Raw genomic sequence first — 56419 nt, 5'->3', positions numbered from 1 at the left:
CCAGCACGACGCCCAGACCCAGCAACGCGATGGCCCCCGGCAACGGCGTCGCCCACCGCTGCGGAGCACTGTTCACAGAGTTATCCACAGGACTTACGCACACTGGGGATTAGTTACACACATGTTATTTCCACACTGTGGATGAATTACACACATGTCATTCACCGGTGTCTGCGCACCGTCGCTGCAGCTCAGCGCCATCCCATCGTCATCAACAAGCCGATGACGCCCAGACCGAACCCGATCAGCAGGTTCCAGGAGCCGAGCTGGTTCATCCAGTGGAGGAACTTGCCCTCCTGGCCGAACCCACTGGTCGTGCTCGAGGCACCCAGGTAGTAGACGAGGAGCCAGGCCAGCCCCACCAGCATGAATCCGAACATGACGGTCTGGTAGACCACTCCCGAGGGGCCCGCCTTGACCTTCACCGGCGTGCGGGTCGCCGGGTTGATCGTGTAGTCGGTCTTCTTCCGCACCTTTGACTTCGGCATACTCCTACGGTAACCCAGCGGCGTCGACCAGCGGGAACCCGATAACCTTGCTGGGTGCGCATCCTCGTCATCGACAACTACGACAGCTTCGTCTACAACCTGGTCCAGTACCTGGGCCAGCTCGGGGTCGAGGCCGACGTGTGGCGCAACGACGACGACCGGCTCGCGGATCTGGAAGCGGTGGTCGACCGGTACGACGGGATCCTGCTCTCCCCCGGGCCCGGCACCCCGCAGCGGGCCGGCGCCACCATGCCGATCATTCCGGTGGCCGCTGCCGCCGGCACCCCGCTGCTGGGCGTCTGCCTGGGTCACCAGGCGATCGGGGCGGCGTTCGGCGGTACCGTCGACCGGGCCCCGGAACTGCTGCACGGCAAGACCTCGCTGGTGGTGCACGACGGCGTCGGCGTCCTCGCGGGGCTGCCTGACCCGTTCGTGGCCACGCGGTATCACTCGCTGACCGTGCTCCCGGAGACCGTTCCGGAGGAGCTGGTGGTGACCGGACGGACCGAGAGCGGGATCGTGATGGCCATGGCCCACCGCGACCTGCCGATCCACGGGGTGCAGTTCCACCCGGAGAGCGTGCTGACCCAGGGCGGCCACCGGATGCTGGCGAACTGGCTGGGTGTCTGCGGGCTCGAGGTGCCCGAGGCGCGGATCGCCGAACTGGAAGCCGAGGTCGCCGGCGCGCTGGCGCAGTAGTCGCGGCGGATCACTTCGACGCGGGCCACTTCGACGCGGGCCACTTCGACGCGGGCCACTTCGACGCGGGCTCCTTCGTCGCCCGGCTCAGTGGCCGGTGTGGAGGGGTGGCCCGGCTCAGTGGTCGGTCGGTGGAGGGGTGGCCCGGCTCAGTGGTCGGTCGGTGTCAGCCGGGGAGCAGGCTGGAGCGGCCGACGACCACCGAGATGGCGCCGTCTTTCTTGGCCCGCGACCCCGCGGCCGGGCTCTGCGACATCACCTTGCCGTCGTTCGGCGAGTTCAGGCCCACCGAACGCTGCGTCGTGGTGAGGGTGCTGTCTTCCCAGCCGGCCGAGGTGAGTGCGTCCTTGGCCTGATCGACGGTCTTGCCCTTGAGGTCCGGCACCACGAACTGGTTGCCGCGCGAGATGGTCACCTGGACCACGCTGCCGACGGTCACGGTCTCGCCGCTCGACGGGGACGTCGACACCACCTGCCCGGCGGGACGTTCGGAGTCGCCCTGGACCACGGCGATCTCCAGGCCCATCTGCTCCAGGGTGGTGCGCGCCTCCGCTTCGGTCTGGCCGATCAGGTCGGGCACGCTCACCTCCTTCGGCCCGGTGCCGACGAAGACGACGACGGTCGTGTTGACGGCGGCCTCGCTGCCGGTGTTCGGCGTGGTGCGCACCACCTTGTCCTTGAGGGCGGCGGTGGAGTCGGTCTTCTCGTTCTTGATCTCGGTGAAGCCCAGGCCGCGGAGCGTGTCCGTGGCCTCCCGGACGGTCTTGCCGCGCAGGTCCGGGATCGGGCGGCGCTCGGGGCCTGACGACACGTACAGCGTCACCTCCGACCCCTTGCGGGTGGGGACGTCGTTGCCGGGCGCGGTCCGGGTGGCATTGCCCGCGGACACGTCCAGACTGGGTTCGGAGAGTTCCTTGACGCTGAAACCGGCCTGTTCCAGGTTGTCCTTGGCGGCGTCGGCGGCCAGCCCCGTCACCTTCGGCACCGCGATCAGATCGCCGGCGGAGTTCCACGGCGACCAGGCGAACAGCCCGACGCCCAGCACCAGCACCAGCAGCAGCGCGACGGCGGCCTTGGCCCCGCGGCGGCGATAGATGGGCAGTTCGTCGTCGTAGTCGTCCGAGCGGGCGTGCCGGCCCTCTTCGCGGCGGCGGCGCCGCGCATCCGAGGTGGGCGCGATGCCGCGGGTCGGCAGATCCAGCAGATCGTCGTCGTTGTCGTCGAGCAGCATCGGCGCTGACGGCTTGCCGCCGGCGAGGACCTTGATCAGATCCGACCGGAACTCGGCCGACGTCTGGTACCGGTTGGCCGGGTTCTTGCTCATCGCCTTCATCACCACCGAGTCCAGCTCGGGCGCGATGTCGGGGTTCACCTGCGACGGCCGGCGCGGATCCTCGTGCACGTGCTGGTGGGCGACGGCGATCGGCGAGTCACCGGTGAACGGAGGCTCCCCGGTGATCAGCTCGAACAGCACGCAGCCCATCGAATAGATGTCGCTGCGCGGATCCACCTTGATGCCGCGCGCCTGCTCGGGCGACAGGTACTGCGCGGTGCCCATCACCGCCGACGTCTGCGTCATGGTGGCCGAGGTGTCGTCCATGGCGCGGGCGATGCCGAAGTCCATCACCTTCACCGCGCCGTGGTGGTCGATCATCACGTTGGCCGGCTTCATGTCCCGGTGCACGATGCCCGCGCGGTGGGAGAAGTCCATGGCGGCGGCGACGTCGGCCATCCAGGTCATCGCCTGCCGCGGCGCGATCGGGCCGTTGGCGCGCAGCACGTCCCGCAGCGTCTCGCCGTCGACGTACTCCATCACGATGAACGGCAGCGGACCCTCGGGGGTGTCGGCCTCCCCGGTGTCGAAGACCTGAACGATCGTCGGATGGTTCAGTTTGGCCGCGTTCTGCGCCTCGCGGCGGAACCGCAGGTAGAACATCGGATCGCGGGCCAGGTCGGGCCGCAGGATCTTGATCGCGACATCCCGGTGCAACAGCAGATCCCGGGCGAACTGGACTTCGGACATGCCGCCGAAACCGAGCAGCTCACCCAGTTCGTAACGATCGGAGAGGAGTTCGTCCTGCTCCATCGTTATCCACCGCCCAATCCGGGTATCTGGGGCAGCCAGTCGGGCACCTGGTTGGTCGTGGTGGTCGGCGGAGTGGTCTCCGGCTCGGTGGTGGGCTCAGGCTCGTCGGTCGGCGACTCGGTCTCGGTATCGGTGGTGGTCGTCGGCGTCGTGGGCGAGGGACGCGTGGTCCGCTCGGTCGTGGTCCGTTCCGGCGTGGTGGTGGTGGTCTCGGTCGTCACCGACGGGGTGGTGTTCTCCCGGTTCGACGACGTCGCCGGATCCAGCAGCCAGAAACCGATCAGCGCGATCGCCGCCAGCAGCAGCAATGCGGCGACGGCGGCCAGCACCTTGTGGCCGGTGCTCCAGCTGTCGTCGACGACGGGCGGAGGCGCGGTCGCGGCGCGCGTGGCCCGGGACGGTGGCGGGGGCGCGACGACGGGGTTGGTCGCCACCCGCGTGGGCGGCCGGGTCGGCGCGGCCACCGCGCCGCCGCGCGGGACGGGCGGGCGTTGGCCGCTGCGCACCACGGCCACGGCCTCGGCGAACTCGCCGCCGGTGGCGTAGCGCTGCTGCGGATCCTTGGCCAGGGTGATCGCGATCAACTCGCGCACCGGGGCCGGCACCGAGTCCGGCAGCGGCGGCGGGGCGTCCTGGATGTGCTTCATCGCCACGGTCAGCGGACCGTCGCCGACGAACGGCCGCTGCCCGGTGAGGGCCTCGTAGCCGACCACACCCAGCGAGTAGACGTCGGAGGCGGCGGTGGCTTCGCCGCCGGTGGCCTGCTCGGGCGAGATGTACTGCGCGGTGCCCATCACCATGCCGGTCTGGGTCACCGGGGCCGCGTCGACGGCCTTGGCGATACCGAAGTCGGTGATCTTCACCTGCCCGGTCGGGGTGATGAGGATGTTGCCCGGCTTCACGTCGCGGTGGATCAAGCCCTGCGTGTGGGCCGCCTGCAGCGCCCAGCCGGTCTGCTCCAGCATGTCCAGGGTGTGGGCGAGCGACAACTTGCCCATCCGGCTGATCACCGAGTTCAGCGGCTCACCGTCGACCAGCTCCATCACCAGGTAGGCGAGGGGGTCACCGCCGTTGCGGTCGGGGGTCTCGCCGTAGTCGAAGACGTTCGCGATGCCCTGGTCGTTCAGGCGCGCCGTGGTCTGGGCCTCGGTGCGGAACCGGGCCAGGAAGGTCGGATCGTTGGAGTACTCGGCCTTGAGCACTTTGACGGCGACGCGCCGGCCCAGCCGGGTGTCGAGCGCCTCCCACACCTGGCCCATGCCGCCGGTGGCGATCAGCCGGACCAATCGGTACCGGTCGGCGATGATGGTGCCGTTCTGCAGGCTCATCAGTTACCTCCCGTATAAGCATTCAACACTGCACGTCCAATCGGGGCGGCGATCACACCGCCATAGGATTGCGATCCCTGGTTCCCGTTCTCCACGACCACGGCCACGGCGATCCGCGGATTCGAACTCGGCGCGAAGGCGATGTACCAGGCGTACGCGCTTCCACTCTGATTCGGATCGGTGGTGCCGGTCTTCGACGCGATCCCCGACTGCGACCGGTAGGTCTCGCGTTCGGACAGGATCATCATCTCGGTCAGTGTGTCAGCTTCCTCGGCGCTCAACGGCCGGTTGACGGCCGAAGGAGAGGTAGTCGACACGGTCCGCAAGTCCGCGGTCTGGAGCTTGTCCACCAGGTAGGGGCGCATGCGCACGCCGCCGTTGGCGACGGTCGCGGCGGTGAGGGCGTTCTGCAGGGCGGTCACCCGGACGCTGCGCTCACCGATCGACGACTGTGCCAGTGCGGCCATGTCCCCGTCGAGATCGCCGACGGTCGACTTGGCCACCTGCATCGGGATGCCGTCGGGATCCTCGCCCACCCCGAACCGCATGGCGGTGTTCTGGAACTCGGAGAACGGATCGCCGGGCAGCTTCTCGGTCACCAGCTGCGCGAAGGCGGTGTTGCACGAGTACTCGAAGGCCTGGGTCAGGCTCACCGAACCGCCGGTCGCGCCCGGGCAGGGCTCGCCGTTGTTGTTCGGCAGGGTGGTCGCCGAATCCGGGAGCGGGAACGTGGGCGCCGAGGTCAGCCGGATGTCCGGCTGCAGGCCGGCGTTCAGCGCGGTCGCGGTGGTGACCACCTTGAAGGTGGATCCGGGCGGATACAGCTCGTTGATGGCGCGGTTGGTGAGCCGCGACGGCACGTCCTCGCGCGTCAGCTCGTTCCAGCTGCGCTCGGCGGCGTCGAAGTCCTGGGTGGCCAGCGAGTTCGGGTCGTAGCTGGGCGTCGACACCATCGCCAGGATCTTGCCCGTGGACGGTTCCAGCGCCACCACGGCACCGCGGCAGGCGCCGTCGCACTGGCCGTTGCGGAGGGCGTCGAACGCGGCCAGCTGGACCTTCGGGTCGACGGTGGTCAGAACGTTGCCGCCGCGCGGATCGCGCCCGGAGAACATGTCCACGAAGCGCTGCGTGAACAGCCGGTCGTCGCTGCCGCTCAGGAACGGGCCCTCGGCGGCCTCCAGGCCGCGGTCGGCGCCGTAGCGCAGCGAGTAGAAGCCGGTCACCGGGGCGAAGGCGTTCGGGTTGGCGGGGTACTCGCGCTGGTACTTGAACCGGTTGCCGCTGGGCACCGACTGTGCCAGCACGGTGCCGTCGGCGGCGACGATGAGGCCGCGCTGGCGGGCGTACTCGTCGAAGAGCACGCGCGCATTGCGCGGATCGTTGCGCAGGGCGTCGGCCTTGAACACCTGCACGTAGGTGGCGTTGGCCAGCAGCAGCACGATGATGGCGATCACCGCGAACGACACCCGCTGGATGGGACGGTTCATTTCCGCACCACCTGCGTCGGCAGTGACTCGACCTCGACCTTGGGCCGCGGCTTGGGGGCGTCGGGTTCACGGGCGGCGTTGGAGATCCGGATCAGGATCGCCAGCAGGATGTAGTTCGCCAGCAGCGACGACCCGCCGTACGAGAGGAACGGCGAGGTGAGACCGGTCAGCGGGATCAGCTTGGAGACGCCGCCGAAGACGACGAACAGCTGAATGATGATGGTGATCGACAGCCCGGCCGCGAGCAGTTTGCCGAAGCTGTCGCGCACGGCGACCGCGGTGCGCAGGCCGCGCATCACGAAGATGAAGTAGAGCATGAAGATGGCGCCGAGACCGACCAGCCCGAGTTCCTCGCCGAACGAGGCGAGGATGAAGTCGGTGTTGGCGAACGGCACGATGTTGGGTCTGCCCGACCCGAGACCGGTGCCGAACATGCCGCCGGTGGCCAGCCCGAACAGACTCTGCGCCACCTGATAGCCGTAGGTGTCGTACTGGGCGAACGGGTCCTGCCACACCTGGACGCGGATCTGCAGGTGGGCGAACAGCTGATAGGCCACCACCGCGCCGACGGCGAACAACCCGACGCCGAGCAGCAGCCAGCTGACCCGTTCGGTCGCGATGTACAGCATGGTCAGCACGGTCGCGAAGATCAGCAGCGACGTGCCCAGGTCGGATTCGAAGCCGAGGACGCCGAGCGCGATGATCCAGGCGGCCAGCAGCGGTCCCATGTCGCGGGCGCGCGGGAAGTCGATGCCCATGATCTGCTTGCCGGCCGTGGTGAACAGGTCGCGCCGGGACACCAGGAAGGCCGCGGTGAAGATGATCACCAGGATCTTGGAGAACTCGCCGGGCTGGATGTTGAACAGCGGGGTACGGATCCAGATCTTGGAGCCGTTGATCTCCGACATCGACGCCGGAAGGATCGCCGGCAGCGCGAGGAAGATCAGGCCGGCCAGACCCAGGGTGTAGGCGTACCGGGCCAGGGTGCGGTGATCACGCAGCAGCATCAGCGTCACCGCGAAGGCCACGATCCCGATCACCGCCCACAGCAGCTGCTGGTCGGCGTTGGAGGTGGGCTCGGTGGACGTCAGCAGCTCGTCGGTGCGGGCGGTGCCCAGGTCGAGCCGATGGATCATCACCAGACCCAGCCCGTTGAGCGCGGCGACCGCCGGCAGCAGCGTCGGATCGGCGTAGGGCGCGAAGCGCCGGACCACCAGATGGGCGACGGCGAACAGCACCACGTAGGCGGCGATGAACTTGGCCAGCGCCCAGGAGATCTCCTGGCTCTGGGCCACCTCCACCAGCAGCAGCGCGATGGCCACCAGCACCAGGGCACACACCAGCAGCACCAGCTCGGTGGTGCGGGCGCGGTTGGTGGGTGTGGCGGCAGGCGCGTGCGCGGCGGAGGAGTCGACCATCAGGGCTCCCGGCACGTCCGGCGACCCTCGGGATCGACGGTGGCGGACGACGGGGTGGGCGATGCGGCCGACGGCTCACTCGATTCCGGCGCGCCGGGGGTACGCGGGGCCGGCGAGGGCTCCGGCGCCGGTGTCGCCGGCGTGCACAGGGGGAGGAACTCGAACTCGCGGACCCGGTCCTCGACGTCACGCAGGCCGAGGTTCTTGATGCTGGCCGAGTTCACCGTCGTCTGACCGACCCCGGTCAGGTCGGCGACCCGCATCGGCTCGCACGGCTCGCTGTCGTCCGTGCCGAGGAAGCTGATGCTCGGCTCGTCGGTGTCCAGGTCGGTGACGCAGACCTTCTGGCTCGGCTCGCTGAGGCTGATGAACAGGACCCGGTCCGGGGTGCCGCGGTTGACCACCACGGCGCCGTTGTCGGCGGTGACGAAGTAGTTCTCCATCGCCTTGGAGCGCACCACCAGGAAGGCGGTCACGATCAGGCCGATGATCACCGCGGCCGCGATCACCAGCAGCGGCAGCCGCCACGGGCTGCGCCGGTGCGGAGCGGCCGGTTCGGCGTTGATGCTGGGGCGTTGCGTCGGTGCGGCGGGCGGCCGGAGGGCGGCGGCGCGTCCGGCGGCGGTCGAAGGATCGGGGGCGTAGCCGCTCTGATCGTCGCTGCCGGCGGCGCCGCCGAGGATCGGTCGGGACTCGCCGTATTCGGTGTCGACGACGTCGGCGACCACCACGGTCACGTTGTCGGGGGCGCCGCTGCGCAGCGCCAGTTCCACCAGGCGGTCGGCGCAGGCGATGTGGTCGGGGGTCGACGACAGGGTCTCGGCGAGGGTCTCCTCGCTGACGACGTCGGACAGGCCGTCGCTGCACAGTAGGTACCGGTCGCCGGCGCGGGCCTCGCGCATCGTCAGCGTCGGCTCCACCTCCTGGCCGGTGAGCGCCTTCATGATCAGCGAGCGCTGCGGGTGGCTGTGCGCCTGCTCGGCGGTGATGCGGCCCTCGTCGACCAGACTCTGGACGAAGGTGTCGTCGCGGGTGATCTGGGTCAGGACGCCGTCGCGCAGCAGGTAACCCCGCGAGTCGCCGACGTGGCACAGGCCGATCTTGCTGCCCGCGAACAGGATCGCGGTGAGGGTGGTGCCCATGCCCTCGAGTTCGGGATTGTGGGCCACCTCGGCGGCGATGGCTTCGTTGCCGTGCCGGGTCGCCGCGCCGAGGGCTTCGAGCAGGTTGCCGCCGGGCTCGTCGTCGTCGAGGCCGCGCAGCGCCTGGATCACCAGCTGGCTGGCCACCTCGCCGGCCGCGTGGCCGCCCATGCCGTCGGCGAGGGCGAGCAGGCGTGCGCCCGCGTAGACGGAGTCTTCGTTGTTGGACCGGACCAGGCCGCGGTCGCTTCGCGCGATGTAGCGCAGGACGAGAGTCACGACCGCAACTCGATCACGGTCTTACCGATGCGGATCGGGGTGTTCAGGGGTGCGCGCACCGCGGTGGTCACCTTGCCGCGGTCCAGGAAGGTGCCGTTGGTGGAGCCGAGGTCTTCGACGTACCAGTCGTCCCCGCGTTTGGAGAGCCGCGCATGCCGTTCCGAGGCGTAATCGTCGGACAGCACCAGGGTCGAGTCGTCGGCACGACCGATCAGCACCGGCTGATCGCCGAGGGTGATGCGGGTGTTGGCCAGTGCGCCGGCGGTCACCACCAGGTAGCGGGCTCCGCCGCGGCCGGCTGAACGCCGCCGATCCCGGAAGCCGCCGCCGGACGGGCGACGGGTGCCCGTCGCCGAGGCGAGATCTGCGCGCATGGAGCGGATGATCGCGTAGACGAACAGCCACAGCAGGATCAAGAACCCGAAACGGGTGAACTGCAAGACGATCCCCTGCATTCGTGCTTCACCTCCTGTGAGATCTCTGGTGCCGGCGGGTTCCGGCGGCGTGCGGTATCACTACATCGGTCAATTCAGTGAGCGGTCGGGGCGCTGATCGGCCCCGACCGCATTCTATGTTGCTTCGGTTACTGGAACCGGACGGTGATGTCCGAATGCCCGAGGCGGATCCGATCGTTGTCGGCCAGGTTCCAGCTGCTGACCGGCATCCCGTTGACGGTGGTGCCGTTGGTGGAGTTCAGATCCTGCAGCATGGCGTTCTGGCCGTCCCAGCGGATCTCGACGTGCCGCCGGGAGACGCCGGTGTCGGGGAGACGGAACTGCGCGTCCTGGCCGCGGCCGACCACGTTGGAGCCGGGGCGCAGCGCGTAGGTGCGGCTGCTGCCGTCCTCGAGGACCAGCGTGATCGCGGCCGGGGCCTGCGCGCCGCCAGCGGCCGGCGGGGCGTATCCCGGCTGGGCGTAGGCGGTCTGCTCGTAGGCGGGCTGGCCGTACTGGTCGTACTGGGGCTGCTGTCCGTAACCCTGGTCGTACTGGGGCTGGTCGTACTGCGGCTGCTGCCCGTAGCCGGGGTCGGCGGCCGGCTGCCCGTAGCCCTGCTGGTCGTAACCGGGCTGCTGGTCGTATTGGGGCTGCTGGCCGTAGCCCTGGTCGTACTGGGGCTGCTGGCCGTAGCCGGGGTCGGCGGCCGGCTGCCCGTAGCCCTGGTCGTACCCGGGCTGCTGCTCGTACCCGGGCTGGGCGTAGCCCTGGCCCTGGTCGTACTGCTGCTGGTCGTGCTGGGGCTGCTGTCCGTAGCCCTGGTCGTACTGGGGCTGCTGTCCGTAGCCCTGCTGCCCGTAGCCCTGCCCCTGGTCGTACGGCTGCGGCTGCTGCTGGTCGTACTGCGGCTGGCCGTATTGGTCGTACGCGGGCTGCTGTCCGTAACCCTGCTGCTGCTGGTCGTAGCCGGGGGCGATCGGCTGGCCGTACTGGTCGTAGCCGCCCTGCTGGCCGTAGCCCGGGTACTGGCCGTCGTTTCCGGGGGGATTGGTCATGTCGGGAGCTCCTCGGTTCGGGCTTTCGGATGGTCGGGTCGGCGTCGGGCGCGGCCGCACGTCGGGATCGATGACGCCGCGGGTGCGAAACTGTCCGGTATGCAGTGAGGGCACCTGGTCGAACTCTACGACGACTGGGCCGTAGGTCTGCCACCCATTGTCACGTATGAAGTCTTCGAGGTGGCGGGAAAAGATCTTACGGTTGAGGGCGTACTCGTCGCTGACGTGCTCCAGGTCGGAGGTACTCAGCGTCACCACATAGGCGTTGGCCACCAGGGATGCGCCGTCTCCGAGGTCCTCTGCGGAGGCTTCCGCCTCGCGCTGCAGGCCCTGCTCGATCTCCTGCGGCGCCACCTGACCACCGAAGACACGCGCAAAGCCGCCGTCGACGGCGGACTCGAGCTTGCGCTCGATACGGTCGAGAAGACCCACGGGTACTCCTTTGCGGTGCTCGTTGGCGTGTCGGCGTGATTGCGCCGTGGATCAATGCTACCGGGGCCGGGCCCAAAAGTGGCTTCCGCACACCACCACCCGCACCGCTGGCCACTTCAGTATCGACGGGTAGGGGTTGTCGTAGGGGTGTTTCGCCTGGTCGTCGGCGGGCGGCTCAGCCGATTTTCCCTCAGCGGCCGATCCGTGTAATCTCGGTCAAGTCCACGCGGACGACCGCCGAGTGATCGGCAGCCACGGGCGAGTGGCGGAATGGCAGACGCGCTGGCTTCAGGTGCCAGTGTCCTTCGGGACGTGGGGGTTCAAGTCCCCCTTCGCCCACACAGAGCGGTTCAGGACGAATCGCACAAAGAGGTCAGGTTGTCGAAATGCGGCCTGACCTCTTTGTTTTCGATCTGGCTGAAGGCGGCTTCCCCCTGAAGTAGGGCTTTGGGGAGGCGCAACCAGATGTCCCCGAATCAGGGTTAATTCTCCGTGATGCCTGGCTGGCGCGGGCGGATCAATGGCTCCTCCCGCCGTGTACTCAGATCGCTTCGACCACGTTCAACTCATACAAATGGACGGAGTTCGAACGACCTCCGGCGTGATGACGCTTCACGACGGTGGTCTGACTACTAAGGCGCCTGTAGTCAAACTGAGTGATCGTGCATCAGGGTTCGAACCGAATGTCGACCATGGCACATGACCACGATTGTGAGTCGCCTGCTGTGCGGCCAGAGCTGTAAGGGACAGATTGGCGCTCGTTTCACGTATGAGCACAATCAGGACGGCGGGGGAATCATAGGAATCAGCGTTGGCTGGGGATTCCTGAACGCCAGCTACTCTGGAGGCCCACGTGCGCGGCAGATCTCGACGAATCCGTCGACGTACATCTTCTCGTAGAGAAGACCGAAGGAGCGCAGATTATGCGGTACGTTCCATGGTCGCTATTGGCGTTGGGCCTCGTCGTCGCTGCGACGGCAGGCTCGGGCCACGCGGTTGGCGACCGCATCCTGCTGGTCCTGCTAGTAGGTGCTCTGGTTTCCGCGATTCAATTCACCCCGCTAGGTGCTGTTCCCCAGGTCGACCAGCGCGACCGAGGTGACTAAGGATCACCGCGAACGCAACAGCGGCAGAGTCGGGTCGTAGGTGACCGAGACTCTGCCGCTTAGCTCCGCAGCACTGCATAGGGGTCTGCTGCACGGATAGGTGACATCTGATCTGTGGTGCCGAAGGGTGCTGCTGGAAGGATGTTCACGGTGCCGAAGCCGTATCCCAAGGAGTTCCGTGACGACGTGGTCCGTGTCGCGAAGACCCGTGAACCGGGTGTCCACCTCAAGCAGATCGCGGCCGACTTCGGTATCAGCGAGTCCTGCCTGACGAACCGGATGAGGACCGCCGACGTCGAGGACGGCAACAAGCCCGGCCTCACCGACTCCGACCGTGCCGAGAACCGTGAGCTGAAGAAGCCCCCCGTCTTCTGGAGCAGGAAACGAGGTCCTGCGCCGGGCGGCCGGGTATCTGTCGCAGGCGAATCTGTCGGGAAGATGATGTACCCGCTCGTCCGCGGGCTGGCCGGCGACGGGGTAGCACGAAATCGGCCGATCAGTATATGACTGTGGATGGCAAGGGAGTCACCGGTAGTGGATGGCGTTAGCAGACGAGGCACGATGAAGACAAGGAGTCAGGAATGAATCCTCTTGTGCCGAGCGCGTGGGAAGTCGTGGCGTTCATTGTTTTCGCCCTGCTGGCGGGTCTTGTTGTTGGAGCAATCGTGATCTCGATCCGACAGCGGCGGCGGCGCGACGATGGACGACCACCCGCCGCGCAGCACGATCTGTCACAGCGAGAGGATGACGCCACGCCGCCTGATCGCAAGGCGTGACACGGTGAGCGCCCGAGCAGCAGTCTCCATTGAGCGCCCACCAGCTTCGTATGGCTTCGTCTGCCCCTCCGTGGTTGGCCAACGTCAAGAGCACCGTGGCCCTTTGGCTGCGGTGCTCCCGGTGTCTGGTGTGCATATTGCCGAAGACGGTCAGTAGCGTCGTAAAGGCGAGCGGCCGGCTCCGGTCGGTGCGGCCATCACTTCTCGAACCCGTAGTGACGCTTCCGCCGACCGGACGAGCTCCATGACAACGGCTCCGTGGCCGACCGGCTTCGACCCGCTCGCTGCCACGCGATCGCTGCCGTGAGTCGACATGTGACCGATTGTCGATCTGGCGGGGTGAGTGGCCCTGGGGTCAACGGTGCCGGGACCCCGGTGTCGACGGACCGCGGTGCCCGGTCAGCCGGTCGATCCCCTCGTCGACGGCGACGACGACACGGTCGAGGTCGTCGAGGATCGGCCCCGACAACCGCGTCAGGTTCTCGCCGTGGGCCGCGATGCCGTCGTACAACGCGGTCATCATGGCATCTTCCTGCCGCTGCTCGGCCGTGAGCGGCTCGCTGTCGGTGCGGACACCGTCGGCGGGGATGTCGCCGTTGAGGTAGTCGACCAGTTCGTCGGAGCCCAACATCTCGTGGCCGGGAGTCATCGCCCCGTGGTTGGTCACCACGACGACGTCGCTTCCCTGGTCGCGGTAGCGCTGCGCCAGGGGTGCGGAGTGGACCTGCGGCGGCACGTAGACGTCGGTGTCGTTGTAGCGGAAGACCACCGTGCCCGAGTACGGCTGATCCGGGGTGCCCGGACTGATGTCGGTCATCAACTCGTGGACCTCGGGGTTGTCGATTGCGCCCGACTTGCCCGCCGCTCCCAGCGGGAGCGGGAACAGGACCCCGCCGTAGGTCATGACGGTGGAAACCAGCCCGGGCACCGGAACCGCGTCGCCGAGTGCGCTGACCGCCTTGGTGAAGACGACGGCGCTCGGCCGCAGGTTGTCGTAGAGCACACTGCGTTGGTCGGCGGTCATACTTCGCTCCACGCCGACGAATGCCGACCAGCCCAAGCCGTTCTGGGCGCCGGGCTCTGCCAGGAAGCCGCCCAGATCGGTCGGACCGGAGTCGATGATCACCAGGTCCACCCGGCCGTCGGCGTGGCGGTATTCGGCGACCCGGGCGCAGTCGATACCGCCCCCGCTGAATCCGTAACAGGTCACCTCCGTGACCGGGGCGTGCCCCGGCGAATTCCGGTAGGCCTCAACGGCGTTCACGATCCGGACGCCGTTCATCTCGCCCGCATACTGCGGACTCCGATCGCCGTACGCGTCGGGCACGATCACGGTGACGCCGTCGGCCAGGGCGGCGTTGATCCGTTCGACGTCACCCTCCGACAGCGAGCGCCGGTCCAGCTGGTGCGACGGGGCGTCGCCCGCGTACAGCGAATCGGTGGGCGGAATGTAGGTGAGCACCCGGCCCGACGGATCCGCCGGCGTGAAGACGTTCATCGTGCCGACCTCGGGATCGCTGCCCCGGCGGACCCCGGTGCCGTACCGGAACTCCTCGCGCGTGGCCGCCTCGGTGATCTGCCCGGTCCCCTTGGCCGTGCCGGCGTGGACGGCGCCGTCGATGTCGGGAGCCTCCGACAGGATCTCCGAAGATCGAGGCGGGTCCAGGAGAGGAGAGCCGTGCGCCTGTCCCGCACCGATGGTCAGACCGGAGGCCGCGAGCACCGCCACAGCGATCTTCCCGGTGAACTTGAGGACTTGCGCACGCTTCCAGAACCCCGTACCCGCCGACATGCCGCCATCCTCGCATCCGCACCGCAGCCTCGGCGCCGGAAATCGCTATATGGGCGACCGGGGAAAGCACCTGTCGTCTCTTCCCCATATCTATGGTAATCATTAATGCCATATGCAGTGGGTCACACTTCAGGAGGTTGACGATGACTGACACCGATCCGGTGATCGTGGTGGGGGCGGGCCTGTCCGGCCTGGCGACGGCCCTGGCTTCGGCGGCCAACGGCCGGCCCGCCGTGGTGCTGGAAGCAGCCGATCTGGTCGGCGGGGCGGCGGCCTACTCCGGCGGGCAGGTGTGGTGCGGCGCCAACCACGTCGCCGCTCGCGAAGGCGTCGAGGACACCCAGGAGCTGACCGAGACCTACATCAGGGACGTCGCGAGCCATCTGGCCCCCGAAGTGCTCGACGAGCAGGCGCTGCTGCGCTGGCTGCGCAGGTCGCCGGCGGCGATGGAGTACTGGGAAGACCTGAAGGCGATCGCCTGGACGATGATCCCGGGACTGGCCGACTACCACAACGAGGCCGCCGGGGCGCTTCCCGAAGGCCGCTATCTGACCAACGAAGTGATCGACGGCGCGGTGCTGGGCGACTGGCGCGAGAAGCTGCGCTACAGCCCGTACTTCCCGGTCGGCACCACCTACCGGGACCTCCTCGGCAAAGGCCGCCGCGCGACCTACGTCGACGACGACGGGGGAGAGGCCGAGGCGGCCAAGCATTCGCACGCCGGGCTGCCGGCCTTCGGTCTCACCGACGGCACGGGATTCGACGGAGCGGAGTCCGGTGACCCGCTGACCTACGGCACCGGCGTCGTCGCCTCCTTCCTGAACCGGGTGCTGCAGGAGCCCGACATCGAGATCCGGGTGAACCACCGCGTGGTCGGTCTGCTGACCGACGAGAACGGCGCGGTCGTCGGCGTGCGGGCGCAGACCGATGACGGCGAGGTGGAACTGCGCGGTCCGGTGGTGCTCGCGACGAGCACGTACGACTGGGATCCGGACATGGTCGAAGACATCCTGGGCCTGTCACCGGAGGATTGGGGTTCGGTGGCACCGGAATCGATCCGGGGCGACGGCCTGCGACTGGCCCGCTCCGTCGGGGGCGTGCTGGCCCGGATCCCGGCCAATGCCACGCCGATCCTGCCGGGCTGGCGCTCCGAGGTCGGCACCGGTTTCGGGTACGGCCCGGAGTACGCGATGCCGCACTCGATGATCGTCGACCGCACCGGCAACCGGTACTGCAACGACTCGTACTGGGTGGACATCTGCCGCAAGACCCTCGACCCGAACGACCGGCATCTGCCGTTCTTCCTCATCTGGGACGACCAGCATCGCCGCAAGTACGGCCTGGCGGCCACGCCGCCCGGGGGCGAATACCCCGAGGGCTGGGTCCAGCAGGGGGCGACGCTGCGTGAACTCGGCGACAAGCTCGGCATCGACGGCGAGCAGCTGACGAAGACCGCCGAGCGGTACAGCGAGTTCGCGCGCGAAGGGACAGATCCGGACTACGGCCGCGGCTCGATCGACTACGTCAACCGCTTCGCCGGCGATCCCGAGCACACACCGTCACCGGTCCTGGGCGAAGTGAACACCGCACCGTTCCACGGCATCCGGCTGCGTTTCGTGGGCACCGGTATCGGCACCAGTGGTGTCCACATCGACGGCGACGGCCACGTTCTCGACGAGCACGGGCAACCGATCAGCGGCCTCTACGCCGCCGGCTCGGTGGCCGCGCTCACCACAACGGGGACCGCCTACAACTCGGGTATCGCGCTCGGCCGTGGTCTCACGCTGGCGTACCTGATCGGCCACGAACTGGCCGGTCGTCCCATCGCCTGATCACAGGTGAACAGAGTGTGCTCGAGGCGGGAAGCAACGCGGTTGTGACACGGCGAAGCGGCCCTCATCGGTGAGAAAACCCACTCTCGAGACTCAGCGCCAGATCAGGAAGACCGAGGTGTGTGGAGCTGGCCTCAATGATGAGGCCGTACGCAGCATCGTCGCCGAGACTCCATCCTCGGCTCGCATTGCGGAAGTAGATCAGGCGTACACCGATCCAGCCGCATCGTTTGTTGCCATCGACGAGCGAGTGGTTGCGGCAAAGGGAGTCGAGCAATGCAGCCGCCTTCAACCCGAGAGTGGGGTACTGCTCGTCGCCGAACACGGTGATCTGAGGCCGGTGGACGCTGCTTTCCAGGAGGCCGAGGTCACGGACTTCTGGGTTCGTCCCGTAGGCCGCGCGGTAGACCAGGAAGATGTCGGCGATCTGCGGCGTCCAAATCACTTCACGTTGCCGAGCCGGTCGAGGAGAGCCTTGTCGTTGCCGACGATATCGGCGACCGCATCGTCCATCGAACGCAGAGATCGTTCGCGCAGCCCGCGCTGGACCTGCTCGGTAACGAACTGGCTCATCTGACCTTTCGGAATGGTTGCGCGTAATTCGGCTGCGACGTCGTCAGGCATAGTGACGAGGAAGCGTGCGGTCACGTCCATCCTCCGATCTTTTCGGGGCCATATATATCGAGTATATATCCGACGACGCCTCGAAGACGATCGCTATCCACGGGCCGACGGGTCGCGGGTTCGCTCCGCGTTACAGCCAGGGAGACGGCGTGCCGCGTCCGCCGACCGCACCGACGGGTGCGATCGCGTTGATCCGGGCGAGGTCATCGGCGGTGAGGGTGAGATCGGCGGCCGCGATGTTCTGCGCGACGCGGTCGGGGTTGCGGGATCCGGGGATGGGAACGATGTAGTCGCGTTGCGTGAGGGTCCAGGCCAGGGCCAGCTGCGCGACGGTGACGCCCTTGGCCGCAGCCAGTTCGGTGAGCCGGTCGACGATCTCGGCGTTGGCGTCGTAGTTTTCAGTGCTCCACCAGGGCATGAAGGTGCGGAAGTCGGACGAGTCGTAGAGACCGGCCGGCTTCGCGGTGCCGGTGAGGAAGCCACGTGCAAGCGGGGAGTAGGCGACGAACCCGATGCCGAGTTCCTCCAGCAGCCCGAACAGCGGCTCGGCGTCCGGGGCGAAGATCGAGTACTCGGTCTGCAGCGCCGAGATCGGGTGCACCGCATGGGCTCTGCGGATCACCTCGGGCGTGGCCTCCGAGAGACCGAGGTACTTCACCTTGCCGGCTTCGACGAACTCGGCCATCGTCCCGACGACGTCCTCGATCGGCACGCCGGGATCGACGCGGTGTTGGTAGAGCAGATCGATGCTGTCCACTCCCAGATGGCGCAGGCTGACTTCGACCACCTCGCGGATGTGCTCGGGACGCGAGTCGGTGCCGAAGCTCGGCGTGAATCCGAACTTGGTGGCGATCACCACCTCGTCGCGGAACGGCGCGACTGCGCGACCGAGCAGCTTCTCGCCGTCACCCCAGCCGTACATCTCGGCGGTGTCGAAGAGCGTCACGCCGAAATCGTGGGCACGGCGGATCGCGGCGACCGATTCGGTGTCGTCGGTCGCGCCGTAGCCCACGACGGTGCCCATCGATCCGTACCCGATCTCCGAGACGCGCAGTCCCTGCGTCCCCAAAGTCCTCTGCTGCATGAGCCGGCCCTCTCCATCGTAAGCGAACCAAACGGTTCGGTTTGACTGTATGGTGCAGGAACAGTGCTGTCAAACTAAACGGTTCGGTTTGGTAGCTTGGGGGCATGACGACCTCGTCCCGTTCCGACTCACCCCGAGACCGGGTGATCGAGGCGGCCACGGCCGAGTTCGCGCAGTGCGGGATCGCCGGTGCGCGCATCGATCGGATCGCGAAGACCGCCAAGACGAGTAAGGAACGCGTCTACGCGTACTTCCGCAGCAAGGAGGAGCTCTACGGCTTCGTCCTCGCCCGCGAACTGGAGGCGATCGGCGAGGCGACGCCGATGGACACCGCCGACCTGCCCGGCTACGCCGGTCGCGTGCACGACTACTTCGTCGCCCATCCCGACAGGCTCCGGCTGATGCGGTGGGGACAGCTCGAGGCCGCCGGCGCCGAGGCCGACCGGGCCACCCAAGAGACGGCCACGCGCAAGGCCGACCAGCTTCGCCGCGCCCAACGGGAGGGCCTGCTCGACCCCTCGTGGGATCCGCTCGACATCCTCGTCTTCCTCAATCAACTGGCGATGTCGTGGGCCGGGCAGCCCGGCCTGACGGCGATGTCCGACGGTGCGCGGGACCGGTTCCTGGCGGAGCGTCGAGCGGCCGTCGTCGCCGCCGTCGAGCGGCTGTTCCCCGCCGTCCCCGGCGGGCCTGCATCGTCGGTGTAGCCGCTGTTCACCGGGCGGCCGGACCCACTGTGCGGAGCAGACGCGGTGCGCTGTACCCGGCTAGGATCGAAGCCGGAGCAAGGTGAGCGGGTCGTGGTCGGCGCGACGCAGAGGGGACTCGACGTATGGCCAAGGCGCGCTCGGGTTCTCGGGGTGTTCCGCGTGCCGAACGCGAGCGGCAGATCTGCGATGCCGCGGCGGCGGAGTTCGCGACCCTCGGCTATGCGGGGACGACGATCGCCCAGGTGGCTGCGCGCGCGGGAGTCTCGAAGCCGCTGGTGCTGTCGTACTTCAGCTCGAAGGAGGGGCTGTATGTCGCCTGCTGCGAGCGTGCCGGACGCGCGATGACGCAAGGGGTGGCCGAGGCTCTGGCCGTGTCCGATGCGACGGCGATCGGACGCGGCGCGGAGGTGCTCTCCGCCATCTTCACCGCGCTCGAGCCCCGTCCGCACGATTGGCTCGTCCTCTTCGACAGCACTCTCCCCGCGCAAGGTCCGGCGGTCGACACCGCCACGCACTACCGGCTTCGGCTCGGCGAGCAGGCCGCGGAGGGGATCGCCGCCTCGTTCGCCCCGCACCTGTCCGAGCCGGGCGATCTGTCCGCGTTGACGCAGGTGTGGATCGCGATGGTTTCCGCCCTCGTCGAGTGGTGGTTGCGTCATCCGGATCAGACCGCTGAGCAGATGACGCGCCGCAGCGACCGGCTTCTGACGGCGCTGGCGACAGCCTCAAAGTGAGCTCATCAGAAGTGCTTTAGATCACAGGTGCCGCGCCACCTCGGTGACATCACGTTGACCCGCCAAAAGAATTGACCATATGGTCAATTCTCAATCGCAGGCGACTCCGGACTCGCTTCGCGGCTGAGTAGGGAGAAGCACGATGGCCTCGCAAACCGAGAGCAGAAACCTCACCCGAATGGGCGGCTGGATCCATCGCCATGCCTGGTGGATCGTCGTCTTCTGGGTGGTCGTCGCGGGCGGGATGAACGTCGCGATACCGCAGCTGGAGCAGATCGTCAGTCGGCATTCTGCAGACTTCCTCCCCGCTGATCTGCCCGCCAACCAGACTCTGGAACAGATGGCCGCCGACTTCGGGGTGCCGCCGTCGAACGCCGTCAGCAGCGTCATCCTGGTCGACGACAACGGCTTCAGCGACGCCGACGCCGACTATTACCACCGGCTCACCGAACGGCTCACCGCCGATTCCGACAACGTCGCCTACCTCGTCGACCTGTACGGCAACGAGATCACCCGGGACATCGCCGTCAGCCCGGACGGCAAGGCCGTCAACATGCTGCTGGCGCTCGACGGCTCGGCCGGATCGACCCGCGCCGACCACGCCACTGCGGCGGTCCGGGACCACATCGCCGCGCTCGACAGGCCCGACGACCTGCAGGTGCACCTCAGCGGCCCGACGGCCACCCTCGCCGATCTGTTCCGGGAGATCGACGTCTCGCTGCTCATCATCACCGCGGTCTCGGTGCTGCTGATCACCCTGATGCTCCTCGTGGTCTACCGCGATCTGGTGACCGCGCTGATTCCGCTGGTGAGCATCGGCATCACCCTGGCCGTGGTCCGGCCGATCGTCGGGCTGCTCGGTGACGCCGGAGTGCTCTCCATCTCGAACTTCACCATCGCGATCATGACGGCGCTGGTCCTCGGCGCCGGCACCGACTATGCGGTGTTCACGATCGGGAACTATCACGAAGCCCGCCGGCTCGGCCATCCACTCGGCGGAGCGGTGGCCCGGGCCTCCGGACGCACCGGTCCGATCCTGATCGCTTCGGCACTGACCATCGCCGCGGCGTGCGCCGCGATGATCTTCACGAAGATCGGCATGTTCACCACCGCGGGACCGCCGACCGCGATCGCGATTCTGGTGACGCTGGTGATCGCGCTGACCCTCCCGGCGGCACTGCTGTCCCTGGCCGGCCGCCGCGGCTGGGCCGAGCCCCGCCACTCGTCGGTGGCACGGTGGCAGCGGCGGGGTGCCCGCATCATTCGGCACGCGGGGATCTACACGGCCGCTGCGCTCGTGTTCCTGGTCGGCACCGCGCTGATCACCACGACGTTCCGGATGAACTGGGACGAGTCGGCGATGCCGCGCACCGCCACCGACTCCACGCGCGGATACGACCTCGCCTACCAGCATTACGGACAGAACGTCCTGGCCCAGGAGTTCGTCACCGTCGCCAGCGATCACGACATGCGCAACACCGCCGACCTGGCGGCCCTGGAACTCGCGGCCCAGACGGTCGGCAGCCGTCCGGAGGTGGACGTGGTCCGTTCGGTGACCCGCCCGTACGGCACCGCGCTCGCCGAGGCGGCGACCGGCCATCAAACCGGCATCGTCGGTGAGCGCCTCGAGGACGCCCACCAACAGATCAGCCAGGCCACTCCGGAGCTGCGGCGGCTCGCCGAAGGGGTGGGGCAGCTCTCCGCGGGCGCGGACGACGCCGTCACCCGATTGCCCGAGCTGGTCTCGGGCACCGAAAAGGTCGCCTCCCTGGCCGGCACCATGCTCACGGGTCTCGATCGCGCCGATGCACTGGTGCGGACGGCCGGCGGAACCTCCGTGCGCGACGACCTCCCCGAGGTCCGCCGCACCGTCCGGGCGGCTCTCCAACTCGCCGACGGTCTGCTGACGCAGAGCCGACTCGCCGAGACCACCGAGCGGCTGGACGGCGTCTTGGGGCCGTTGCTCGCGGTCGAGACCTCACCCGCCTGCCGCACCGATCCGGTCTGTCGTTCTGCGCGCGACGCGCTCTCGGCCTACGACCGCGCCACCGGCGGGCAGGTGAGTGCCGCGCGGGGCGACTGGGCCGCCCTGCGCAGCGCCGTCGTCGACGGCGCCAAGAAGGTGAAGCTCCTGATCCCGCAGATCGAGGGGACCCTCGGCGTCCTCGACCGACTCCTCGTCCAGACCGGTGGGCAGACCTCGGACCAGCTGCGCGGCGAGTTGAACCGACTGGTCGGCGGCACCCGCGAACTGCAGGCCGGTCTCAAGACGATGGCCGACGGTCTGCATCAGGTGAAGGACGGCACCGACCAGACGGTCGAACTGACCGGCGAACTGCGCACGGGGCTGCAGCAGGCGGCCGACTACCTGCTCACGATGAGCAAGTCGACGCGCACCGGTCCCGGCGCCGGGTTCTATCTGCCGGGCGAGGGCTTGCGTGACCCCCGTTTCGTCGAGGGCGCACGACTGCTCATGTCTCCGGACGGCACGACCGCACGCATGATGGTCACCTGGTCGGTGAACCCGTACAGCCAGGAGGCGATGAGCGCCACCCGGGAGATTCCGGGGATCGTGGCGCAGGCACTGGACGGCACCGTGCTCGACGACGCCCAGGTGGCCACCACGGGGCTGGCCGCGCTGTCGGCAGACATGCAGGATCAGGTCCGCAAGGACTTCCTGGTGTTCGCGATCGTCGCCGGCATCGCGGTGCTGCTGATCTTGATGGTGCTGTTGCGCAGCATTCTGGCTCCGGTCCTGCTGGTGGCCACGGTGCTGCTGTCGTTCGCCTCGGCGATCGGGGTGAGCGTGCTGGTGTGGCAGCACCTGATCGGGATCGACCTGGACTGGTCGGTGATCCCGGTGTCGTTCATGGCGGTGATCGCCGTCGGTGCGGACTACTCGATGCTGTTCGCCTCGCGGATCCGGGAGGAGAGCGCCAACGGCGGGATGGCGCGCGGCATCATCCGTGGGTTCGGCAGTACCGGTGGCGTCATCACCACCGCCGGCCTGGTCTTCGCCGTCACCATGTTCGCGCTGATGAGCGGCACCGTGCTGAACCTGGTCCAGATCGGGTTCACCATCGGTGTGGGACTGCTGCTGGACATCGCCATCGTGCGCACCGTGCTGGTGCCGGCCATGATGGCGGTGTTCGGCGAGAGGATCTGGTGGCCGTCCGGCCGTCGTGCCTGACCGTACCGGGGCGAGTGCGAGCCGGAAGCGATGTCAGGGACTGAACAGAATCTTCCCGGTGGCGTTCAGCTGATCGACGAGGTCGTTCCACGCCACGGTGACCGGGACGAAGTCGCCCAGCGCGTGAATCACCGGCACATAGAGGTGCAGGCCCTCGTCGAGGGCGATCCACTGCTGCAGGGTGTCAGCGGGGACGGGCGCATCCTGCAGGCGTCCGGTGGGGTCGGCGGCCGGGGCCAGCGCGGCGAGCGTCTGCCTCGCGGCGGCCGGATCGGTGAAGATGTCGTCCAGGGACAGCTGCCGTCCGGCACCGGCCTCCACCACCACCGTGTCGACGGTCTGCACCGGATACGCAGCCCCCTCGACCGCGCCGACGGTGATCATGGCACCGGACAGCGTGGTCTTGGCGATCACCACGCGGGAGGCCTCCTCGGGCATCAGCTCGCCGTTGGTGATCGTCACCGCCTGGTCGGCGTCCTTGGCGTCCGCGATCAGGCGGTCCGCATCGTTCTCCATCGCCGTGTTGAAGGCGTCCCGGACCCTCGGTTCCCCGGAAACCAGTCGCGGGATCTTGATGTTCCAGTCCGAGCCGTTGCGGGCGTCGCCGGCGCGTCCGGCGAAACCGGAGCCGAATCCGTCGGTCGACGGCGCCACCGCCACCGAGGTGGTGGTGACCGAGGGCTGGCTGGTGGTTGCGACGGTCACCGTCGTGGAGGGGCTCGCGCTGGTCGACGGCCCCGTCGAGTCCGTGGAGCCGCATCCGGCCAGTACCGCCGTCGTCGCGCCGATGGCGACCAGGAGTGCTGGCGTGCGCGGACGACCGTTCATCCTCCGAGTTTAGAGCTCGCGGCGGCCTCCGCGGCGCATGCGGGCGATCCTCAGTCGGGAGGGGAGAGGTGCCGGCGGGCGTGGGCGACGAGATCGTCGAGTGGGGCGACGGTCCGCAGGCTGCGCGAGGTGATGATTCCGCCCTCGATTCCGCTCACCAGCACCCGCGCGGTGGAGCGGGCTTCGCTGTCCGGAACTCCGGAAGCGGCGAGGGCGGCGGCGATCCGGTCGGTGAAATCGGCAAAGGCGCGGGCGGCCGCCGCTCCGGCGGCGGGATACTCCTGAGCGGCTTGGGCCGCGGCCGCCAGCGGGCAACCGAGACGGTAGTCGCTGTCGATCAGCGCCCGCTTCCACGATTCCACCCAGGCTGCGAGCGCCTCGATCGGCGGCGACTCCGCCAGGAGCACGTCGAGCTGACCGCCGATGTGCCGCCCGGCCTGCGTCGCGGCCACCTCCAGCAGCTCGGCTTTGCCGCTGGGGAAGTGCTGGTACATCGATCGGCGGGCGACCTTGCTGTCGCCGAGGAGTTCAGTCATCCCGAAACCGTCGGCGCCCCGGCTGCGCAGCAGGGTGATCGCGGAGAGGACCAACCGGTCGCGCACGCCGGTGCCGGTCGTCTCCGTGCCGCCGACGGCGGCCTCGCTCCGAATCTCCACGTGCCCAGTCTAGCGAAGTAGACCGATCGTTCTGTAGCGTCTGCGCCATGAGTCATGTATTCGACGAAGCGATCACGGTCTCGGTGGGCGACGACGGCGTCTTCCACGCGACCACTCACCCGGCCTACTCCAACATGGTCGGGCCCTTTGGCGGCATCACCGCCGCCACCATCGTCCATGCGATCCAACAGCACCCCGACGTGCTCGGCGAACCGCTGGCGTTCACCGTCAACTACGCGGCGCCGATCGCCGACGGCGACTGGGAACTGCACGCTCGGATCGTGCGGACCAACCGGACCAATCAGCACTGGATCTTCCACATCGAGCAGAACGACTCGACGGTCTCCACCGGCAGTGCCGTCTTCGGTCTGCACCGCCCGACGTGGGGCAGCACCGAGCCGCAGCCGCCGACGGCTCCCGCCGTGGAAACCGTTGAGCCGGTGGAGTTCCCGGAGTTCATCGCCTGGGCCGGAAACTACGACAAGAGGTTCGTCGTCGGTGGTCTCGACGGCAGTGCGAGCGAGGACTCCACGTCGACGCTGTGGATCCGCGACCGCCCCGAACGTGCGCTCGACTACCCGGCGCTGATGTCGATCACCGACTCGTTCTACCCGCGCGTCTTCCTGCGGCACGGGACCTACATGGCGGCCGGCACCATCAGCCTGACCACCTACTTCCACGCGACGCCGGACGAGCTGGCCGCACAGGGCGTCGATCACCTCCTCGCCACCGCGCGGGCGGCCCGCTTCGGCAACGGGCACTTCGATCAGGACGGCCAGATCTGGTCCGGCGACGGCCCGGATGCGGTGCTGCTGGCCACGACGCATCAGCTGGTGTACTTCAAAGACCCGCAGTAGCAACGATTCACGGGAGCGCCCAGGGTCTTTGTGCCCGGGAGACAAAGATCCGCCGATAGTTCGTGTCTGCGGGCCGTTTCGCCGTCCCCGCCCACCTCATAGTGTCAGGAGTCACATCCGGAAACGAAAGGTGACGACGGTGACACAGGGCACGTACTTCGCGTGGGAGCTGGCTTCCCGGGGCGACGCACCGTGCGTCCGCGACGACCGGCTGGAACTGAGCTACGCGCAGTTCGCCGAGCGCGTCGACGCGGTCGCCGAACAGCTCGCCGGCATGGGCGTCGGCCCGGGCGACATGGTCTCCACGGTCCTGCCGAACCGTGCCGAACTGCTCATCACCCTGATGGCGGCGTGGCGGCTGCGAGCGGTGGCCACACCGGTCAACCCCGGCTTCACCGACACCGAGGCCGAGTACCAACTGGCCGACTCCGGCGCAAAGGTGGTCGTCGGACGGGCGCCGATCGGCGACCCGGCCCGCACCTTCCTCGACGTCGACGACCTGGCCACCGCACCCACCGCGCAGTGGGTGCCGCCGGCGCCGCCGACCGAAGCCGACGACGCCCTGCTGATCTACACCTCGGGCTCCACCGGCCGCCCCAAGGGTGTCCGCCTCGGGCACGACAACCTGCACTTCTTCGGCCGCAGTGCCGCCGAGCACTTTCAGTACGGCCCGGACACCCATGCGCTGCTGATCCTGCCGCTGTTCCACGTCAACGCCATCTGCGTCAGTTGCCTCACCCCGATGATGGCGGGCGGTCAGGTCAGCATCACCGGCCAGTTCTCGGTCAGCCGCTTCTTCGACGACGTCGCCCGGCTGCGTCCCACCTTCTTCTCCGCAGTCCCCACCATCTACGCGCTGCTGGTCTCCCAGAACGAGGACATCCCGCCGGGGGCACTGGACTCACTGCGGTTCGCGATCTGCGGGGCGGCCCCGATCTCCCGCGAACTCCTGGAGAAGACCGAACAGACCTTCGGCGTCCCCATCGTCGAGGGCTACGGCCTCACCGAAGCCACCTGCGCCTCGGCCTGCAACCCGGTCGACGGCGTGCGCAAACTCGGCACCGTCGGCCCGGCCCTGCCCGGCCAGTCCATTCGCATCGTCGACCTGGACGGCAACGAGGTGCCCGCCGGCGAACGCGGGGAGGTGCTGATCTCCGGGCCGGCCGTGATGCGCGGCTACCTCAACCGGCCCGAGGCCACCGCCGAGACGATCGTCGACGGCTGGCTGCGCACCGGCGACGTCGGGATCCTCGACGAGGACGGCTATCTGCGGATCGTCGACCGGATCAAGGACATGATCATCCGCGGCGGCGAGAACATCTATCCCAAGGAGATCGAGACCGCGCTGGCGGCCAACCCGGCCGTCCTGGAATGCGCGGTGGTCGGGGCACCCGACCAGCTCCTGGGGGAGGTGCCCGTCGCCTTCGTGGTCCGCTACCCGGATACCGACCTCACCGCAGACGAGCTCACCGTGTTCGTCCAGCCCCACCTCACGAAGGTGAAGCGGCCCAGTGAGATTCACATCGTCGACGCCCTGCCGCGCAACCCCGTCGGCAAGATCGACAAGCCGGGCCTGCGGCGCCGGACCGCCGACGAACGGGCGCAGCCGGCCGGGGCGGCCCGCACCTGAGCTCGCGCCCCGACGGCGCCCGCACCCACCACACCGCAAGTCGAGAACCACTCGGCGCGCTGCCCCCTGCCCGAAGACGCCCTACCCGCAACCCCGCGATACCCGAAACCCCGACATACCAAACAAGGAGCAAGACAATGGGATTCAAAGAAGGGGACTTCCCGCCGGTGGACCCGGCGACGTTCCGCGATCAACCGTTGCAGACCAGAGTCCGCCAGCTGGCGACCCACTGGGTCGACTACGGCTTCGGCACGCCGAAGATGGTGCACGTGATCTACCTGCTGAAGGTGGCCGTGCTGTACATCGTCGTCGGCGTCGCCCTGGCGACGGCCACCTCGGGTCTGAGCCCGCTGCAAATCAGCGAGTGGTGGAACCAGCCGATCGTCTACCAGAAGCTGATCCTGTGGACCATGCTCCTCGAAGCGGTCGGCGTGGCCGGCTCGTGGGGGCCGCTGGCCGGCAAGTTCAAGCCGATGACCGGCGGCCTCCTGTTCTGGCTGCGGCCGCAGACCATCCGTCTCCCACCCTGGCCGGACACCGTGCCCGGCACCAAGGGCGACTCGCGCACCGTGTTCGACGTGGTGCTGTACGCCGCGATCCTGGTCAACCTCCTGGTGGCGGTCGGCCTGCCCGGCAAGGAGTCGGCATCGTTCACCGCGGCGATGGCCGACTCCCCCTTGGGAATCGACCCGTCGCACGGTCTGGTGAACCCGGCCGTCCTGTACTCGCTGCTGGTGTTCATGGTGGTGATGGGATTGCGCGACAAGGTGATCTTCCTGGCCGCACGCTCGGAGCAGTACCTGCCCGCGATCATCTTCTTCGCCTTCCTGCCGTTCATCGACATGATCGTGGCGCTGAAATTGCTGATCGTGGTCGTCTGGATGGGGGCGGGCATCTCCAAGATCGGCATGCACTTCACCAACGTGATCCCGCCGATGATCTCCAACACTCCGTGGCTGACCGTCAAGAGCCTCAAGCGCATGAACTACCGCAACTTCCCCGACGACCTGCGGCCCTCGCGCCCGGCGACCTTCCAGGGCCACGTGCTGGGCACCATCGTCGAGGTCGCGACCCCGCTGGTGCTGCTGTTCTCGGTGAACAAGTGGCTGACCCTGGCCGCGGTGATCCTGATGGTCTGCTTCCACCTGTTCATCTTCTCCACGTTCCCGCTGGCCGTGCCGCTGGAGTGGAACGTGCTGTTCGCCTTCGCTTCGGTGTTCCTGTTCCTGGGATTCCCGGCCTGGGAGGGCTTCGGCGTCGGCGCCATGAGCTCGGGCTGGCTGATCGCGGTGATCGTGATCGCGCTGCTGTTCTTCCCGGTGCTGGGCAACCTGCGCCCCGACCTGGTCTCGTTCCTGCCGTCCATGCGCCAGTACGCCGGCAACTGGGCGTCGGCGATGTGGGCCTTCACCCCGGGCGCCGAAGACAAGCTGAACGAGCACGTGGTCCGGCCGGCGCAGAACCAGATCGATCAGCTGACCCCCGACTACGGTCCCGAGGCCGCCGAGATCACGATGGAGCAGACCATCGCCTGGCGCGCCATGCACAGTCAGGGCCGAGGGCTGTACTCGCTGCTGTATCGCGAACTCGGGGACCGCATCGACGAGTACACGATCCGGGAGGCCGAGTTCGCCTGCAACTCGCTGATCGGCTTCAACTTCGGCGACGGCCACCTGCACAACTACCGTATGATCGAGGCCCTGCAGCGGCGCTGCGACTTCGCTCCCGGCGAGTTCACCGTGGTCTGGGTCGAGTCGCAGCCCATTCACAAGACGACGCAGGAGTACATGGTGATCGACGCGGCCCTGGGCGTGATCGAGCGCGGTACCTGGAACGTCGCCGACGCCGTCGCCGAGCAGCCCTGGCTGCCCAACGGCCCGATCCCGATGAACGTGACCTGGCGCAGCGACAGCGTGCCAGCGCGTGCGGGGGCCCGTCAGTCATGACGAAAGCCGTGGTGGTCGGTGGCGGACCCAACGGGCTCGCCGCCGGCCTCCAGCTCGCACGCAACGGTGTCGACGTGACGGTCCTGGAGGCCGAAGACCGGGTCGGCGGCGGTGCACGGTCGGGCGAGCTGGAGGTTCCCGGCCTGATCCACGACTACTGCTCGGCCTTCCATCCGCTCGGAGTGGGCTCGCCGTTCTGGCAGACCGTCGGACTGGACCGATACGGCCTGGAGTGGGCGTGGCCGGAGATCGACTGCACCCATCCGCTCGACGACGGCGACATCGGCGTGCTGCACCGGTCGATCACGGAGACCTCCGCGGGCCTGGGCGCCGACGGACGGCGCTGGGAGCTGGCCTTCGGCGACGTGGTCCGCAACTTCGACACGCTGGCCCCGGACCTGATGCGGCCGATCGTCAACGTGCCCCGGCATCCGATCCAGCTCGGGATGTTCGGGCCGCGGGCGCTGCTGCCGGCCACTTGGCTGGCCCGGTGGTTCCGCACCGATGCGGCGCGGGCCCTGTTCAGCGGGGTCGCGGCGCACGCCTTCACCCGGCTCGACGTCCCGCTGACCGCCGCGCTGGGCATCATGATCACCGCGAGCGGGCACCGGTTCGGCTGGCCGGTGGCCGTCGGCGGCTCGGGTGCGATCACCGCTGCGGCCGCGGCGGCGCTGGAGGATCTGGGCGGCACCATCGAGACCGGGACGAGAGTCTCCGACCGGTCGCAGATTCCCGATGCCGACTACGTGCTGCTGGATCTGTCTGCGGCACAGGTGCTTTCGCTGTACGGCGACCAGATGCCGGCGCGCATCGCCAAGGCCTACGGTCGCTACCGGATCGGGTCCTCGGCGTTCAAGGTCGACTTCGCGATCCGCGGCGACATCCCCTGGCGGAACGCCGAGTCCACCCGGGCGGGCACCGTGCATCTGGGCGGCACCGCGGCCGAGGTGGCCTACACCGAGAAGCAGCGCGCGGCCGGCGTCATGGTGGAGAACCCGTTCGTGCTGGTGGGACAGCAGTACCTGGCGGACCCGAGCCGCAGCAGCGGCGACCTCAACCCGATCTGGTCGTACGCGCACGTCCCGAAGGGCTACACCGGCGACGCCACCGAGGCCGTCATCCGCCAGATCGAGCGGTTCGCTCCCGGCTTCCGCGACCAGATCGTGGCGACCACGGCGACCGGGACCGTCGCCCTGGAGCAGTACAACGCCAACTATGCGGCGGGCGACATCATCGGCGGCGCGAACAACCGGCTGCAGACCATCCTGCGGCCGCGGCTGGCGATCGACCCGTATGCGACGGGCGTCGACGGCGTCTTCCTCTGTTCGCAGACCGCCCCACCGGGCGCGGGCATCCACGGGCTGTGCGGATTCCACGCCGCCAACTCCGCGCTGGCGTCGTCCGGAGTGCGGCCGGTATGACCGGCGGACCGCGATGAGCCGACCGGCGGGCGAAACCCTGGACCCGGAACTGCGGACGGTGGTCGAGGCCCTCGCGCGTCGGCTGCGCGACATCGAAGACCAGATGGTCGAGGACATGACGGCCCAGATGGTGGAGATCGACCACTTGGACGGCGATCCGGTGCTGGTGGACCTGTTGCGCGCCAGCGTCGAAGGCAACATCACCACCATCAACCACGTCCTGGCCAACAACATCCCGATCGCGCACCTGCAGCCCACCACGGCGGCCGTCGAATATGCGCTGCGGCTGGCTCAACGGCAGGTGCCGTCGAACTCTCTGATGCGCGCCTACCGGATGGGGGAGTTCGAGTACAACCGGCTGTGCCTCGGTTTCCTGGAAGAGCTGGCGCTCGCCGAGGGACTGGCCGTCCGGGTCGCCAAGTATGTGGCCACGGTGCTGTTCGACTACATCGACTGGATCACCCTCTACGTCTTCCAGGCCTACGAGAGCGAACGGCGACGCTGGATCGGGGCGGAGGGCAACGTGCTCTCGTCCACGGTGAATCAGTTGCTCGACGGTGACGACGAGCTCGAGGTCTTCGAAGTAGAGGCTTTCGAGACCGAGACTGGGTACCGGCTCGATCGCACCCATCTCGCGGTGATCCTGTGGTCGCACGACTCCGTCGCCGGTCTCGCCGAGATCGACAGGGCCGCAAGATCATTGGCGGTGGCTCTGCGCGCCTCTGCCGCTCCGGTCATCACCGCGACCGATCGCAGTACCGTCTGGGTGTGGATTCCGTTCGACCGCACCATGCCCCGGACGGACTCGGCTGCCGTCGCCGCGCAGGTGACCCTGCCGCCGAACCTCCGCATGGCGATCGGACTGCCCGGGGCCGGGGTGGCCGGGTTCCGGCGTTCCCATCAGCAGGCCCGCGCCGCCTACGACGTCGCGACGACGGTGCCGCGCACCGAACCGGTGGTGGTGGGATACGGGGACCGCGGCATCGCGGTGGTCTCGGTGATGGCGCGCGACCTGCCCTCCACCCGGGCGTGGATCGGCGAGGTCCTCGGTCCGCTCGCCGACGACACCCCGAACGCGCAGATCCTGCGCGCGACGCTCTCGGAGTTCCTGGCCGGCGGGGAGAGTCACGTGCGCACCGCTGAACGAATGATGTTGCACCGCAACACCGTCAAGTACCGGATCGGGAAGGCGATGGACTCGCTCCCGGAGCGTCACGATCGCATGGATCTGGCGCTGGCGCTGACCGTGTGCGAGTACCTGGGCGCGGCCGTGCTGCGCGAGCGGGCCTGAGACCACCGAGCAGCGACCGGATCAGGCGAGGCGCGTGATGCGGACGGTGACGTCCAGGTCCGAGCCCTCACCGCCGGTGTAGATGCCCTTCACCGGAGGGATGTCGCTGTAGTCGCGGCCGGTGCCGATCAGGATGTGGTGGTCGTCGACCGGCTTGTCGTTGGTCGGGTCCATGCCCCACCAGGCGCCGGTCCACGCTTCGATCCACGCGTGGGATTCACCCTCGACGGTCTGCCCGACCTCCGCCGCCGCCTGCGGGTGCAGATAGCCCGACACGTAACGTGCCGGAATCCCCAGCGCCCGCAGCATCGCGAGGGTGATGTGCGCGTAGTCCTGGCACACGCCGGACCGCTTGGTCCAGGCGTCGGCGGCGGTCGTGTGCACTTCGGTGGTGCCGGGCAGGTACCGCATCTCGTCGTGCACCGCCGCGACGACGGCCTCGACCGCCTCCGCGGGCGACAGATCCCCGGCCGCCTCCCGGGCGAACGCCACCAGCTCCTCGGTGTGCGGGGTGTAGGCGGTGGCGCCGAGCATCTCGTCGAACTCGTCGACCACCTCCGGCGAGCGCAGGCGCTCCCAGGTGGTGCCGATCGTGTCCGGGTGGCGCGTCTCGGTCTCGGTTTCCACCACCGCGGTGCTGACGATCTCCAGGCGATCGTGCGCCACGTGCAGATCGAAGACCACCACCTGCGTGCCCCAATAGTCGTTGTAGCGGTAGTGGCGTGCCACCGGGACGGTGTCGACGTGCTCCACGATCACCGTCTGCCGCCCGTCGCTGCGCGGGGTCAGGCGGGCCTCGTTGTACGACGAGGTGACCGGAGTGGAGTAGGTGAAGCCGGTGGTGTGCACCACGCGCATGCGGGCGGTCATCGGAGTCCCTCTCCGTCGGGGCCGCTCGCGAGACCGGCATCGGTCCACGACACGTACGGCGCGATGTGGAAGTGCTCTTCGGCGATCGACTCGCTCACCGCCCGACACGTCTCCTGCAGGGTCAACAGATACTCCGGGAGGTCACGCATCAGTGCGACCGGGTCGATGAACTCCAGGTCGCTGCGGGCCCGGCCGAGGAGGGTCAGGGCCCGCGACTGCACGCCCACCCGGTCGGGGCGCTGGTCCAGCACGGCGAGATTGTGCTCGGCCACGCGTAGCGCGTGGAAGATCGACCGCGGGAAGAGCCGGTCGATCATCATGAACTCGACCACCTTCTCGGCCTCCACCGCACCGCGGTAGGCGCGGATGTACGTGTCCTGCGCGCCGGCGGCGATCAGCACGCTCATCCACGACGGCGAACTCGCACGATCACCGGACAGCAGCATCCGGACGATCATGTCCACCCGCTCGATGGAGCGGCCCACCAGCAGGTAGCTGTAACCGTCGTCGTGGCTGAGGGTGGCATCGGCCAGGCCCGCGAACATCGCGGCCCGGCCCTTGATGTGGGTGAGGAAATCGTGCGGACCCAGCCGGCGGGAGCGGCGCTCCGCCTCGGCCAGTCCCATGTAGGTCGCGTTCAGACACTCCCACATTTCGCTGGAGATCACTTCCCTTGCGCCGCGGGCGTTCTCGCGCGCCGCCTGGAGCAGCCCGACGATGGAGCCGGGGACCGAACGGTCGTAGGCGACGCGGTCGGCCAGGCTCCAGACGCTCTTGGCGCCTGGGCCCGGCTCGAAGCCCAGCACCGTCAGCACGTGGCCGACCATGAGGTCGGTGTCGACGGTGGGATCCTCCAGCAGTTGCTGGACGGCGACGTCGAGGATGCGGGCCATGTCGTCGGCCCGCTCCACGTACCGCCCGATCCAGAACAGTGAGTCGGCGTTGCGCGCGAGCATCATCGGTCGGTTCCTTCCCGGATCGCACACGTGCCGACGGGACGTTTCCCGGTGTCCGGGCGGCGACGCGCCTGCTGTTGCTGCTGTTGCTGTTGCTGCTGCTGTTGCTGCTGGTCGGTGCCGGGGCCGGCCGACGGCTCCATCGGCAGCACCGTGACCGGCGGGATGTCGGCGTCGAGCAGGTCGATGCCGGGGGCTTCGGGCTCCTCGCCCGAACCGCGGGTGGCCAGCACCCAGGTGTCCTTGGAGCCGCCGCCCTGCGAGGAGTTCACCACCAGCGAACCCTCGGTGAGGGCCACGCGGGTGAGCCCGCCCGGCAGCACCCAGATCGATTCACCGTCGTTGACCGCGAACGGCCGCAGGTCGACGTGCCGGGGCTTGAGGGCCGAGTCGATCAGAGTCGGATTGGTCGACAGCGCGATCACCGGCTGGGCGATCCAGCCCCGCGGATTGGCGCGGATCTTGGCGGCCATCTCGTCCAGCTCCGCCCGCGTGGAGTCGGGCCCGAAGACGATCCCGTAGCCGCCGCTGCCCTCCACCGGTTTGATCACCAGTTCGTCGATCCGCCGGATCACCTCGGCGCACTCGTCGGGCAGCCAGCAGCGCAGGGTCTCGACGTTGTCGATCTTCGGTTCCTCGCCCAGGTAGTAGCGGATGATCTCCGGGACGTAGGTGTAGACCAGCTTGTCGTCGGCGACGCCGTTGCCGATCGCGCTGGAGATCACCACGTTTCCGGCGCGGGCGGCGTTGACCAGCCCGGCCACGCCCAGCACCGAATCGGGCCGGAACTGGAGCGGGTCCAGGTATTCGTCGTCGATCCGCCGGTAGATCACGTCCACGCGCGTCTCGCCGTCGGTGGTGCGCATGTAGACCACGTTGTCCCGGCAGAACAGATCGCGCCCCTCCACCAGTTCCACGCCCATCTGCCGGGCCAGCAGCGAATGCTCGAAGTAGGCCGAGTTGGCCACCCCCGGGGTCAGCACCACCACGGTGGGAGACGCCACGTTCGACGGCGCCGACCGTTGCAGCGCCGACAGCAGGTGACCCGGATACTCGCGCACCGCCCGGACGCGGTGCGCGGCGAACAGGTCGGGGAAGACCCGGGCCATGGTGCGCCGGTTCTCCATCACGTACGACACCCCGGACGGGGACCGGACGTTGTCCTCCAGCACGCGGAGGTCGCCGTGGGCGTCCCGGATCAGATCGATGCCCGCGACGTGGATCCGCACCCCGTTGGGCGGCCGGATTCCCTTGGCCTGCCGGTGAAAGTGCTCGCACGAGTTGATCAGCCGGTGCGGAATCACGCCGTCGGTGAGGATCGCCTGCTCGCCGTAGACGTCGTCGAGGAACAGCTCGAGCGCCCGTACCCGCTGCGCGATGCCGGCTTCCAGCCGCGTCCACTCGCCCGCACCGATCACCCGCGGCAGCGGGTCGAGGGGGAAGGGGCGTTCCTGGCCCGAATGGGAGAAGGTGATCCCCTGGTCGATGAAGGCCCGGTCCAGGGCCTCCAGCCGTGCGCTGAGATTCGCCGGCTCGATCTCGGAGATGGCCGTGGCGATGCCGCGGTACGGCGGCCGCACCGACCCGTCCGGGCGGAACATCTCGTCGACGGCGTCCTGGTGGAACCCGTCGTCGTAATGCCGAAAGGAGTCGGCGCCGGTCGGGGAGGGTGACGGGGTCACGGGCGACGGGTTCATAGAGGAATGGTGCCTTATGCCCGGGCTCGCTGCAGGGTTGGCGATCAAGTCGCGACACCGGACCACTCCCTGCTCCGGGGACCCCGGCGCCACCGGTAAGTTCATCGCCATGACCGTGCGTGGCGACGATCGCGCTGCGGCGAACGAGAGGGTGAACGGATGCTGATGAGGCGCGGTGGACGACGGGCTGCGGGTGTGCTGGTCTCGGGAGGCGCGATGCTCGCGCTCGCCGGTTGCGGTGGGGACGGCGAGGGGTCCGCGCCGGACGCAGCGGAATCGGCCGACCCGTCGAAGGTGCAGTCCCTGGTGCTGCCCGCGGACGACTTCCCGGCGGGATTCGAGGTCCAGGAGATCCCGGCCGACCAGCTCCAGTCGATGACCGACCAGATCCTGGAGGAGACGAAGAACGCGGAGATCACGCCCGCGTCATGCGTGCAGCTCGGGCTGATGCCCGAGCACGTCGACACGAGCGACGTGGGGCTGGCGGTGGCGACCTCGGGCACCACCAACCTCGGCACCGCCGTCACGACCACGTCCCCGAGCATGGCCGATCAGCGCGCCGCGCTCTCCGGCAAGTGCGCGCACTTGACCGTGAAGATGACCTCCGGGGCCGCAGCCGGCGCCGAGGGCACCGTCGATCAGAAGGAGGTGCCGGCTCCCGCGAGCCGGGCCGACGAGGCCCTCGCCGTGGAGCAGGAGTCCACGTCCACGGTCTCGGGGACCACCACCGAGACCAAGAGCCTGCTGGGTTTCGCGACGGTGAACGGCTACACCGTCACCGTGCAGTACACGTCGCTGAACGCAGGGGACCTGGACAGGGCCGTGTTCGACGAGTTCTTCGTCAGCGCCGTCGATCACGTGGCCGACGCCACCTCCTGACGATGCGGACCGGCCCGCACCTGAGGAGGTGCGGGCCGGTTGCTCGTGCTCGGTCGGCTCAGATGACGCCCAGGGCGAGCATGGCGTCGGCGACCCGGACGAAGCCGGCGACGTTGGCGCCCACCAGGTAGTTGCCCGGCGCGTTGTACTTGTCCGCGGTGTCCAGGCAGTTGTCGTGCAGGGCGCTCATGATGTAGCGCAGGCGCTCCTCGGTGTGCTCGAAGCTCCACGAGTCGCGCGAGGCGTTCTGCTGCATCTCCAGGGCGCTGGTGGCGACGCCGCCGGCGTTGGCGGCCTTGCCCGGGGCGAACCCGATGCCGGCGCTGTGTAGGATCTTGATGGCGTCCGGCGTGGTGGGCATGTTGGCGCCCTCGGCCACCGCCAGGCAGCCGTTGCGGACCAGAGCGGCCGCATCCTCGGCGTCGAGCTCGTTCTGGGTGGCGCAGGGCAGTGCGATGTCGGCGGGGACGTGCCAGAGGCTGCCCTCGGTGCCCAGGGTGGCACCGTTGCCGCGCAGATCCACGTACTCGCTGAGGCGGCCGCGGCGCACCTGCTTGACCTCTTTGAGGATCTCGAGGTCGATGCCCTTCTCGTCGACCACGTACCCCGAGGAGTCCGAACAGGCGATCACGGTGCCGCCGAGCTGGTTGATCTTCTCGATGGCGTAGGTCGCGACATTGCCCGAACCGGACACCAGGACCTTCTTGCCGGCGAAGTCCTGGCCCTTGGCCTTGAGCATGTCCGAGGCGAAGAACACCGTGCCGTAGCCGGTGGCCTCCGGGCGGACCTGCGATCCGCCCCAGGTGAGGCCCTTGCCGGTGAGGACGCCGGACTCGTAGCGGTTGGTGATGCGCTTGTACTGGCCGAACAGGTAGCCGATCTCGCGGCCGCCGACGCCGATGTCACCGGCGGGCACGTCGGTGTACTCGCCGATGTGGCGGTACAGCTCGGTCATGAACGACTGGCAGAAGCGCATGATCTCCAGGTCCGACCGGCCCTTGGGGTCGAAGTCGGAGCCGCCCTTGCCGCCGCCGATCGGCAGGCTGGTGAGCGCGTTCTTGAAGATCTGCTCGAAGCCCAGGAACTTCACGATGGAGAGGTTCACCGAGGGGTGGAAACGGAGTCCGCCCTTGTACGGGCCGAGGGCCGAGTTGAACTCGACGCGGAAGCCGCGGTTGATCTGCACCTTGCCGGAGTCGTCGATCCACGGCACGCGGAAGATGATCTGCCGTTCCGGCTCACACATCCGGGTCAGCACGTCCAGGTACTCGGGGTGCCGGTCGATGACCGGGGCCAGCGACTCGAAAACTTCCCGCACGGCCTGATGGAACTCGGGTTCACCCGGGTTCCGCCGGATCACCACGTCGTAGACGTCCTCGAGGGGACCACCCAATTCGCTCACGCTTCAGCTTCTCCTTTGCTGCGACTCTGCAGCCGTCGTCACCCGGCGCGAGCCGGGCACTTCCGCTAGGACTCTATCGACGCAAATGCGGTGAACGACAATCGGACCCTGCGGCCGCGCCGAATGCGGCGGTTGCCCGAATCAGCGTCCGGCCAGCTCAGGGAACCGTTCGACCGGTGCGGGACGGCGCGTGACGCCGAGCTGCGCGGCCACCACGGCGGAGATCACACCGACCACCGCGAGCGCGATCGCGGGCGCCCAGAAATCGCGGGGGCCGGCACCGGCGACCGGGTCGATGGCGGCCAGAACGCCCAGGACGACGGCGCCGATCAGCGTGATCGCGGCCACCAGACCCAGGCGCAGCGTCCAGCTGTTGGCGCGGCGGTACACGTCGTCGCCGATGAAGCCGACGGGACGTTCCCCGGTGTACTCCATCCGCCATACATGCAGGTCGCCGACCGCGCCGGCGTGCTCCCAGCCGCGGTCTTCGCGGAAGGTGTAGTAGTCGCTCGGGGCAGGCTGTGCGCGGTGGTCCAGCACGTAGCGGACCTGCGCGGGAGCGCTCTCGGTGAACCGCATGCGCAGCGGGCTCAGGGCGCTGACGTGTTCCACATGCCGGCCGCGGGCGGCCTGCCGCTCCAGGTAGCGCTCCAGCGAGGCGGGGGAGAGGTGGCGCACGGGCACCAGCCAGGCAGTCGTAGTCATGGGGACCTCCTGATCCGAACCGGGACGATTGCTCTGCCTCCACCTTGCGAGCGGAGACCAGGCGAATGCAAGAAGTATGAGACGGAACGTAACCAACGTCTCAGTGCGTTTGTGCTGGGAATATGCGCATCCGGCGGGCCGATGCGGCCGGCCCCGCCTCCGGGAAACGGAAGGCGGGGCCGGCGGCGCGATCAGCGGTCAGGACGAGGGCACCGCCGTCGACGGCGTGGGCTCGGCGGCCGGAGACTGCGTCGCCTCCGGGGTCGGCGCCTCGCTGGTCGGCTCCGGAGTCTCGGTGGTGGTCACCGGGGCCTCCGTCGTGGTGGTCGTCGGCGTCGTGGTGCTCGACGTGACGGTGACCAGGGTCTGCCAGTCGGCCTGGACCACCTCGATCGGTGTGCTCCGGCCGATCGGTGTGATCTTCCAGACCCGGTCGCTGTCGGCGGCGACGGTCGCGTTGACGCGGGCCTGCAGCAGGTCGTTCCGCTCGAAGGTCAGCGTGCAGTCGCTGTTCGTGGCGGCGACGGTGGCCGATTCGAACGTGGTCGGCAGGGTGCAGGTGACCGTACGGCCGTCGCCCTCCCGGTAGATCAGCGTGCCGATGGCGTCACCGGTGCCGCGGAACTGCGTCGGCTCGACGGCGGCGGCGCTCGACGACGCAGCGGCCGAGGTGCTGTCCGCCGGTGCATCCGGGGCCGGTGCTCCGGGCTGATCGGCGGCCTCGGTGCCGTCGGGCGCGGCGTCGGGCTGGTTGTCGTTCTGAACGGCCCGCTGCACGACGGCTTCTGCGGGCTCGGTCGAACCGGCTGCTGCCAGCCCCTGCTCGCGCGCGGCCTCGTCCGAGTCGAAGGTCGGTGCGACGTTCTCCGCGAAGGCGCGCTCGAAGAAGTTCGGCGTGTCCGCGGGCGGCTGGTCGGGCAGTTCCAGGTTCCCGCCGGCCGGCTGCTCGACGATCTGCTGACTGGTCAGGTCGATGAGCTGCAGGACCGGGTCGGGTGCCGGTGCGGGCGGCGCCTCGTTCACGATCGTGTTGTTGGTGACGTACGTGTTGTTGTAGGTCACGCGGTAGGTGTTGTTCACCGTGTAGCCCGGCCACCGTTCGCCGATGATCCGATAGCCGCCCACCGGGGCGGCGGCCGGGGGCCGCAGCGGGTTGCCGCACGCGCAGACGGCGCGGGGCACGCCGGCGGCGTCGACGTAGACGGGAGTACCCGACTGCAGCACCGCCTGGTAGGCGACGGCGTTGCCGCTGCGGTACGAGTAGTTGGTCACCCAGGTGTCCGCGGTCAGCACGACGGGAGTCAGCGAGTTCAGGTACCACGGGATGTCGCTGGTGCGGATGCCCTGCACGGCGGCCCAGGCGCGCGCGGCGCCGGGATTCGAGGCGAGCTGGTTGCCGAGCGCAGCGGTGTCGCAGGAGGCCGTGCCGGTGGTGGCGTACAGGCCGGGTTCGGTGCCGTTGACCACGCGGACGCCGTTGTCCTGCGCGGTGTTCACCCGGGTCGGGGCCGGCTGGGTCTTGTTCACCAGGGCCACCGAGTCGGTGAACGGGTCCGGGCCGGGGTCGGTGGCCGACCGTAGCGCCAGGCCCGGGATCAGCGTCTTGCCGGTCTTGTTGAAGTAGACCTGGTTCACCGCGAACGCCAGCACCAGGGCGAGGACCACCACGACCGACGCGAGGATGATGGTGAGACGACGACGGCTCCGCTTCTGGACCTGCGCCAGTGCGACGGTGGCGGGGTCGTTGGGGCCGCCCGGCGGCGGATAGCCGGGTCCGGGACCGCCCATCGGTGGGTACGTCATGAATAGCTCCTCGCGAAGGGTCGACGGGTCGCCGGCGTGTAGACGGCGGCGTACAGGTCATATCGCGAGGACACGGGCAGAAGTAACGGCTGAAGCCGAGATTCCTTCGTTTGGTCGACGGCCAGGTGGGGCGGCGTGCAGCCCACTAGTCTGCCAACCATGAGCGTCGGCGAGACCCTGGTCACTGCGAGCGCGATCGTGGCCGGCGACCGCGTGTTGCGGCCGGGCTGGATGCGGATCGCGCAGGGCCGCATCGTGGCACTCGGGGCGGGGGAGGCCCCCGCGCACGACGGTCCGCTGCTCGAGTTCGACGACGAGACGGTGGTACCCGGCTTCGTCGACTTGCACGTGCACGGCGGCGGCGGCGCCTCGTACACCGGCGGTCTGGCCGAGGAGGTGGCGACGGCCTCGGCCTTCCACCGCGAACACGGGACCACCACCACCATCACCAGCACGGTCAGTGCCCCGCCGGAGGAACTCCTCGACATCGTCGGCCGGCTCGCGACGCTGGTGGAGGCCGGTGTCAGCGCGGGTATCCACCTGGAGGGGCCGTGGATCAGCCACCAGCGGTGCGGCGCGCACGACCCGCACGCCCTGCGCAGCCCGGACCCCGACGAGGTGGCGCGCGTGCTGGAGGCGGGCCGCGGGACCATCGCCATGGTGACCCTTGCGCCGGAACTGCCGGGCGGCATGGAGGCGGTGAGCCGTTTCGCCGAGGCCGGGGTGCTGGTGGCCGTCGGCCACACCGACGCCACCTACGACCAGGCGCGGGAGGCCATCGACCGCGGTGCCCGCGTCGCCACGCATCTGTTCAACGCGATGACGCCTCTCGGGCATCGCGAGCCGGGACCGGTGCTGGCGCTGCTCGAAGACCCGCGCGTGCTGATCGAACTGATCGGCGACGGCGTCCACCTGCACCCGGCGCTGGTGCACGAACTGCAAGTGTCCACCGGCTTCGACCGGATCGCCCTGGTGACCGATGCGATGGCCGCGGCAGGCATGGACGACGGTCCGTACCGGCTCGGTTCGCTGGACGTCGACGTGGTGGACGGCGTCGCCCGGCTCCGTGAGGGCGGGGCCATCGCGGGCAGCACCGCGACCATGGAACTGCTGTGTCACCGCGCCGCGGACAGCTTGCGCGGCCCCGACGGCGTCGTCGCCGACGATGCCCTGGTGGGAGTGGCCCAGATGACGGCGGGCAACCAGGCCCGCGTGCTCGGACGCACGGACGTCGGCGTCCTGGAGGTGGGCCGGCGCGCGGATTTCGTGGCGCTCGACGCCGACTTCCGGGTCGCCTACGTGCACTGCGAACGGTGAGCCCGTCGGCGCCCACGGGCACCCGATCCGGGGTCGCTACTGCACAAATGAGGCGCAGCGGGTCACAATAGGGCAGGTCGAACGACGACCACGACACCGCGCATGCCGGAGAGGGGCAGACATGAGTGCAGCCAAGAAGATGATCAAGAGGCTCGAGAAAGAGGTTCGTCGACTCTCGGATGAGGTTGTGGCCCTTCGTGATTCGCTGACCGGCCGGTCGCCCAAGGAGAAGGAACAGCCGTCCGTCGCCGCCAAGCCCGCCGCCGCTGCGAAGCCTGCTGCGAAGCCTGCCGCTGCCAAGCCTGCTGCGGCCAAGCCTGCTGCGGCAAAGCCCGCTGCATCGAAGCCGGCCGCGAAGCCCGCGACCTCCAAGCCCGCCGCTGCGAAGCCGGCGGCCGCCAAGAAGCCGGCTGCCGCGAAGCCCGCCCCGAAGACTGCCGCCCCGAAGACTGCCGCCCCGAAGTCAGAGGCCCCGAAGACCGCGGCGCTCACCGGCACCCCCGCGAAGCCGGCGATCGACAAGGCGGAAGACAAGAAGGCCATCGATAAGCCTGCCGCCGCCAAGCCTGCCGCTGCGAAGCCTGCCGCCGCGAAGCCTGCCGCTGCCAAGGCGGCCAAGCCCGCTGCCGCGAAGAGCAAGACCGTTGCCGAGCTCCGTGCGGAGGCGAAGGCCAAGGGGGTCAAGGGTTACTCGACGATGAAGAAGGCCGAACTGCTCGCGGCCCTGTCCTGAGCCGGGACCCGCTCAGATGCGGGCGTCGTCGGTGGACACGATCTGCACGCCCAGCGGCAGCAGCGAGATCGGCACCATCTTGAAGCTGGCGATGCCCAGCGGGATGCCGATGATGGTGATGCACAGGGCGATACCGGTGGTGATGTGGCCGATGGCGAGCCAGATGCCGGCGAAGATCAGCCAGATCACGTTGCCGATCAGCGACGGCGTGCCCGCCTCCGGATTGCGGACCACGGTGCGGCCGAACGGCCAGAGTGCGTAGTTCGCCATGCGGAACGACGCGATCCCGAACGGGATGGTGATGATCAGAATGCAGCAGATGATGCCGGCCACCACGTAGCCCAGGGCCATCCACAGGCCGCACAGCAGCAGCCAGAGGATGTTCAGGATCGTCTTCATGGCCCCCATTGTGCGCGCCCACCTGTCCGGATGCCCGGCAAGCGCGGGCTATTGTTGCCGAATGGGGACTAACCAGGTGCGGGAAGCACTGTGGTCGACGCTGGCCACGGTCGTGTTGGCGCTGCGGTTCATCGCGACGATCGGCAGCGTGCTCCTCGTGCTGTTCTGGATCATCGCCGCCGTGCGGGACTCGCTGCTCAACGGCTGGCTCTGGTGGGCGCTCGGCGCGGTGCTGCTGCTGGTGGTGACCACCTATCTCTACAGCGTGCTCCGGGTGCGCTATCCGACCAACAGCGAGCGCTGGGAGCCCTGAGCCGTACCACCTTCCGCGCTCTCTGACCACGTGGTGGTCCCAGATCGCGGAGGGTCGGAGGGTTGTCCACATCCGGGACGTCGCCGACGGCAGGGCGGAGGCCGGGCGACGACGCTGAGGGGATGACTCCGTCGATCCCGAGCGCAGCCGTCCGGGCGCTTCTGCTGGCACAGGACGGAATCATCAGCCGCAGCCAGGTGCTGGACGCGGGCGATTCGAATGCGGTGATCCGCCGGATGCTGCGCCGTCGGGAATGGGTGAAGGTGGGCTCGGGCCTGTACGTGAACCACACCGGCCCGCTGACCTGGTCGCAACGCGCCTGGTGCGCGGTCCGCGGAGCGCATCCGGCTGTGCTCAGCCACCAGTCGGCCGTGCACGCGGTCGGCGGCACGGTGGACGGCAAGCAGTACGGCGTTCCCATCCACATCGCCGTCGGCAGCAGGCGGAACGTGGCGAAGCAGCCCGGCGTCGTCGTGCATTACGACGCGAACCTCGACGACCACGCGGCCTGGCACACGCACCCGCCCCGCATCCGGGTGGAGCATGCGGTCGTGACCCTGGCGGCGGCCGCGTCGACCGAGACCGTCGCCGTCGCACGACTCACCGAGGCGGTCAATGCCCGCATCACCACGGTCGAGCGGCTCCGCGAGGCTTTGCGCACCCGGCGTTCGCTGCGGCGCAGAGCCTTTCTCGGCGAGGTTCTGAAAGACATCGCCGACGGCACCTGCTCGGTCCTGGAGCGCCGGTACCGTTTCGGCGTCGAACAGGCCCACGGCCTGCCGCGTCCGGTCCGTCAGTCGCCCACCGCCACCGGCCGCCGCGGCTTTCGTGACGCGGAGTATCCGGACTGGCACCTGGTGATCGAACTGGACGGGCGGGTCGGGCACGACGACGCGCCCTCCCGCGACCGCGACCTGGAACGCGACCTGGACGCCGTCGTCGGCGCCGGGCTCACCACCGTCCGACTCGGCTGGGGGCAGGTGGGCCGTCCGTGCACGACGGCGCAGAAGGTCGGTCGTCTTCTCACCCGGCGCGGGTGGACCGGCGCCCTGGTGCCCTGTTCGGACGGATGCGAGGTCTCCGCCGCCGACGTGAAGACCCTCCGCTGATTGTGACCATTCCGTGGTCACAATCAGCGGAGGGTCGAGGGCTCGACCGCGGGGGCGGCGCTAGAACTGGACGTTCGGGGCCTCGGTCTGGCCGGCGGGGGCCTGGTAGAACTCGCGCGACTTCACGCCGGCCATCGGGGCGAAGAACATCCACGGCAGGGTCTTGACCGCCTGGTTCAGCCGGGAGACGGCGTCGTTGTAGTACTGCCGGGCGAACGACAGCTTGTTCTCGGTCCCGGCCAGCTCGGTCTGCAATGCCATGAAGTTGGGCGCGGCCTGCAGCTGCGGGTAGTTCTCGGCGACGGCGAACAGCCGGCCTAGCGCGCCGCTCATCTGGGCTTCGGCGGCGGCCTTCGCGGAGACGTCCGAGCCCTGAGCGGCCTGCTGCATGTTGGCGCGCGCAGCCGTCACAGCCTCCAGAACCCCGGACTCGTGGGCGGCGTAGCCCTTGACGGTGTTCACCAGGTTGGGGATCAGGTCCGCGCGGCGGGTCAGCTGGACGTCGATGCCGCCCATCGCCTCCTCGGCGGCGATGTCGGCCTTGCGCAGCTTGTTGAAGCCGGAGATCCCGAACAGGACCAGCAGAATGATGATGACGACAACGACGATGCCGATGATGGCGGCGGTGCTCATGAGGGTTCTCTTCCGTTAGGGGAACTGACTGCCATTATGCGTGGGATCACGGGCGGGGTCACCGAACGCGGCTCGCTCACCACGAACCACCGCCTCCGCCGCCGCCCCCGCCACCGCTGAAGCCGCCGCCGAAACCGCCGCCGCTGCTCCCGGAGGACGACTGGGAGGCCGAGTAGGCCGACAGCGACGACGACAGGCTGGACTCGAAGCTGTCGAAGGCCGAGCCGCCCGCGCCGAAGCCGCCGATGCCGTAGCCGGCGTAGAAGCCGCCGCCGAACCACACCGGTTCCGGTGGCTCCTGGCCGGTCGCATAGCGGTACTTGTCGGCCCAGGCGTCGGCGCAGTCGAAGGCGATCGCGTACGGGATGTAGTCGGTGAACAGTTCCTTGCGGGCGCTGAAGTCCAGGCGCTCGGTGTTGGAGCGGGTGGACAGCAGCCGCTCGAAGCCGGCGGCCCGCGACCAGACCTGACGGCCCAGCTTGGTGCGCCGGGTGCCGACGCCCGCGGTCCACAGGCCGGCGCCGCCGATCGCGAACGCGGCCAGCGGCAGTCCCCAGACGGTCGCCGGCAGCACGCCGAAGATCAGCAGCCCGGCGGCGACCGCCAGCGCAGCCACCACCAGGACCCGGCCGAGGTTCTCGGAGCCGCTGTGCACGATGGTGCCGCTGGCGGCGCCCCAGGTCTTCACCGCTCCCTCCAGGGAGCTCTGCGCCGAGTTCAGCGTCTGCCCGGCGCTCACCGAACCGTTCGCCTCGAAGCGGGCCCCGGCCGTCTGCAGGCCCAGCGCGGACAGCAGGGTGCGATCGGCCGGGTCGAGGGTGGCCAAAAGTTCCGGGGTGGCCTGTGAGTGCACCGTCCAGTCGCCGCCGTTGCGCTCCAGCGTGACGGCACCCTTCTCCGCCAGGTGGAAGAGAGTGGCCACCAGAGCCCGCTTGGGCATCTGCTCGTAGGTGACGTAGTAGGTCTGGGCCGGGCCGAGGACCGCTCCCGCAGCCTGCGGATCGTCCGGCGGGGAGTACATCACCGGGCGCAACGGCGGGGTCTCCCGGCTGCGGAGCGTCCACCACAGACCGGCGGCGAAGGTCAGCACGGACAGCACCAGTGCGGTGATCAGGCCGGGCACCGAGCGGCCGAAGACCGGATCGAACCGGATCGACCACGGCAGCACGGTGCGCTCGGGTGCGGGGAAGGGCAGGTCGGCGCGGACGGCGACGCCGGTCATCGGCGCGAGACGGCCGGTGGTGACCACGCGGGTGGTGGCATCGGGGGCCGTCACCTCGCAGTCGACGCCGCGGTTGGTCGCACAGGTGAAGGCCAGCGGCTCGGCCGGCAGCCGGATGATGCTCTCGGTCTTGAGGATCGACATCTGCCAGCCGTCGGCGACGACGCGCCAGATCAGCCGCGATGCGTCGTCGTTGCCCCAGCTGGAGGTGTCCCCGCGGTTGGCCGGGGAGTCGCCGGGAGCCAGCACCCCGTCGACGGTGTACTTGAGCACGTACGTGTGCGAGCCGGGCGACACGTAGCGCGAGGCATCGCCGATCTTGGCGACCCGGTAGCGGCGCTGTTGCTCCCAGCTCATCTCGAACGGAACGGGGGAGCCGTCCATCGTGATCTCGATGTCCTTCGGCGGATACCGCACGCCCCGGTTGCTGGTGTCGGACAGATCCCAGAACCGGAAGATGCCGTGCCGGCCGCTCGGGAACTCGGCGGTGACGCGCTCGGTGGCCTCCAGGGTGCCGTTCTCGTGAACCGTCACGTCGGCGTGATAGTCGGTGACCACCACCGGGTCGGCGGCCACCGAATCCGACGACGACGAGAAGGTGAGGGCGGGCAGAAAGAGCCCGAACACCGTCAGGATCAGCACTGCCACCGACAAGAGCACGCGCTTCATGGATGCGATCCTAGTGCGCTGCGGCGGCGCGGCGACAGGGCCGAGGTCGGCCGGGGAAGCGGGAAGACGGCGCTACTTCTTGCCGCCGAGGATGCCGCCGAGGATGGAACCGAGCGGATTGTCGCCGCCGCTCCCGCCGCCCAGGACGCTGCCGAGCAGGTCGCCGAGGCCGCCCCCGGACTTCCCTCCGCCGCCGAGCATTCCGCCGAGCACCTCGCCCAGCCCGCCCCCGGACGCCTGGCCGGTACCGGTGGTCTTGCCGCCGAACTGGGACATCACGTAGCTGAGCACGATCGGCGCGAGGAGCGGCAGCAGCTTCTTCACCAGGCCGGGGTCGACGGCGGCGGCCGGGACCGCGCCGCTGATGCCCTTGGCGACATCGTCGGACTGGTCGCCGAACAGCTTGCCGACGATCTTGCGGCCGTCGGCTTCGTCGACCTGCTTCAGGTCGATGCTCCCCTGGGCGAGGTCGTTGTCGTGCTGGGCGAGCGCCCCGGTGACCTTCGCGGTCGAGGACTCGTCGCCGGTCTGCGCGGCGAGGCCGGCCACCAGCGTCGGCAGCGCCTTGGCCGCGGCGGCGCGGACGTCGTCGGGGCTGGCGCCGGTCTGGGCGGCGAGTTGGTCGATGGGCAGTCGATTGAGGAGTTCGTTGAGATCGGCCATGGCTGCTACTCGCTTCGTCGTGCGCGGCGGTCGTCGCGGTTCGGGTCGATTCTGCCCGATACCCGGCCGCGCCACACGCGTCTCGGTCAGGCCAGCTGGGTGTCGATGAAGTCCTTCGCCTCGCGGACGGCCTTGCGGGATTCGGGCGTGAAGTACGGGAACATCTGGAAGACGTGCCCCTGACCCGGCCACTGCTGCAGGGTCGACGTGCCGCCGGCGGCGAGCAGATTGGCGTGGATGGCGCGGGCGTCGCCGGCCATCACCTCCCGGGCGCCGTACTGGATCAGCGTGTCCGGCAGAGCCATGTCCGGGGTCAGCTGCACCCGCATGCGCGGATGGTCCGGGTCGGCGTCGCCGGTGTACAGGCGCAGGAGCCGACGCGCGGCGGCGGCGTCGATGTGCGGATCGCGCACGCCCGAGCGTTCGAGCGCGCAGGCGATGTCGAACGTCGGGTCGTACAGCGGGGAGAACAGCAGCATCGCGCGCGGCTGCGGGACGCCGTCGCCGTGGTTGGCGGCGATCAGGTCCTGCGCCAGGTGACCGCCCGCCGAGTCGCCGGCGACGATGATCTGCTCGGGGGCGAAGCCCTGCTGCAACAGCCAGCGGTAGCCGCGCACCGCATCGTCGCCGCCGGCGGGGAAGCGGTGCCGTGGTCCGAGCCGGTAGTCGAGGCTGAACGCCCCGATCCCGGCGCGCCGCGTCAACCGGGCCACCAGCCCGCGGTGGGTGCGCGGCGAACAGATCAGATAGCCGCTGCCGTGCAGGTAGTAGAGGATGCTGCGCCCGTCGGACGGGTCGGGGATGCGGCCGCCGAACCGCTCGGCCTGGTGCACCCATTCGCCGCGCACCTGCCCTCCGCGATGGCGGGCGCGCACGGGGGTGGTGCGCGTGCCGCGGGGCACCGGGCTGATCGCCGACAGCGAGGTGTTCAGCGCCGGCCGCACCATCGTGAGCGCGGCCGGACCCACCACCGGGGTGCGGGCGGCCACCCCCATCATCGGCCGGGCGGTGCGCCAGACGTAGGCGTTCAGGGTCCGGGCGCGGACCGATCCGGGACCGGTCGGTCCGCTGGCGACCTCGGTATCACTCACGATTGGGACACTACGACCGATCTGCCTCGTTACGAGCGTGTTTCCGCACGATGACCGACCGATTTTGGCGGGTACCCGGCCGACGTGGCAGAATGGCGGTACTGCGCTCGGAGCTTTTCGCACCGAGCGGGCCAGCAATGAAGCTGATCTCCCCGGCGGCGCGCTCGCGCCGGTCCACCGGGACTCTCCAGTACGTATGAGTGCGCAACGTGGCGTACGGAGTAGGCAGATCAATGATGCACTTGCCGGGGCCCGTGGGGCTCTACGACCCGATCAACGAACATGACGCCTGCGGCGTCGCCTTCGTCGTCGACATGTACGGGCGGCGCAGCCGCGACATCGTCGAGAAGGCGATCACCGCGCTGGTCAACCTCGAGCATCGCGGCGCCGCCGGCGCCGAGCCGAACACCGGCGACGGCGCGGGCATCATGCTGCAGGTGCCCGACCGCTTCCTGCGCGAGGTGGTCGACTTCGAGCTGCCGCCGGAAGGCGAGTACGCCACCGGCATCGCCTTCCTCCCGCAGGCGGCCGACGACGTCGCCGAGGCGATCGCCGGGGTCGAGAAGATCGTCGACGCCCAGGGGCTGACGCTGCTCGGGTGGCGCGAGGTGCCCACCGACGACAGCTCGCTCGGTGCGCTGGCCCGCGACGCCATGCCCACGTTCCGCCAGCTGTTCATCGCCGGCGCCTCCGGCATGGATCTGGAGCGGCAGGCGTACGTGGTGCGCAAGCGCGTGCAGTACGAGCTCGGCGACAAGGGCGCCGGCCAGGACGGCCCGGGCCGCGAGACCGTCTACTTCCCGAGCCTGTCGGGCACCACGATGGTCTACAAGGGCATGCTGACCACGCCGCAGCTGCGCGACTTCTACCTCGACCTGCAGGACGAGCGGATGGAGAGCGCGCTGGGCCTGGTGCACTCGCGGTTCTCCACCAACACCTTCCCGTCGTGGCCGCTGGCCCACCCGTTCCGCCGGGTGGCGCACAACGGTGAGATCAACACCGTCACCGGCAACGAGAACTGGATGCGCGCCCGCGAGGCCCTGATCGACGCGAGCGTCTTCGAGTCGCCCGCCGGTGCGCAGAGCGGCGAACTGGTCGCCGACAAGATCTTCCCGGTCTGCACCCCGGGTGCCTCGGACACCGCACGGTTCGACGAGGTCCTGGAACTGCTGCACCTGGGCGGCCGCACCCTGCCGCACGCGGTGCTGATGATGGTGCCCGAGGCCTGGGAACGCCACGAGGACATGAAGCCCGAGCACCGGGCGTTCTACGAGTACCACTCGGCGCTGATGGAGGCCTGGGACGGCCCGGCGTCGGTCTGCTTCACCGACGGCACCGTGGTGGGCGCCGTGCTCGACCGCAACGGTCTGCGGCCGTCGCGGATCTGGGTCACCAAGGACGGATTGGTGGTGCTGGGCTCCGAGGTCGGCGTGCTCGACATCGACCCGGCCGACGTGGTCCTGCGCCAGCGCCTGCAGCCGGGCCGGATGTTCCTGGTGGACACCGCGCAGGGCCGGATCGTCGACGACGAGGAGATCAAGGACACCCTCGCCGGCGAGCACCCGTACCAGGAGTGGCTCGACGACAACCAGATCCTCCTGGAGGATCTGCCGCGCCGCCCGCACGTGCACATGAACCACGACCGCGTGACGCACCGCCAGCAGCTGTTCGGCTACACCAACGAGGACCTGCGCCTGCTGGTGGCCCCGATGGCGACCGCCGGTGCCGAAGCGATCGGCTCGATGGGCACCGACACCCCGATCGCCGTGCTGTCGGCGCGGCCGCGCATGCTGTTCGACTACTTCCAGCAGCTGTTCGCCCAGGTGACCAATCCGCCGCTGGACGCCATCCGCGAGGAGATCGTCACCTCCATCGGGCATCGCCTCGGCGGTGAGCGGGACCTGCTGAATCCGGGACCGGAGTCGGCCCGTCAGATCGTGCTGAGCCAGCCGATCCTGGACAACGACGACCTGGCCCGCCTGGTCGACATCGACGGTGACGCAACGGGTTTCCCGTCGGTGCACATCCATGGCCTCTACCCGGTGGCCGAGGGCGGCGCGGGTCTGCGCCGCGCGCTCGACGAGGTGCGGAACAGGGTGTCGGCGGCCATCGCCGACGGCGCGCGCATCATCGTGCTGTCCGACCGCGAGTCGGATGAGACCATGGCGCCGATTCCGTCGCTGCTGCTGACCTCGGCGGTGCACCACCATCTGGTGCGCGAGCGCACCCGGACCCGGGCCGGGATCGTCGTGGAGGCCGGGGACGCCCGCGAGGTGCACCACATGGCGCTGCTGATCGGCTTCGGTGCGGTCGCGGTCAATCCGTACATGGCCTTCGAGTCGATCGAGGACATGGTCGACAGCGGCGAGCTCACCAGCCCGGCCGATTACGACAAGGCGCGCGCCAACTACATCAAGGCCGCAGGCAAGGGCGTGCTCAAGGTGATGAGCAAGATGGGCATCTCCACGGTCCCGTCGTACAACGGCGCCCAGCTGTTCCAGGCGATCGGCCTGAGCCAGGATCTGGTCGACGAGTTCTTCACCGGCCTGCGCAGTCAGCTCGACGGCATCGGGCTCGACGATCTGGCCGCCGAGGTGGCCGCGCGGCACGCGATCGCGTTCAGCGAGCGCCCGTCTGAGCGGGCGCACCGCGAGCTCGAGGTGGGCGGCGACTACCAGTGGCGTCGCGAGGGCGAGTACCACCTGTTCAACCCGGAGACGGTGTTCAAGCTGCAGCACTCCACCCGGACCGGGCAGTACAGCGTGTTCAAGGAGTACACCAAGCTGGTCGACGATCAGTCGGCCCGGCTCGGCACGCTGCGCGGGCTGTTCGACTTCAACTTCGGTGATCGCGATCCCATCCCGATCGACAAGGTGGAGCCGGCCGGCGAGATCGTCAAGCGGTTCTCCACCGGCGCGATGAGCTACGGCTCCATCTCCGCCGAGGCGCACGAGACCCTGGCCATCGCGATGAACCGGCTGGGTGGACGGTCGAACTCGGGTGAGGGCGGCGAGGACCCGCGACGGTTCTCCCACGACGAGAACGGCGACTGGCGGCGCAGTGCGATCAAGCAGGTGGCATCGGGACGGTTCGGCGTCACCAGCCACTACCTGAGCAACTGCACCGACATCCAGATCAAGATGGCGCAGGGCGCCAAGCCCGGTGAGGGCGGCCAGCTGCCGCCGCACAAGGTGTACCCGTGGGTCGCCGAGGTGCGCGGCTCCACGCCCGGCGTCGGCCTGATCTCGCCGCCGCCGCACCACGACATCTACTCCATCGAGGATCTGGCGCAGCTGATCCACGACCTGAAGAACGCGAACCCGGCGGCCCGGATTCACGTGAAACTGGTCTCGGAGCTGGGCGTGGGCACGGTGGCCGCGGGTGTCAGCAAGGCGCACGCGGACGTGGTCCTGATCTCCGGGCACGACGGCGGCACCGGCGCCAGCCCGCTGACCTCCCTCAAGCACGCCGGTGCGCCGTGGGAGATCGGCCTGGCCGAGACGCAGCAGACGCTGTTGCTGAACGGCCTGCGCGACCGGATCGTCGTGCAGGTGGACGGTCAGCTCAAGACCGGCCGCGACGTGGTGATCGCCGCGCTGCTGGGCGGCGAGGAGTTCGGCTTCGCGACCGCCCCGCTGGTGGTCTCGGGCTGCATCATGATGCGCGTCTGCCACCTCGACACCTGCCCGGTGGGCGTGGCGACGCAGAACCCGCTGCTGCGCGAGCGCTTCAACGGCAAGCCGGAGTTCGTCGAGAACTTCATGCTCTACATCGCCGAAGAAGTGCGGGAACTGCTGGCGCGCTTGGGCTTCCGCACCCTGCAGGAGGCCGTCGGGCACGTCGAAGCGCTCGACACCAGCAAGGCGCTGGCGCACTGGAAGGAGGCGAAGGCCGGCAAGCTCGACCTCTCGCCGATCCTGACGATGCCCGATTCGCCGTTCATGAACCAGGACCTGTACTGCTCCGGTACGCAGGACCACGGGCTGGACAAGGCGCTCGACGTGGAGCTGATCGAGAAGGCGCGGCCGGCCATCGAGTCGGGCACCCGCGTGTTCATCGAAACGCCGATCACCAACGTCAACCGCACGGTCGGCACCATGCTCGGCCACGAGGTGACCAAGGTCTACGGCGCCGAGGGGCTGCCCGAGGGCACTGTCTCCATCGCCCTGACCGGCTCGGCGGGCAACAGCTTCGGCGCCTTCCTGCCGCGCGGCATCACCATGCGGCTCACCGGTGACGCCAACGACTTCGTCGGCAAGGGACTGTCGGGCGGCAAGATCGTCGTCTCCCCGTCGATCGATGCCCCCGCGGGCTTCGTCGCCGAGGAGAACATCATCGCCGGCAACGTGATCGGCTTCGGCGGCACCGCAGGCAAGATCTTCCTGCGGGGTGTGGCCGGTGAGCGGTTCTGCGTCCGCAACTCCGGTGTGCACGCCGTCGTCGAGGGCGTGGGCGATCACGGCTGCGAGTACATGACCGGCGGCCGGGTGATCGTCCTCGGCGACACCGGGCGCAACTTCGCGGCCGGCATGTCCGGCGGCGTCGCCTACGTCTACGACCCGCGCGGCGAGTTCGCCGGGAACCTCAACACCGAGCTGGTGGACCTGGACGCGCTCGACGACGACGACCTGAAGTACCTGCAGGACATGATCACCGAGCACCGGGACGAGACGCGGTCGCCGGTGGCGGCCAAGATCCTGGGCAACTGGGCCGTGGCACAGACCAGGTTCGCGAAGGTCATGCCGCGCGACTACAAGAAAGTGCTTGACGCCATCGACGTCGCCGAGCGCACCGGACGAGATGTGAACGAAGCGATCATGGAGGCGGCTCGTGGCTGATCCGAGAGGTTTTCTCAAGCACCCTGAGCGGGAGACACCCACCCGGCGTCCCGTCGAACTGCGACTGCTGGACTTCAAAGAGGTCTACAACAAGTTCGACCGCGAGGCCCTGACCACACAGGCCAGCCGGTGCATGGACTGCGGTATCCCGTTCTGCCACAACGGCTGTCCGCTGGGGAATCTGATTCCCGAGTGGAACGACCTGACGTACCGGGGACGCTGGGCCGAAGGCCTGGAGCGCCTGCACGCCACCAACAACTTCCCGGAGTTCACCGGGCGGCTGTGCCCGGCGCCGTGTGAGGCCTCGTGCGTGCTCGGCATCAATCAGCCGGCCGTCACCATCAAGCAGGTGGAGGTGGAGCTGATCGAGAACGGCTTCGCCGACGACGCGGTGCCGCCGGTGCTGCCGTCGGAGCTGACCGGCCGTTCGGTGGCCGTGGTGGGCTCCGGTCCGGCCGGTCTGGCCGCCGCGCAGCAGTTGACGCGTGCCGGGCACGCGGTCACGCTGTTCGAGCGCGCCGACCGCATCGGCGGTCTGCTCCGCTACGGCATCCCCGAGTTCAAGATGGAGAAGCGCATCATCGACCGCCGGCTGGCGCAGATGGAGGCCGAGGGCACCGTCTTCCGCACCGGGGTGAACGTCGGCGTCGATGTGACCGTGGATCAGCTGCGCGCCGACTTCGACGCCGTGGTGCTGGCCAACGGTTCGACGATCGGGCGCGACCTGCCGATCCCGGGCCGCGAGTTGGACGGGATCCATCAGGCGATGGAGTACCTGCCGCAGTCCAACCGCGTCGCGGTGGGCGACGAGGTGCCCGGCCAGATCACGGCGAAGGACAAGAAGGTCGTGATCATCGGCGGTGGCGACACCGGTGCCGACTGCCTGGGCACCGCGCTGCGGCAGGGCGCCGAGGTGGTCCACCAGTTCGAGATCATGCCGCGCCCACCGGCCGAGCGCGCCGGATCGACCCCGTGGCCGCTGTATCCGCTGATGTACCGCGTCTCGTCGGCCCACGAAGAGGGCGGCGAGCGGGTGTTCAGCGTCAACACCGAGCAGTTCACCGGCGCCGACGGCCGGGTGACCGGGCTCAAGGCGCACGAGGTGCAGATGGTGAACGGGCGCTTCGAGAAGGTCGAAGGCACCGACTTCGAGCTGGAATGCGACCTGGTGCTGCTGGCGATGGGCTTCGTCGGCCCCGAGCGCGAGGACCTGCTGGACGAGCTGGGCGCCACCTACGATCCGCGCGGCAACATCGCCCGTGACGACGACTTCGCGGCCGTCGGTCTTCCCGGCGTCTTCGTGGCCGGTGACGCCGGCCGTGGACAGTCGCTCATCGTGTGGGCCATCGCCGAGGGCCGGGCGGCCGCGGCCGCGGTGGACACCTATCTGGCGGGTGGCACCGAACTGCCGGCGCCGATCGTTCCCACCCAGGTGGCGCAGCGGTAGCGCTCTCCCGGAACAGACACGACGGCGGCGCCTCTCGAGAAGGAGAGGCGCCGCCGCCGTGTGAAGTCCGCGGACGGGCCGGGATCAGCGGGTCGAGAAGAACACCTCGTTGCCGAAGGTTCCCATGCGGACGCGGAGGAGTCCGGACTCGTTCTGCGGGATCTCGAAATCGACGTTCCCGGTCAGTGAGGCCCCGTTGTACAACTCGCCGTCCAGGTGGGGCTCGGGAGCCACGGCGTCGTTGTCGTAGGAGTTGAGCACGTTCCCGGACTCGGAGACGTAGGCGAAACTGAGGTCGAAAGTGGAACCCGAACCGTCGCCGGTGTACGTCACCGTGATGTTCGCCAGGCCGTAGGCGTTCCCGGCGGCCGGGTCGTCGTTGAAACTGTTGGCGGCCAGGACTTCCCGCGTCGCGTCCGGATCGAAGCTGTTCAGCGTCACCTCCCAGTCGCCTGAGGAGAGCGTGGTGCCCAGTGGGGCCGGAGTCGCTTGCGATCCCGGCTCATCGTCGCCGGCGACGGGCTTACCGTCAGGGCCCACGGCGCTCACCGTGTCATCGGTCCCGAACGCATCGTCGACGGCATCGCTGAGCACGGTGAAGAAGACCAGCGCACCGACGATGGTCCCGACGATCGAGATGACGACGGCGGCGATCGCGGTGCCCTTGGCGCCGGAGCCGAACAATCCGACGAGACCGAGGATGAAGGCGATCGGCAGCAGGATCCAGCCGATGATCAGCGCACCCGGAATGCATGCGAACACGAAGCCGATGACCGCGGCGGCCACGGCGATGATGCCGACGGTATTGCGCGGCTTCCGGGCCGCCGGGGGCTGCGGAGGCGGCGCGTAGGCACCGTAGCCGCCCGGCGCGCCCACCGGGGCGAACTGTCGTGGATCCGGTGCCTGTCCCGGCATCGGCTGGTACCCGGTGCCCGCCGGGATCGGGTTGCCGTAGCCGTCGGTGGGCGGCGGCGTGGGGGTGGTCATGACTGTGCTTCTCCTGCTGCTCGGGTCGGCCGGGTGCATTCCCGATCGACGTCGAGATCAGTGATACCGCTCCCCTCGGACATTTCCGGCGTGAGGTGATCGGTCTTCGATCAGCCGAGTGCGGCACGCCACGAACGACACGCCACCGCCGCGCCGGACGGTAACACCGGCCGGTGGGGGCGCGACATACTGGCTGAGACATCACCGGATTTTGTGGGAGGGGTTCGCATGCCATCGGCAGGCAGCGATCGGGATCGGCGGCGCATGGGGTTCAGTCCAGCGCGTGGTTTCTGGGGGCGACTGCGCACGCGGCGCCTGCTCGACGAGCAGCATGAGCGACTGGTGACGACCGAGGAGTTCCGGCGCCTTCGCCGCGTCGCCTGATCAGGCCTTCCCGGTTCGCTCGCGGTGCTTGCACCCGGGCCAGCAGCACGGCCGTCGCTGGCCGTCTTCCAGTTCTTCGCAGGTGCGCCGGATCCGGCGGGCCCGCGTCTTGGCCTGTTTGGCGTCGTCGACCCAGCAGATGAATTCGTTGCGGCCCAGCGGGGTGGTGGCTTCCCACAGCTCCAGGACGCTGCGGCCCACGGACGGGCTGCCGTCGTCTCCTTCGCCGCGCTGACCGCCCAGGATCGCTTCCCGCAGATCGTCGGGAAGCGGGTGGGCGACGCCGCCGGATACTTCGGTCATGTCAGACTCCCGTCTTCACCTGCACGGTGACGCCGCCGAGCTCCACCACGTCGCCGTCCCGCAGCTGGCGGCCGCGCCGCGTCTCGGGCTCGTCGTTGACGGCCACCAGTCCGTCGGCGATCACCAGTTTCGCGTCGGCGCCGGTGTCGATCAGATTGGCCAGCTTGAGGAACTGCCCCAGCCGGATGCTCTCGCCGGTGATCTCGATGTGGTCCACGGTTCCATTCTGCCCCATCCTTCGCATAGCGTACTGAGGCAAACCGACAGGGACGCCAACAGCGAATGCCACAGGGGGAATGCGATGTCAGCGGCAAGTTCATCGGGAGCGGGCGCGGCCCTGCTCGGTTTGTTACGCAGGGAGGGGCTTTCGCTTCACTCGGGGAAGTCGGTGTGGCGCGGCCGGCCGCTCGAGTACGACGACGCGGGCCGGATCGTGTGGGCGCCCAAGGGGGCGCGAGACACATTGCGCCCCACCATTATCGCGACCGCCGAGCATGAAGGCCGGGAAGCGCTGGCGTTCGTGGCGGAGATGGTCATCGGGGAGCAGGCCCAGCTGTCCGAGCAGTGGAAGCACCAGGTCGCGGAGGTCTTCGGCATTCCGCCGGACGAGGTCGAGACGCGGATTCAGGTGATCCGGGCCCCGGACCGTTCGGAGGCCGCGCGGTGAGCAC

At 68.9% G+C, this 56419-nt stretch carries 50 protein-coding genes and 1 tRNA gene (2 of these 51 only partly in view); 22 read left to right on the top strand and 29 right to left on the bottom strand.

The annotated features are described in order from the left end of the window. Both ABD732_RS01325 and crgA read right to left on the bottom strand, forming a co-directional pair. Positions 1-76, bottom strand: the start of a protein-coding gene (locus ABD732_RS01325; RefSeq protein WP_344779791.1) for a PH domain-containing protein. The gene continues 401 nt to the left of window position 1, outside the view; 76 of the gene's 477 nt are visible here — the first part of the coding sequence; it begins with the start codon at positions 74-76; its stop codon lies off the left edge, out of view. A gap of 115 nt (positions 77-191) precedes the next feature. After that, positions 192-488, bottom strand: coding sequence for a cell division protein CrgA (gene crgA, locus ABD732_RS01320; protein WP_344779789.1), 297 nt, complete (start codon positions 486-488; stop codon positions 192-194). A 54-nt stretch (positions 489-542) separates the two neighbouring features. Between crgA and ABD732_RS01315 the strand changes: the two genes are divergently transcribed. Further along, positions 543-1187: an aminodeoxychorismate/anthranilate synthase component II gene (locus ABD732_RS01315; RefSeq protein ID WP_344779787.1), complete on the top strand. Its 645-nt coding sequence runs from the start codon at positions 543-545 to the stop codon at positions 1185-1187. A gap of 166 nt (positions 1188-1353) precedes the next feature. On the opposite strand, the gene pknB is transcribed toward ABD732_RS01315, so the two are convergent. From pknB to ABD732_RS01280, 7 genes are all read right to left on the bottom strand, one after another. Further along, the gene (pknB, locus tag ABD732_RS01310; RefSeq protein ID WP_344779785.1) at positions 1354-3273 is read right to left on the bottom strand and encodes a Stk1 family PASTA domain-containing Ser/Thr kinase; all 1920 of its coding nucleotides are present in this window, start codon (positions 3271-3273) and stop codon (positions 1354-1356) included. Between the two features lie 2 nt (positions 3274-3275). After that, positions 3276-4601: a protein kinase domain-containing protein gene (locus ABD732_RS01305; protein WP_344779783.1), complete on the bottom strand. Its 1326-nt coding sequence runs from the start codon at positions 4599-4601 to the stop codon at positions 3276-3278. Beyond that, the gene (locus ABD732_RS01300; RefSeq protein WP_344779781.1) at positions 4601-6088 is read right to left on the bottom strand and encodes a peptidoglycan D,D-transpeptidase FtsI family protein; all 1488 of its coding nucleotides are present in this window, start codon (positions 6086-6088) and stop codon (positions 4601-4603) included. The genes ABD732_RS01305 and ABD732_RS01300 overlap by 1 nt, the downstream gene beginning before the upstream one ends. After that, positions 6085-7506 carry an FtsW/RodA/SpoVE family cell cycle protein gene (locus tag ABD732_RS01295; RefSeq protein ID WP_344780338.1) on the bottom strand — a complete coding sequence of 474 codons (1422 nt, stop codon included), beginning with the start codon at positions 7504-7506 and terminating at the stop codon, positions 6085-6087. Before ABD732_RS01295 ends, ABD732_RS01300 begins: the two co-directional genes overlap by 4 nt. Beyond that, positions 7506-8927: a protein phosphatase 2C domain-containing protein gene (locus ABD732_RS01290; protein WP_344779779.1), complete on the bottom strand. Its 1422-nt coding sequence runs from the start codon at positions 8925-8927 to the stop codon at positions 7506-7508. Before ABD732_RS01290 ends, ABD732_RS01295 begins: the two co-directional genes overlap by 1 nt. Beyond that, on the bottom strand, positions 8924-9382 hold the full coding sequence (locus ABD732_RS01285) for an FHA domain-containing protein FhaB/FipA (RefSeq protein ID WP_344779777.1): 459 nt from the start codon (positions 9380-9382) through the stop codon (positions 8924-8926). The genes ABD732_RS01290 and ABD732_RS01285 overlap by 4 nt, the downstream gene beginning before the upstream one ends. A gap of 128 nt (positions 9383-9510) precedes the next feature. Beyond that, positions 9511-10851 (bottom strand): FHA domain-containing protein, encoded by a 1341-nt coding sequence (locus tag ABD732_RS01280; protein ID WP_344779775.1) that lies wholly within the window; start codon positions 10849-10851, stop codon positions 9511-9513. Between the two features lie 256 nt (positions 10852-11107). Here ABD732_RS01280 and ABD732_RS01275 point away from each other — a divergent pair. The 3 genes from ABD732_RS01275 to ABD732_RS01265 all read left to right on the top strand — a co-directional run bounded on the left by ABD732_RS01275 (position 11108) and on the right by ABD732_RS01265 (position 12733). Beyond that, a tRNA-Leu gene (locus ABD732_RS01275) sits at positions 11108-11190 on the top strand. A 917-nt stretch (positions 11191-12107) separates the two neighbouring features. Then, positions 12108-12464 (top strand): hypothetical protein, encoded by a 357-nt coding sequence (locus ABD732_RS01270; protein WP_344779773.1) that lies wholly within the window; start codon positions 12108-12110, stop codon positions 12462-12464. A gap of 74 nt (positions 12465-12538) precedes the next feature. Continuing rightward, the gene (locus ABD732_RS01265) at positions 12539-12733 is read left to right on the top strand and encodes a hypothetical protein (RefSeq protein WP_344779771.1); all 195 of its coding nucleotides are present in this window, start codon (positions 12539-12541) and stop codon (positions 12731-12733) included. Positions 12734-13088: 355 nt separating this feature from the next. Here the strand turns inward: ABD732_RS01265 and ABD732_RS01260 are convergent, their stop codons facing one another. Then, on the bottom strand, positions 13089-14525 hold the full coding sequence (locus tag ABD732_RS01260) for a lipase family protein (RefSeq protein ID WP_344779769.1): 1437 nt from the start codon (positions 14523-14525) through the stop codon (positions 13089-13091). A 143-nt stretch (positions 14526-14668) separates the two neighbouring features. On the opposite strand from ABD732_RS01260, the gene ABD732_RS01255 reads away from it, so the two are divergent. Continuing rightward, positions 14669-16357 carry an FAD-dependent oxidoreductase gene (locus ABD732_RS01255; RefSeq protein ID WP_344779767.1) on the top strand — a complete coding sequence of 563 codons (1689 nt, stop codon included), beginning with the start codon at positions 14669-14671 and terminating at the stop codon, positions 16355-16357. A 64-nt stretch (positions 16358-16421) separates the two neighbouring features. Here the strand turns inward: ABD732_RS01255 and ABD732_RS01250 are convergent, their stop codons facing one another. The 3 genes from ABD732_RS01250 to ABD732_RS01240 all read right to left on the bottom strand — a co-directional run bounded on the left by ABD732_RS01250 (position 16422) and on the right by ABD732_RS01240 (position 18065). Then, a complete protein-coding gene (locus tag ABD732_RS01250; protein ID WP_344779765.1) occupies positions 16422-16802 on the bottom strand; it encodes a type II toxin-antitoxin system death-on-curing family toxin in 381 nt (126 codons plus the stop codon). After that, the gene (locus ABD732_RS01245; protein WP_344779763.1) at positions 16799-17011 is read right to left on the bottom strand and encodes a hypothetical protein; all 213 of its coding nucleotides are present in this window, start codon (positions 17009-17011) and stop codon (positions 16799-16801) included. Before ABD732_RS01245 ends, ABD732_RS01250 begins: the two co-directional genes overlap by 4 nt. A gap of 100 nt (positions 17012-17111) precedes the next feature. Next, positions 17112-18065 (bottom strand): aldo/keto reductase, encoded by a 954-nt coding sequence (locus ABD732_RS01240; RefSeq protein WP_344779762.1) that lies wholly within the window; start codon positions 18063-18065, stop codon positions 17112-17114. Between the two features lie 104 nt (positions 18066-18169). On the opposite strand from ABD732_RS01240, the gene ABD732_RS01235 reads away from it, so the two are divergent. The 3 genes from ABD732_RS01235 to ABD732_RS01225 all read left to right on the top strand — a co-directional run bounded on the left by ABD732_RS01235 (position 18170) and on the right by ABD732_RS01225 (position 22699). Further along, positions 18170-18772, top strand: a complete 603-nt coding sequence (locus tag ABD732_RS01235; RefSeq protein WP_344779760.1) for a TetR family transcriptional regulator — start codon at positions 18170-18172, stop codon at positions 18770-18772. A 125-nt stretch (positions 18773-18897) separates the two neighbouring features. Further along, the gene (locus ABD732_RS01230) at positions 18898-19509 is read left to right on the top strand and encodes a TetR/AcrR family transcriptional regulator (protein ID WP_344779758.1); all 612 of its coding nucleotides are present in this window, start codon (positions 18898-18900) and stop codon (positions 19507-19509) included. 178 nt (positions 19510-19687) lie between these two features. Then, positions 19688-22699 (top strand): MMPL family transporter, encoded by a 3012-nt coding sequence (locus ABD732_RS01225; protein ID WP_344779756.1) that lies wholly within the window; start codon positions 19688-19690, stop codon positions 22697-22699. Positions 22700-22732: 33 nt separating this feature from the next. Here ABD732_RS01225 and ABD732_RS01220 read toward each other — a convergent pair whose 3' ends face one another. Both ABD732_RS01220 and ABD732_RS01215 read right to left on the bottom strand, forming a co-directional pair. Then, positions 22733-23527, bottom strand: coding sequence for a hypothetical protein (locus ABD732_RS01220; protein WP_344779754.1), 795 nt, complete (start codon positions 23525-23527; stop codon positions 22733-22735). A gap of 50 nt (positions 23528-23577) precedes the next feature. Next, positions 23578-24183, bottom strand: coding sequence for a TetR/AcrR family transcriptional regulator (locus ABD732_RS01215; RefSeq protein WP_344779752.1), 606 nt, complete (start codon positions 24181-24183; stop codon positions 23578-23580). Positions 24184-24230: 47 nt separating this feature from the next. Here ABD732_RS01215 and ABD732_RS01210 point away from each other — a divergent pair, with 47 nt between their 5' ends. The 5 genes from ABD732_RS01210 (at position 24231) to ABD732_RS01190 (ending at position 31328) form a co-directional block, all read left to right on the top strand. Continuing rightward, on the top strand, positions 24231-25040 hold the full coding sequence (locus ABD732_RS01210) for a thioesterase family protein (protein ID WP_344779750.1): 810 nt from the start codon (positions 24231-24233) through the stop codon (positions 25038-25040). Between the two features lie 139 nt (positions 25041-25179). Next, positions 25180-26670: a class I adenylate-forming enzyme family protein gene (locus ABD732_RS01205; RefSeq protein ID WP_344779748.1), complete on the top strand. Its 1491-nt coding sequence runs from the start codon at positions 25180-25182 to the stop codon at positions 26668-26670. Positions 26671-26807: 137 nt separating this feature from the next. Beyond that, entirely contained in the window at positions 26808-28616 is a 1809-nt protein-coding gene (locus tag ABD732_RS01200; protein WP_344779746.1) for a DUF3556 domain-containing protein, read from the top strand. Beyond that, positions 28613-30037: a phytoene desaturase family protein gene (locus ABD732_RS01195; protein WP_344779744.1), complete on the top strand. Its 1425-nt coding sequence runs from the start codon at positions 28613-28615 to the stop codon at positions 30035-30037. Before ABD732_RS01200 ends, ABD732_RS01195 begins: the two co-directional genes overlap by 4 nt. Before the next feature lie 13 nt (positions 30038-30050). Further along, entirely contained in the window at positions 30051-31328 is a 1278-nt protein-coding gene (locus ABD732_RS01190; protein WP_344779742.1) for a PucR family transcriptional regulator, read from the top strand. Positions 31329-31349: 21 nt separating this feature from the next. Here ABD732_RS01190 and ABD732_RS01185 read toward each other — a convergent pair whose 3' ends face one another. The 3 genes from ABD732_RS01185 to ABD732_RS01175 are packed head-to-tail and all read right to left on the bottom strand — an operon-like array spanning position 31350 to position 34755. Then, positions 31350-32198 (bottom strand): transglutaminase family protein, encoded by an 849-nt coding sequence (locus ABD732_RS01185; protein ID WP_344779740.1) that lies wholly within the window; start codon positions 32196-32198, stop codon positions 31350-31352. Beyond that, the gene (locus ABD732_RS01180) at positions 32195-33157 is read right to left on the bottom strand and encodes an alpha-E domain-containing protein (RefSeq protein ID WP_344779738.1); all 963 of its coding nucleotides are present in this window, start codon (positions 33155-33157) and stop codon (positions 32195-32197) included. The genes ABD732_RS01185 and ABD732_RS01180 overlap by 4 nt, the downstream gene beginning before the upstream one ends. Beyond that, complete coding sequence (locus ABD732_RS01175) at positions 33154-34755, bottom strand: circularly permuted type 2 ATP-grasp protein (protein ID WP_344780336.1); 1602 nt, start codon at positions 34753-34755, stop codon at positions 33154-33156. The genes ABD732_RS01180 and ABD732_RS01175 overlap by 4 nt, the downstream gene beginning before the upstream one ends. Before the next feature lie 255 nt (positions 34756-35010). Between ABD732_RS01175 and ABD732_RS01170 the strand changes: the two genes are divergently transcribed. Further along, positions 35011-35730, top strand: coding sequence for a hypothetical protein (locus ABD732_RS01170; protein WP_344779736.1), 720 nt, complete (start codon positions 35011-35013; stop codon positions 35728-35730). 58 nt (positions 35731-35788) lie between these two features. Here the strand turns inward: ABD732_RS01170 and gdhA are convergent, their stop codons facing one another. From gdhA to ABD732_RS01155, 3 genes are all read right to left on the bottom strand, one after another. Then, entirely contained in the window at positions 35789-37132 is a 1344-nt protein-coding gene (gdhA, locus tag ABD732_RS01165; RefSeq protein WP_344779734.1) for an NADP-specific glutamate dehydrogenase, read from the bottom strand. A gap of 141 nt (positions 37133-37273) precedes the next feature. Continuing rightward, entirely contained in the window at positions 37274-37837 is a 564-nt protein-coding gene (locus tag ABD732_RS01160) for a DUF2812 domain-containing protein (RefSeq protein ID WP_344779732.1), read from the bottom strand. A 198-nt stretch (positions 37838-38035) separates the two neighbouring features. Further along, entirely contained in the window at positions 38036-39640 is a 1605-nt protein-coding gene (locus ABD732_RS01155) for a DUF6777 domain-containing protein (RefSeq protein ID WP_344779730.1), read from the bottom strand. 159 nt (positions 39641-39799) lie between these two features. Between ABD732_RS01155 and ABD732_RS01150 the strand changes: the two genes are divergently transcribed. Both ABD732_RS01150 and ABD732_RS01145 read left to right on the top strand, forming a co-directional pair. After that, positions 39800-40957 (top strand): N-acetylglucosamine-6-phosphate deacetylase, encoded by a 1158-nt coding sequence (locus tag ABD732_RS01150; protein ID WP_344779728.1) that lies wholly within the window; start codon positions 39800-39802, stop codon positions 40955-40957. A 121-nt stretch (positions 40958-41078) separates the two neighbouring features. After that, positions 41079-41690 (top strand): Rho termination factor N-terminal domain-containing protein, encoded by a 612-nt coding sequence (locus ABD732_RS01145; protein ID WP_344779726.1) that lies wholly within the window; start codon positions 41079-41081, stop codon positions 41688-41690. A gap of 12 nt (positions 41691-41702) precedes the next feature. On the opposite strand, the gene ABD732_RS01140 is transcribed toward ABD732_RS01145, so the two are convergent. Next, positions 41703-42089, bottom strand: coding sequence for a YccF domain-containing protein (locus ABD732_RS01140; protein WP_344779724.1), 387 nt, complete (start codon positions 42087-42089; stop codon positions 41703-41705). A gap of 61 nt (positions 42090-42150) precedes the next feature. On the opposite strand from ABD732_RS01140, the gene ABD732_RS01135 reads away from it, so the two are divergent. Continuing rightward, on the top strand, positions 42151-42402 hold the full coding sequence (locus ABD732_RS01135; protein ID WP_344779722.1) for a hypothetical protein: 252 nt from the start codon (positions 42151-42153) through the stop codon (positions 42400-42402). 122 nt (positions 42403-42524) lie between these two features. Next, on the top strand, positions 42525-43511 hold the full coding sequence (locus ABD732_RS01130; RefSeq protein ID WP_344779720.1) for a type IV toxin-antitoxin system AbiEi family antitoxin domain-containing protein: 987 nt from the start codon (positions 42525-42527) through the stop codon (positions 43509-43511). Positions 43512-43571: 60 nt separating this feature from the next. On the opposite strand, the gene ABD732_RS01125 is transcribed toward ABD732_RS01130, so the two are convergent. The 4 genes from ABD732_RS01125 to ABD732_RS01110 all read right to left on the bottom strand — a co-directional run bounded on the left by ABD732_RS01125 (position 43572) and on the right by ABD732_RS01110 (position 47789). After that, positions 43572-44144: a LemA family protein gene (locus ABD732_RS01125; RefSeq protein WP_344779718.1), complete on the bottom strand. Its 573-nt coding sequence runs from the start codon at positions 44142-44144 to the stop codon at positions 43572-43574. Between the two features lie 76 nt (positions 44145-44220). Continuing rightward, positions 44221-46035: a DUF2207 domain-containing protein gene (locus ABD732_RS01120; protein WP_344779716.1), complete on the bottom strand. Its 1815-nt coding sequence runs from the start codon at positions 46033-46035 to the stop codon at positions 44221-44223. A 72-nt stretch (positions 46036-46107) separates the two neighbouring features. Then, positions 46108-46698 carry a DUF937 domain-containing protein gene (locus tag ABD732_RS01115; RefSeq protein ID WP_344779714.1) on the bottom strand — a complete coding sequence of 197 codons (591 nt, stop codon included), beginning with the start codon at positions 46696-46698 and terminating at the stop codon, positions 46108-46110. Between the two features lie 86 nt (positions 46699-46784). Then, on the bottom strand, positions 46785-47789 hold the full coding sequence (locus tag ABD732_RS01110; RefSeq protein WP_344779712.1) for an alpha/beta hydrolase: 1005 nt from the start codon (positions 47787-47789) through the stop codon (positions 46785-46787). A gap of 233 nt (positions 47790-48022) precedes the next feature. On the opposite strand from ABD732_RS01110, the gene gltB reads away from it, so the two are divergent. Together gltB and ABD732_RS01100 are read left to right on the top strand one after the other, a co-directional pair. Beyond that, positions 48023-52627 (top strand): glutamate synthase large subunit, encoded by a 4605-nt coding sequence (gene gltB, locus ABD732_RS01105; protein WP_344779711.1) that lies wholly within the window; start codon positions 48023-48025, stop codon positions 52625-52627. Further along, positions 52620-54074 (top strand): glutamate synthase subunit beta, encoded by a 1455-nt coding sequence (locus ABD732_RS01100; RefSeq protein WP_344779709.1) that lies wholly within the window; start codon positions 52620-52622, stop codon positions 54072-54074. The genes gltB and ABD732_RS01100 overlap by 8 nt, the downstream gene beginning before the upstream one ends. Before the next feature lie 84 nt (positions 54075-54158). On the opposite strand, the gene ABD732_RS01095 is transcribed toward ABD732_RS01100, so the two are convergent. The 3 genes from ABD732_RS01095 to ABD732_RS01085 all read right to left on the bottom strand — a co-directional run bounded on the left by ABD732_RS01095 (position 54159) and on the right by ABD732_RS01085 (position 55983). Next, on the bottom strand, positions 54159-55061 hold the full coding sequence (locus tag ABD732_RS01095) for a DUF4352 domain-containing protein (protein WP_344779707.1): 903 nt from the start codon (positions 55059-55061) through the stop codon (positions 54159-54161). A gap of 384 nt (positions 55062-55445) precedes the next feature. After that, positions 55446-55748 (bottom strand): YdeI/OmpD-associated family protein, encoded by a 303-nt coding sequence (locus ABD732_RS01090; RefSeq protein WP_344779705.1) that lies wholly within the window; start codon positions 55746-55748, stop codon positions 55446-55448. A 1-nt stretch (position 55749) separates the two neighbouring features. Further along, positions 55750-55983 (bottom strand): RNA-binding S4 domain-containing protein, encoded by a 234-nt coding sequence (locus ABD732_RS01085; protein ID WP_344779703.1) that lies wholly within the window; start codon positions 55981-55983, stop codon positions 55750-55752. A gap of 66 nt (positions 55984-56049) precedes the next feature. Between ABD732_RS01085 and ABD732_RS01080 the strand changes: the two genes are divergently transcribed. Both ABD732_RS01080 and ABD732_RS01075 read left to right on the top strand, forming a co-directional pair. Continuing rightward, on the top strand, positions 56050-56415 hold the full coding sequence (locus tag ABD732_RS01080; RefSeq protein WP_344779701.1) for a hypothetical protein: 366 nt from the start codon (positions 56050-56052) through the stop codon (positions 56413-56415). Next, positions 56412-56419 carry the beginning of a hypothetical protein gene (locus ABD732_RS01075; RefSeq protein WP_344779699.1) on the top strand. 538 nt of this gene lie beyond the right edge of the window, so 8 of the gene's 546 nt are visible here — the first part of the coding sequence; its start codon is at positions 56412-56414; the stop codon falls past the right edge of the window. Before ABD732_RS01080 ends, ABD732_RS01075 begins: the two co-directional genes overlap by 4 nt.

Source organism: Gordonia caeni (genome assembly GCF_039537105.1).
GTDB classification, from domain to species: Bacteria; Actinomycetota; Actinomycetes; order Mycobacteriales; family Mycobacteriaceae; genus Gordonia; species Gordonia caeni.
This window is presented reverse-complemented; position numbering and strand designations above follow the sequence as displayed.

What these genes read in the sequence shown, in the direction of transcription:
- crgA (WP_344779789.1), bottom strand. Translation starts at nt 488, where the DNA reads ATGCCGAAGTCAAAGGTGCGGAAGAAGACCGACTACACGATCAACCCG.
- pknB (WP_344779785.1), bottom strand. Translation starts at nt 3,273, where the DNA reads ATGGAGCAGGACGAACTCCTCTCCGATCGTTACGAACTGGGTGAGCTG.
- ABD732_RS01305 (WP_344779783.1), bottom strand. Translation starts at nt 4,601, where the DNA reads ATGAGCCTGCAGAACGGCACCATCATCGCCGACCGGTACCGATTGGTC.
- ABD732_RS01300 (WP_344779781.1), bottom strand. Translation starts at nt 6,088, where the DNA reads ATGAACCGTCCCATCCAGCGGGTGTCGTTCGCGGTGATCGCCATCATC.
- ABD732_RS01295 (WP_344780338.1), bottom strand. Translation starts at nt 7,506, where the DNA reads ATGGTCGACTCCTCCGCCGCGCACGCGCCTGCCGCCACACCCACCAAC.
- ABD732_RS01285 (WP_344779777.1), bottom strand. Translation starts at nt 9,382, where the DNA reads ATGCAGGGGATCGTCTTGCAGTTCACCCGTTTCGGGTTCTTGATCCTG.
- ABD732_RS01265 (WP_344779771.1), top strand. Translation starts at nt 12,539, where the DNA reads ATGAATCCTCTTGTGCCGAGCGCGTGGGAAGTCGTGGCGTTCATTGTT.
- ABD732_RS01260 (WP_344779769.1), bottom strand. Translation starts at nt 14,525, where the DNA reads ATGTCGGCGGGTACGGGGTTCTGGAAGCGTGCGCAAGTCCTCAAGTTC.
- ABD732_RS01255 (WP_344779767.1), top strand. Translation starts at nt 14,669, where the DNA reads ATGACTGACACCGATCCGGTGATCGTGGTGGGGGCGGGCCTGTCCGGC.
- ABD732_RS01245 (WP_344779763.1), bottom strand. Translation starts at nt 17,011, where the DNA reads ATGGACGTGACCGCACGCTTCCTCGTCACTATGCCTGACGACGTCGCA.
- ABD732_RS01240 (WP_344779762.1), bottom strand. Translation starts at nt 18,065, where the DNA reads ATGCAGCAGAGGACTTTGGGGACGCAGGGACTGCGCGTCTCGGAGATC.
- ABD732_RS01235 (WP_344779760.1), top strand. Translation starts at nt 18,170, where the DNA reads ATGACGACCTCGTCCCGTTCCGACTCACCCCGAGACCGGGTGATCGAG.
- ABD732_RS01230 (WP_344779758.1), top strand. Translation starts at nt 18,898, where the DNA reads ATGGCCAAGGCGCGCTCGGGTTCTCGGGGTGTTCCGCGTGCCGAACGC.
- ABD732_RS01225 (WP_344779756.1), top strand. Translation starts at nt 19,688, where the DNA reads ATGGGCGGCTGGATCCATCGCCATGCCTGGTGGATCGTCGTCTTCTGG.
- ABD732_RS01220 (WP_344779754.1), bottom strand. Translation starts at nt 23,527, where the DNA reads ATGAACGGTCGTCCGCGCACGCCAGCACTCCTGGTCGCCATCGGCGCG.
- ABD732_RS01210 (WP_344779750.1), top strand. Translation starts at nt 24,231, where the DNA reads ATGAGTCATGTATTCGACGAAGCGATCACGGTCTCGGTGGGCGACGAC.
- ABD732_RS01200 (WP_344779746.1), top strand. Translation starts at nt 26,808, where the DNA reads ATGGGATTCAAAGAAGGGGACTTCCCGCCGGTGGACCCGGCGACGTTC.
- ABD732_RS01195 (WP_344779744.1), top strand. Translation starts at nt 28,613, where the DNA reads ATGACGAAAGCCGTGGTGGTCGGTGGCGGACCCAACGGGCTCGCCGCC.
- ABD732_RS01190 (WP_344779742.1), top strand. Translation starts at nt 30,051, where the DNA reads ATGAGCCGACCGGCGGGCGAAACCCTGGACCCGGAACTGCGGACGGTG.
- ABD732_RS01185 (WP_344779740.1), bottom strand. Translation starts at nt 32,198, where the DNA reads ATGACCGCCCGCATGCGCGTGGTGCACACCACCGGCTTCACCTACTCC.
- ABD732_RS01180 (WP_344779738.1), bottom strand. Translation starts at nt 33,157, where the DNA reads ATGATGCTCGCGCGCAACGCCGACTCACTGTTCTGGATCGGGCGGTAC.
- ABD732_RS01175 (WP_344780336.1), bottom strand. Translation starts at nt 34,755, where the DNA reads ATGTTCCGCCCGGACGGGTCGGTGCGGCCGCCGTACCGCGGCATCGCC.
- ABD732_RS01170 (WP_344779736.1), top strand. Translation starts at nt 35,011, where the DNA reads ATGCTGATGAGGCGCGGTGGACGACGGGCTGCGGGTGTGCTGGTCTCG.
- ABD732_RS01160 (WP_344779732.1), bottom strand. Translation starts at nt 37,837, where the DNA reads ATGACTACGACTGCCTGGCTGGTGCCCGTGCGCCACCTCTCCCCCGCC.
- ABD732_RS01155 (WP_344779730.1), bottom strand. Translation starts at nt 39,640, where the DNA reads ATGACGTACCCACCGATGGGCGGTCCCGGACCCGGCTATCCGCCGCCG.
- ABD732_RS01150 (WP_344779728.1), top strand. Translation starts at nt 39,800, where the DNA reads ATGAGCGTCGGCGAGACCCTGGTCACTGCGAGCGCGATCGTGGCCGGC.
- ABD732_RS01145 (WP_344779726.1), top strand. Translation starts at nt 41,079, where the DNA reads ATGAGTGCAGCCAAGAAGATGATCAAGAGGCTCGAGAAAGAGGTTCGT.
- ABD732_RS01140 (WP_344779724.1), bottom strand. Translation starts at nt 42,089, where the DNA reads ATGAAGACGATCCTGAACATCCTCTGGCTGCTGCTGTGCGGCCTGTGG.
- ABD732_RS01135 (WP_344779722.1), top strand. Translation starts at nt 42,151, where the DNA reads ATGGGGACTAACCAGGTGCGGGAAGCACTGTGGTCGACGCTGGCCACG.
- ABD732_RS01130 (WP_344779720.1), top strand. Translation starts at nt 42,525, where the DNA reads ATGACTCCGTCGATCCCGAGCGCAGCCGTCCGGGCGCTTCTGCTGGCA.
- ABD732_RS01125 (WP_344779718.1), bottom strand. Translation starts at nt 44,144, where the DNA reads ATGAGCACCGCCGCCATCATCGGCATCGTCGTTGTCGTCATCATCATT.
- ABD732_RS01120 (WP_344779716.1), bottom strand. Translation starts at nt 46,035, where the DNA reads ATGAAGCGCGTGCTCTTGTCGGTGGCAGTGCTGATCCTGACGGTGTTC.
- ABD732_RS01115 (WP_344779714.1), bottom strand. Translation starts at nt 46,698, where the DNA reads ATGGCCGATCTCAACGAACTCCTCAATCGACTGCCCATCGACCAACTC.
- gltB (WP_344779711.1), top strand. Translation starts at nt 48,023, where the DNA reads ATGATGCACTTGCCGGGGCCCGTGGGGCTCTACGACCCGATCAACGAA.
- ABD732_RS01095 (WP_344779707.1), bottom strand. Translation starts at nt 55,061, where the DNA reads ATGACCACCCCCACGCCGCCGCCCACCGACGGCTACGGCAACCCGATC.
- ABD732_RS01090 (WP_344779705.1), bottom strand. Translation starts at nt 55,748, where the DNA reads ATGACCGAAGTATCCGGCGGCGTCGCCCACCCGCTTCCCGACGATCTG.
- ABD732_RS01085 (WP_344779703.1), bottom strand. Translation starts at nt 55,983, where the DNA reads ATGGGGCAGAATGGAACCGTGGACCACATCGAGATCACCGGCGAGAGC.
- ABD732_RS01080 (WP_344779701.1), top strand. Translation starts at nt 56,050, where the DNA reads ATGTCAGCGGCAAGTTCATCGGGAGCGGGCGCGGCCCTGCTCGGTTTG.